Source organism: Streptantibioticus rubrisoli (genome assembly GCF_024436055.1).
Classification (GTDB): Bacteria; Actinomycetota; Actinomycetes; order Streptomycetales; family Streptomycetaceae; genus Streptantibioticus_A; species Streptantibioticus_A rubrisoli.
The window spans coordinates 1-56,691 of sequence record NZ_JANFNH010000047.1 but is presented as its reverse complement, the minus strand read 5'-3'; the positions used below and the strand labels follow the sequence as shown (position 1 = coordinate 56,691).

53 protein-coding genes and 1 riboswitch (1 of these 54 only partly in view) are annotated in these 56,691 nt (G+C 71.5%); of the genes, 18 read left to right on the top strand and 35 right to left on the bottom strand.

Translation table 11 applies throughout. The annotated features are described in order from the left end of the window. The 16 genes from NON19_RS27805 to mraZ all read right to left on the bottom strand — a co-directional run. Positions 1 to 258, bottom strand: the 5' portion of a protein-coding gene (locus NON19_RS27805; protein WP_255931860.1) for a YggT family protein. It extends 27 nt beyond the left edge of the window; the window shows 258 of its 285 coding nt (coding positions 1-258); it begins with the start codon at positions 256 to 258; its stop codon lies off the left edge, out of view. Positions 259 to 326: 68 nt separating this feature from the next. Further along, entirely contained in the window at positions 327 to 887 is a 561-nt protein-coding gene (locus NON19_RS27800; RefSeq protein WP_255931859.1) for a cell division protein SepF, read from the bottom strand. Between the two features lie 124 nt (positions 888 to 1,011). Then, positions 1,012 to 1,731, bottom strand: coding sequence for a YggS family pyridoxal phosphate-dependent enzyme (locus tag NON19_RS27795; RefSeq protein ID WP_255931858.1), 720 nt, complete (start codon positions 1,729 to 1,731; stop codon positions 1,012 to 1,014). A gap of 7 nt (positions 1,732 to 1,738) precedes the next feature. Further along, the gene (gene pgeF / locus NON19_RS27790) at positions 1,739 to 2,476 is read right to left on the bottom strand and encodes a peptidoglycan editing factor PgeF (protein WP_255931870.1); all 738 of its coding nucleotides are present in this window, start codon (positions 2,474 to 2,476) and stop codon (positions 1,739 to 1,741) included. Positions 2,477 to 2,489: 13 nt separating this feature from the next. Continuing rightward, positions 2,490 to 3,740 (bottom strand): cell division protein FtsZ, encoded by a 1,251-nt coding sequence (gene ftsZ / locus NON19_RS27785; RefSeq protein ID WP_255931857.1) that lies wholly within the window; start codon positions 3,738 to 3,740, stop codon positions 2,490 to 2,492. Between the two features lie 274 nt (positions 3,741 to 4,014). After that, positions 4,015 to 4,821: a cell division protein FtsQ/DivIB gene (locus tag NON19_RS27780; protein ID WP_255931856.1), complete on the bottom strand. Its 807-nt coding sequence runs from the start codon at positions 4,819 to 4,821 to the stop codon at positions 4,015 to 4,017. 33 nt (positions 4,822 to 4,854) lie between these two features. Next, positions 4,855 to 5,949 carry an undecaprenyldiphospho-muramoylpentapeptide beta-N-acetylglucosaminyltransferase gene (murG, locus tag NON19_RS27775; protein WP_255931855.1) on the bottom strand — a complete coding sequence of 365 codons (1,095 nt, stop codon included), beginning with the start codon at positions 5,947 to 5,949 and terminating at the stop codon, positions 4,855 to 4,857. 6 nt (positions 5,950 to 5,955) lie between these two features. Next, positions 5,956 to 7,356, bottom strand: a complete 1,401-nt coding sequence (gene ftsW, locus NON19_RS27770) for a putative lipid II flippase FtsW (RefSeq protein ID WP_255931854.1) — start codon at positions 7,354 to 7,356, stop codon at positions 5,956 to 5,958. A gap of 57 nt (positions 7,357 to 7,413) precedes the next feature. Then, positions 7,414 to 8,877: a UDP-N-acetylmuramoyl-L-alanine--D-glutamate ligase gene (gene murD / locus NON19_RS27765; RefSeq protein WP_255931853.1), complete on the bottom strand. Its 1,464-nt coding sequence runs from the start codon at positions 8,875 to 8,877 to the stop codon at positions 7,414 to 7,416. Between the two features lie 8 nt (positions 8,878 to 8,885). Next, a complete protein-coding gene (mraY, locus tag NON19_RS27760) occupies positions 8,886 to 9,950 on the bottom strand; it encodes a phospho-N-acetylmuramoyl-pentapeptide-transferase (RefSeq protein WP_255931852.1) in 1,065 nt (354 codons plus the stop codon). Beyond that, positions 9,950 to 11,359 carry a UDP-N-acetylmuramoyl-tripeptide--D-alanyl-D-alanine ligase gene (locus tag NON19_RS27755; protein WP_255931851.1) on the bottom strand — a complete coding sequence of 470 codons (1,410 nt, stop codon included), beginning with the start codon at positions 11,357 to 11,359 and terminating at the stop codon, positions 9,950 to 9,952. Before NON19_RS27755 ends, mraY begins: the two co-directional genes overlap by 1 nt. Continuing rightward, positions 11,356 to 13,071, bottom strand: coding sequence for a UDP-N-acetylmuramoyl-L-alanyl-D-glutamate--2,6-diaminopimelate ligase (locus NON19_RS27750; RefSeq protein ID WP_372514315.1), 1,716 nt, complete (start codon positions 13,069 to 13,071; stop codon positions 11,356 to 11,358). The genes NON19_RS27755 and NON19_RS27750 overlap by 4 nt, the downstream gene beginning before the upstream one ends. A gap of 7 nt (positions 13,072 to 13,078) precedes the next feature. Further along, a complete protein-coding gene (locus NON19_RS27745; protein WP_255931849.1) occupies positions 13,079 to 15,013 on the bottom strand; it encodes a peptidoglycan D,D-transpeptidase FtsI family protein in 1,935 nt (644 codons plus the stop codon). A 4-nt stretch (positions 15,014 to 15,017) separates the two neighbouring features. Next, positions 15,018 to 15,428, bottom strand: a complete 411-nt coding sequence (ftsL, locus tag NON19_RS27740; protein WP_308213746.1) for a cell division protein FtsL — start codon at positions 15,426 to 15,428, stop codon at positions 15,018 to 15,020. Further along, entirely contained in the window at positions 15,425 to 16,414 is a 990-nt protein-coding gene (rsmH, locus tag NON19_RS27735; protein WP_372514314.1) for a 16S rRNA (cytosine(1402)-N(4))-methyltransferase RsmH, read from the bottom strand. Before rsmH ends, ftsL begins: the two co-directional genes overlap by 4 nt. 287 nt (positions 16,415 to 16,701) lie before the next feature. Next, positions 16,702 to 17,133, bottom strand: a complete 432-nt coding sequence (mraZ, locus tag NON19_RS27730) for a division/cell wall cluster transcriptional repressor MraZ (protein WP_255931848.1) — start codon at positions 17,131 to 17,133, stop codon at positions 16,702 to 16,704. Between the two features lie 366 nt (positions 17,134 to 17,499). Between mraZ and NON19_RS27725 the strand changes: the two genes are divergently transcribed. The 4 genes from NON19_RS27725 (at position 17,500) to NON19_RS27710 (ending at position 23,351) form a co-directional block, all read left to right on the top strand. Continuing rightward, on the top strand, positions 17,500 to 18,033 hold the full coding sequence (locus NON19_RS27725) for a beta-class carbonic anhydrase (protein ID WP_255931847.1): 534 nt from the start codon (positions 17,500 to 17,502) through the stop codon (positions 18,031 to 18,033). Between the two features lie 173 nt (positions 18,034 to 18,206). Further along, on the top strand, positions 18,207 to 19,205 hold the full coding sequence (locus NON19_RS27720) for an AAA family ATPase (RefSeq protein ID WP_255931846.1): 999 nt from the start codon (positions 18,207 to 18,209) through the stop codon (positions 19,203 to 19,205). Between the two features lie 397 nt (positions 19,206 to 19,602). Further along, the gene (locus NON19_RS27715; protein ID WP_255931845.1) at positions 19,603 to 20,892 is read left to right on the top strand and encodes a DUF58 domain-containing protein; all 1,290 of its coding nucleotides are present in this window, start codon (positions 19,603 to 19,605) and stop codon (positions 20,890 to 20,892) included. Continuing rightward, positions 20,889 to 23,351 carry a transglutaminase TgpA family protein gene (locus NON19_RS27710; RefSeq protein ID WP_255931844.1) on the top strand — a complete coding sequence of 821 codons (2,463 nt, stop codon included), beginning with the start codon at positions 20,889 to 20,891 and terminating at the stop codon, positions 23,349 to 23,351. The genes NON19_RS27715 and NON19_RS27710 overlap by 4 nt, the downstream gene beginning before the upstream one ends. Before the next feature lie 63 nt (positions 23,352 to 23,414). Here NON19_RS27710 and NON19_RS27705 read toward each other — a convergent pair whose 3' ends face one another. The 3 genes from NON19_RS27705 to NON19_RS27695 all read right to left on the bottom strand — a co-directional run bounded on the left by NON19_RS27705 (position 23,415) and on the right by NON19_RS27695 (position 25,443). Next, a complete protein-coding gene (locus NON19_RS27705) occupies positions 23,415 to 23,819 on the bottom strand; it encodes an SCO2097 family morphological protein (RefSeq protein WP_255931843.1) in 405 nt (134 codons plus the stop codon). A 263-nt stretch (positions 23,820 to 24,082) separates the two neighbouring features. Beyond that, complete coding sequence (locus tag NON19_RS27700; RefSeq protein WP_255931841.1) at positions 24,083 to 24,838, bottom strand: methyltransferase; 756 nt, start codon at positions 24,836 to 24,838, stop codon at positions 24,083 to 24,085. 110 nt (positions 24,839 to 24,948) lie between these two features. Next, positions 24,949 to 25,443, bottom strand: coding sequence for an SAV_6107 family HEPN domain-containing protein (locus tag NON19_RS27695; RefSeq protein WP_255931840.1), 495 nt, complete (start codon positions 25,441 to 25,443; stop codon positions 24,949 to 24,951). A gap of 220 nt (positions 25,444 to 25,663) precedes the next feature. Between NON19_RS27695 and NON19_RS27690 the strand changes: the two genes are divergently transcribed. The 4 genes from NON19_RS27690 (at position 25,664) to NON19_RS27675 (ending at position 30,641) form a co-directional block, all read left to right on the top strand. After that, complete coding sequence (locus tag NON19_RS27690; protein WP_255931839.1) at positions 25,664 to 26,467, top strand: ATP-binding cassette domain-containing protein; 804 nt, start codon at positions 25,664 to 25,666, stop codon at positions 26,465 to 26,467. Then, positions 26,439 to 28,526, top strand: coding sequence for a YhgE/Pip family protein (locus NON19_RS27685; RefSeq protein ID WP_255931837.1), 2,088 nt, complete (start codon positions 26,439 to 26,441; stop codon positions 28,524 to 28,526). Before NON19_RS27690 ends, NON19_RS27685 begins: the two co-directional genes overlap by 29 nt. Before the next feature lie 19 nt (positions 28,527 to 28,545). Beyond that, positions 28,546 to 29,148: a TetR/AcrR family transcriptional regulator gene (locus NON19_RS27680; RefSeq protein ID WP_255931836.1), complete on the top strand. Its 603-nt coding sequence runs from the start codon at positions 28,546 to 28,548 to the stop codon at positions 29,146 to 29,148. 68 nt (positions 29,149 to 29,216) lie between these two features. After that, positions 29,217 to 30,641 carry a phytoene desaturase family protein gene (locus NON19_RS27675; protein WP_255931835.1) on the top strand — a complete coding sequence of 475 codons (1,425 nt, stop codon included), beginning with the start codon at positions 29,217 to 29,219 and terminating at the stop codon, positions 30,639 to 30,641. Positions 30,642 to 31,212: 571 nt separating this feature from the next. On the opposite strand, the gene NON19_RS27670 is transcribed toward NON19_RS27675, so the two are convergent. From NON19_RS27670 to NON19_RS27650, 5 genes are all read right to left on the bottom strand, one after another. Next, positions 31,213 to 31,989 (bottom strand): hypothetical protein, encoded by a 777-nt coding sequence (locus NON19_RS27670; protein WP_255931834.1) that lies wholly within the window; start codon positions 31,987 to 31,989, stop codon positions 31,213 to 31,215. A 59-nt stretch (positions 31,990 to 32,048) separates the two neighbouring features. Beyond that, on the bottom strand, positions 32,049 to 32,966 hold the full coding sequence (gene metF, locus NON19_RS27665) for a methylenetetrahydrofolate reductase [NAD(P)H] (protein WP_255931833.1): 918 nt from the start codon (positions 32,964 to 32,966) through the stop codon (positions 32,049 to 32,051). Positions 32,967 to 33,025: 59 nt separating this feature from the next. Continuing rightward, the gene (thiE, locus tag NON19_RS27660; RefSeq protein WP_255931832.1) at positions 33,026 to 33,709 is read right to left on the bottom strand and encodes a thiamine phosphate synthase; all 684 of its coding nucleotides are present in this window, start codon (positions 33,707 to 33,709) and stop codon (positions 33,026 to 33,028) included. A gap of 39 nt (positions 33,710 to 33,748) precedes the next feature. Then, positions 33,749 to 34,123, bottom strand: a complete 375-nt coding sequence (locus tag NON19_RS27655) for an Rv2175c family DNA-binding protein (RefSeq protein WP_372514316.1) — start codon at positions 34,121 to 34,123, stop codon at positions 33,749 to 33,751. A gap of 253 nt (positions 34,124 to 34,376) precedes the next feature. Further along, a complete protein-coding gene (locus tag NON19_RS27650) occupies positions 34,377 to 35,594 on the bottom strand; it encodes an NAD(P)/FAD-dependent oxidoreductase (protein WP_308213745.1) in 1,218 nt (405 codons plus the stop codon). Between the two features lie 191 nt (positions 35,595 to 35,785). Beyond that, positions 35,786 to 35,899: riboswitch (TPP riboswitch) on the top strand. Between NON19_RS27650 and thiO the strand changes: the two genes are divergently transcribed. The 5 genes from thiO to NON19_RS27625 all read left to right on the top strand — a co-directional run bounded on the left by thiO (position 35,896) and on the right by NON19_RS27625 (position 40,890). Continuing rightward, positions 35,896 to 37,068 (top strand): glycine oxidase ThiO, encoded by a 1,173-nt coding sequence (gene thiO / locus NON19_RS27645; RefSeq protein WP_255931831.1) that lies wholly within the window; start codon positions 35,896 to 35,898, stop codon positions 37,066 to 37,068. It overlaps the preceding riboswitch by 4 nt. After that, the gene (thiS, locus tag NON19_RS27640) at positions 37,065 to 37,265 is read left to right on the top strand and encodes a sulfur carrier protein ThiS (protein WP_255931830.1); all 201 of its coding nucleotides are present in this window, start codon (positions 37,065 to 37,067) and stop codon (positions 37,263 to 37,265) included. The genes thiO and thiS overlap by 4 nt, the downstream gene beginning before the upstream one ends. A gap of 4 nt (positions 37,266 to 37,269) precedes the next feature. Next, a complete protein-coding gene (locus NON19_RS27635; protein WP_255931829.1) occupies positions 37,270 to 38,079 on the top strand; it encodes a thiazole synthase in 810 nt (269 codons plus the stop codon). Between the two features lie 43 nt (positions 38,080 to 38,122). Continuing rightward, positions 38,123 to 40,030 (top strand): Stk1 family PASTA domain-containing Ser/Thr kinase, encoded by a 1,908-nt coding sequence (gene pknB, locus NON19_RS27630; protein WP_255931828.1) that lies wholly within the window; start codon positions 38,123 to 38,125, stop codon positions 40,028 to 40,030. Further along, on the top strand, positions 40,030 to 40,890 hold the full coding sequence (locus NON19_RS27625) for a deoxyribonuclease IV (RefSeq protein WP_255931865.1): 861 nt from the start codon (positions 40,030 to 40,032) through the stop codon (positions 40,888 to 40,890). Before pknB ends, NON19_RS27625 begins: the two co-directional genes overlap by 1 nt. A gap of 43 nt (positions 40,891 to 40,933) precedes the next feature. Here NON19_RS27625 and NON19_RS27620 read toward each other — a convergent pair whose 3' ends face one another. Then, positions 40,934 to 41,548, bottom strand: coding sequence for a sulfite oxidase-like oxidoreductase (locus tag NON19_RS27620; protein ID WP_255931827.1), 615 nt, complete (start codon positions 41,546 to 41,548; stop codon positions 40,934 to 40,936). Positions 41,549 to 41,719: 171 nt separating this feature from the next. Here NON19_RS27620 and bfr point away from each other — a divergent pair, with 171 nt between their 5' ends. After that, positions 41,720 to 42,202, top strand: a complete 483-nt coding sequence (gene bfr, locus NON19_RS27615; protein ID WP_255931825.1) for a bacterioferritin — start codon at positions 41,720 to 41,722, stop codon at positions 42,200 to 42,202. 7 nt (positions 42,203 to 42,209) lie between these two features. Here the strand turns inward: bfr and NON19_RS27610 are convergent, their stop codons facing one another. Both NON19_RS27610 and NON19_RS27605 read right to left on the bottom strand, forming a co-directional pair. Further along, complete coding sequence (locus NON19_RS27610) at positions 42,210 to 42,506, bottom strand: (2Fe-2S)-binding protein (protein ID WP_255931824.1); 297 nt, start codon at positions 42,504 to 42,506, stop codon at positions 42,210 to 42,212. Between the two features lie 127 nt (positions 42,507 to 42,633). Further along, positions 42,634 to 43,983 (bottom strand): class II 3-deoxy-7-phosphoheptulonate synthase, encoded by a 1,350-nt coding sequence (locus tag NON19_RS27605; RefSeq protein ID WP_372514312.1) that lies wholly within the window; start codon positions 43,981 to 43,983, stop codon positions 42,634 to 42,636. A 255-nt stretch (positions 43,984 to 44,238) separates the two neighbouring features. On the opposite strand from NON19_RS27605, the gene NON19_RS27600 reads away from it, so the two are divergent. Next, positions 44,239 to 46,149 (top strand): anthranilate synthase family protein, encoded by a 1,911-nt coding sequence (locus NON19_RS27600; protein ID WP_255931821.1) that lies wholly within the window; start codon positions 44,239 to 44,241, stop codon positions 46,147 to 46,149. 49 nt (positions 46,150 to 46,198) lie between these two features. Here the strand turns inward: NON19_RS27600 and NON19_RS27595 are convergent, their stop codons facing one another. Next, a complete protein-coding gene (locus NON19_RS27595) occupies positions 46,199 to 47,227 on the bottom strand; it encodes a 6-phosphofructokinase (RefSeq protein ID WP_255931820.1) in 1,029 nt (342 codons plus the stop codon). A gap of 158 nt (positions 47,228 to 47,385) precedes the next feature. Beyond that, positions 47,386 to 48,111 (bottom strand): lysophospholipid acyltransferase family protein, encoded by a 726-nt coding sequence (locus NON19_RS27590; protein WP_255931864.1) that lies wholly within the window; start codon positions 48,109 to 48,111, stop codon positions 47,386 to 47,388. 235 nt (positions 48,112 to 48,346) lie between these two features. Here NON19_RS27590 and NON19_RS27585 point away from each other — a divergent pair, with 235 nt between their 5' ends. Together NON19_RS27585 and NON19_RS27580 are read left to right on the top strand one after the other, a co-directional pair. Next, complete coding sequence (locus NON19_RS27585; RefSeq protein WP_255931863.1) at positions 48,347 to 49,132, top strand: alpha/beta hydrolase; 786 nt, start codon at positions 48,347 to 48,349, stop codon at positions 49,130 to 49,132. After that, the gene (locus NON19_RS27580) at positions 49,119 to 49,643 is read left to right on the top strand and encodes a hypothetical protein (RefSeq protein ID WP_255931819.1); all 525 of its coding nucleotides are present in this window, start codon (positions 49,119 to 49,121) and stop codon (positions 49,641 to 49,643) included. Before NON19_RS27585 ends, NON19_RS27580 begins: the two co-directional genes overlap by 14 nt. 91 nt (positions 49,644 to 49,734) lie before the next feature. On the opposite strand, the gene NON19_RS27575 is transcribed toward NON19_RS27580, so the two are convergent. From NON19_RS27575 to NON19_RS27550, 6 genes are all read right to left on the bottom strand, one after another. After that, positions 49,735 to 50,481 (bottom strand): endonuclease/exonuclease/phosphatase family protein, encoded by a 747-nt coding sequence (locus NON19_RS27575; protein WP_255931862.1) that lies wholly within the window; start codon positions 50,479 to 50,481, stop codon positions 49,735 to 49,737. 25 nt (positions 50,482 to 50,506) lie between these two features. After that, a complete protein-coding gene (locus NON19_RS27570; RefSeq protein WP_255931818.1) occupies positions 50,507 to 51,448 on the bottom strand; it encodes an ROK family glucokinase in 942 nt (313 codons plus the stop codon). Between the two features lie 56 nt (positions 51,449 to 51,504). Continuing rightward, positions 51,505 to 51,906: a DUF5304 domain-containing protein gene (locus tag NON19_RS27565; RefSeq protein ID WP_255931817.1), complete on the bottom strand. Its 402-nt coding sequence runs from the start codon at positions 51,904 to 51,906 to the stop codon at positions 51,505 to 51,507. A 133-nt stretch (positions 51,907 to 52,039) separates the two neighbouring features. Continuing rightward, the gene (locus NON19_RS27560; protein WP_255931816.1) at positions 52,040 to 53,191 is read right to left on the bottom strand and encodes an ArsA family ATPase; all 1,152 of its coding nucleotides are present in this window, start codon (positions 53,189 to 53,191) and stop codon (positions 52,040 to 52,042) included. Positions 53,192 to 53,196: 5 nt separating this feature from the next. After that, the gene (locus tag NON19_RS27555; protein ID WP_255931815.1) at positions 53,197 to 53,637 is read right to left on the bottom strand and encodes an SRPBCC family protein; all 441 of its coding nucleotides are present in this window, start codon (positions 53,635 to 53,637) and stop codon (positions 53,197 to 53,199) included. Positions 53,638 to 53,773: 136 nt separating this feature from the next. Next, positions 53,774 to 54,535, bottom strand: coding sequence for a metallophosphoesterase family protein (locus NON19_RS27550; protein ID WP_255931814.1), 762 nt, complete (start codon positions 54,533 to 54,535; stop codon positions 53,774 to 53,776). A 301-nt stretch (positions 54,536 to 54,836) separates the two neighbouring features. Here NON19_RS27550 and NON19_RS27545 point away from each other — a divergent pair, with 301 nt between their 5' ends. Further along, on the top strand, positions 54,837 to 56,636 hold the full coding sequence (locus NON19_RS27545) for an AMP-dependent synthetase/ligase (RefSeq protein WP_255931813.1): 1,800 nt from the start codon (positions 54,837 to 54,839) through the stop codon (positions 56,634 to 56,636). Positions 56,637 to 56,691 lie beyond the last annotated feature (55 nt).

The following is a 56,691-nucleotide window of genomic DNA, read 5'->3' as shown; positions in this document are numbered from 1 at the left end:
GATGTAGACGATGATCATCAGTACGAAGAAGGACAGGTCGAGCGCCACGCCCCCGAGACGCAGCGGCGGGATGAACCGCCGCAGTAGCTTGAGTGGCGGATCGGTGACAGTGTAGGTGGCTTCGAGAAGGACCACCATCACCTTGCCAGGACGCCACGATCGGGCGAACTGGAAGACGTAGTCCATCACCAGCCGGAAGATCAGTACGATCAGGAAACACATCAACGCGATGTAGATGACCTGTTTTGCGACACCCATCGCGATCGCGCTCCCCTCTCCCCTGCTCTCCGCTGTCCCCGTCGGTCCGGTCCCACATGGTCGCTGTCTCAGCTCTGGTTGAAGAACCCGCCCTCGGCGATACGGGCTTTGTCCTCCGCCGTGACATCGACGTTAGCAGGAGACAGCAGGAACACCTTCTGCGTCACCCGCTCAATGCTCCCGTGCAGACCGAAGACCAAACCGGCGGCAAAGTCAACAAGACGCTTCGCATCCGTGTCATCCATCTCCGTCAAGTTCATGATCACCGGGGTGCTCTCGCGGAAGTGTTCCCCGATCGTACGGGCTTCGTTGTACGTCCGGGGGTGAAGCGTGGTGATTCGATACGGCTCTCGCTCCGACACAACCTTGGGCATGATCACCGGTGCGTTCTTCTCCAGAGTGCGGCGTTCAGGTGTGATGGATGCCACGGGGGCGATCCGGGGTTCCCGGGGAGCCGGAGCATGCACGATTCGCGCCGGTTCCTCCTGAGTTGACTGGTGTTGTCGTCGCGCCCGGTCGGGTTCTGGCTCGGGCTCGAACTCGTCGTCGGGGTCGAACCCCGGGCCGTCGTACCCATCGTCCTCCACGAGGCCGAGGTAGACCGCCATCTTGCGCATCGCGCCGGCCATGCTCTGCGTCCTCCGCTCTGTGGTGGATCGGCACCGTCACCAGGTGAGGGGATCCACTGGGTCAGCTCCGTGATGTGACGGAGCATGACCATATTTTCTGCTGTGGTCCGACTTCCTCGTGACGTTACCCGAGGGCGGGACGGACTCCGAGTACCGCCGTACCGACGCGTACATGTGTCGCACCGGCGGCGACGGCGTCCTCAAGGTCCGAACTCATCCCTGCAGACACCATGGTTGCAGCCGGATGCGCTTCGCGCAGCGAGGATGCGATTTCCATCAGCCGGTCGAAGGCGGCGCGCGGTTTTCCCGCGTACGCCCCGGCTAGCGGCGCTACAGTCATCAACCCCGCGAGCCGGAGCCCCGGGGCCGCGGCGATCGCGTCGGCGACGGCGGCCACGTCGTCCGGGGCCGCACCGCCCCGACCGCCAACTGATCCTGACGGGGCGTCGAGTGCCACCTGCACCAGACAGCCCACCTCGCGCCCGACCCGCACCGCGGCGTTCGACAACGCGTCAACCAGTCGCAAACGGTCCACAGAGTGCACGAAATCTGCATAACGCACCACAGAACGCGCCTTGTTGGTCTGTAGTTGCCCCACGAAGTGCCATTTCAGGTCGAGTTCGGCACATTCGGCGGCCTTGGGCGCCGCGTCCTGGTCCCGGTTCTCGGCGACCTCCCGTACCCCGAGTTCGGCGAGCAGCCTCACATCGCTCGCCGGGTAGGTCTTGGTGACCACGACCAGGGTCACCTCCTCGCGCTCCCGCCCCGCCGCGGCGCACGCCTGGGTGATGCGTCGCTCGACCCGGGCCAGATTTGTGGCCAGTTGGGCCTTTCTGTCCGTCATCTCTCCGTCACTCGCTGCCGTCCAGCCATACGTATCCGGCGAGCCGCCCCGTCGTGCGGTCGCGTCGGTAGGAGAAGTGGTCCGCCGACTCCAGGGTGCAGATATGGGATTTCTCTCTTCTTGCCACCCCAAGTCGGGCGAGCTGGGCATGCACTCCGGCGGCCACATCGACCGCGGGTGTCCCCCAACTCGTCTGCGCCCAGGCCTCCGGGACCACCTCGGCGACCCCGGCCCGCATCCGCTCCGGCACCTCGTAGCACCGGCCGCAGACCGAGGGTCCGGTGAAGGCGGTGATGCGCTCGGGCCGCGCGCCGAGTTCGGTCATCGCCTCGACCGCCGCCGGAACCACTCCGGCCACCAGGCCCGGCCGCCCCGAGTGCGCCGCGGCCACCACGCCCGCCTCCGGGTCGGCCAGCAGCACTGGCACGCAGTCCGCGGTGAGCACGGCGAGCGCGAGGCCCGGGCGGGCGGTGACCACGGCGTCCACCTTCGGGACCGGCGCGTCACCCCAGGGGGCGGTGACGTGTGCCACGTCGTTGCCGTGCACCTGGTTCATCCAGACCACGCGATCGGGGTCAAGCCCCAGTGACTTGGCGGCCAGTTCTCGGTTGGCCCGTACGGCGGCCGGGTCGTCGCCGACCGCGCCGCCGAGGTTGAGCTCCTCGTACGGAGCGGCGCTCACCCCGCCCCACCGGTCGGTGAAGGCGAAGTGGGCGCCGCTCACTTCATAACGCTGCCGAATTATCAACTGGGCCGGATCACTTCAGGAAGTCGGGGACGTCCAGCTCCTCGGCCTGGCTGTCCTGGTAGGGACGGGCCGGGGGCACCTGCGGCGGGGTGAGCGGGGCGGTCGGCGCCTCGGCGGCCACCGCGGGTTCCGGCTTCTCCTCGCGCACCGGCTCGGGCTCGCGCGGGGTGACGCTGCCGAGGCCGCCGAACACCGGGCGCGGCGGCTCGGTCGGCTGGCTGCCGATGCGGGAGGCGGCGGACGGGGCGGACGGGGCGTTCTCGTCGCGGCCGCCGTAGGAGCCCAGCACCTTCTCGCGGTTCTTGGTGGGCGGTTGGCCGCCGTCGAACCCGGCGGCGATGACGGTGACCCGTACCTCGTCGCCGAGCGCGTCGTCGATGACGGCGCCGAAGATGATGTTGGCCTCGGGGTGCGCGGCCTCGCTGACCAGTTGGGCCGACTCGTTGATCTCGAACAGACCCAGGTCCGAGCCGCCGGAGATGGACAGCAGCACGCCGCGGGCGCCGTCGATGGACGCCTCCAGCAGCGGCGAGGAGATCGCCATCTCGGCGGCGGCCACCGCGCGGTCGTCGCCGCGCGCCGAGCCGATGCCCATCAGCGCCGAACCCGCCTCGGACATCACCGACTTGACGTCCGCGAAGTCCAGGTTGATCAGGCCCGGGGTGGTGATCAGGTCGGTGATGCCCTGCACACCGGAGAGCAGCACCTGGTCCGCCGACTTGAACGCGTCCAGCACGCTGACCTGGCGGTCGGAGATGGACAGCAGGCGGTCGTTGGGGATGACGATCAGGGTGTCGACCTCGTCGCGCAGGTCCGCGATGCCGTCCTCGGCCTGGTTGGCGCGGCGGCGGCCCTCGAAGGTGAACGGCCGGGTGACCACGCCGATCGTCAACGCGCCCAGCGAACGGGCGATGTTGGCGACGACGGGTGCGCCACCGGTGCCGGTGCCGCCGCCCTCGCCCGCGGTGACGAAGACCATGTCGGCCCCCTTGAGGACCTCCTCGATCTCCTCGCGGTGGTCCTCGGCGGCCTTGCGGCCGACATCGGGGTTGGCACCGGCGCCGAGGCCGCGGGTGAGCTCACGGCCGACATCGAGCTTGACGTCGGCGTCGCTCATCAGCAGGGCCTGCGCATCGGTGTTGATCGCGATGAACTCGACGCCCTTGAGACCGACCTCGATCATCCGGTTGATGGCGTTGACGCCTCCGCCGCCAATGCCGACGACCTTGATGACTGCGAGGTAGTTCTGCGGTGCTGCCACGTCGAAGGCCTCTCGCCTCGATTTACGTGTCGCCGCCTCGCGAAGTCGCGGTGCGCCGACGGATGCCGATGGGACGGTTCGGACGCCGACCCGAACCCTAACCCTGAGGTTTAGGGTTACCAGTATGTCTGTTCCTTGTGTCCGTCTGCACAGGACACTAAGTCGACAAGCGGTACTCGTTCAACGAACACGCCGAACCTCCCGCTTTTCTTTTGACCCTATGTGATCACGCTCGATGCGGGCCAACCAGGGTGGCCCCGGACAATCTTCGCCGTCAACTACCCGATGACGCGGGCGCGGTGGGCGCGCTCACGTCGTAGTGCGTGGCACCGCCCGCCGCCCTCATCAGCGCGGCCAGTGCGACGGCCTTCTGCGCACCGCGTTCCGCACTGCCCCACAGGACCGTCCGACCACCGGCGAGTTCCAGTGAGATGGCGTCAAACGACCGCACCTGGATGACTTGTGTCTGCCTCTGTACGGCTTCAGGGAGATCCATAGCAACTTGTGCCGCCGCGCGCAGAAGTCGATCTGTCCCGAAATAGCGGTTGCTGGGAGACTGGTTCTGGTCCCCCGACGCCGCGTCGCCCGCCAATTCGACGGACGGAACTCCGGGCGGAGCCGTCGAGTCCGTAGCAAATCGGACACCGTCCGCGTCCAGTTCCTGGAACTTTCCGTCCTTTTTGAGAACCGCTTTTGGTGTTCGCTCGGTTACTTTCAGCGCGATCGTGTCCGGCCACGACCGTTGGACGTCAACCGAGGCGATCCGCAACAGCCTCGAACGGAGCCGGTCCGCCACCGCGCGGGTGTCGACCGAGACCAACGGCGCCCCTGTCCGCACCGCCGCCGCGGCCTTGACCTGGTCCGGGGTGAGCACCCGGGTGCCCGAGACCCGAAGCTGGCGCACCCTCAGCCACGGTGAGCCGTATACCAGATACACACCGCCCGCCAGCAGCAGCACGGCCGTCACCAGCAACGCCAGCACACCGCGCCGGGACAGCCGCAGGCGTGGCGGGCGGGCGGAAGAGGGGCGCGGCCGGACCGGGCGAGCCCGCTCACGGTCGGCGGTCGTCGGTCCGGCCACTGCCCCTCCTCAAGACTGCTGCACGGTCCCCGCCTATCCTGCCCGGCCGGTGGCGATGGCCTCGTGCACCATGCCGACGAGCAGTTCGTCGGCGTCGCGGCGGCCGAACTCGGCGGCGGCACGCGACATCTCGTACAACCGGTGCGGATCGGTCAGCACCGGCAGGACGCTGCCCAGCACCCACTCCGGGGTCAGCTCGGCGTCGTCGACCAGCAGGCCGCCGCCCGCCTTGACCACCGGCTGGGCGTTGAGCCGCTGTTCGCCGTTGCCGATCGGCAGCGGCACGTAGGCGGCGGGCAGGCCCACCGCGGACAGCTCGGCCACGGTCATGGCACCGGCGCGGCAGAGCATCATGTCGGCCGCGGCGTACGCCAGGTCCATGCGGTCGAGGTACGGAACCGGGATGTACGGGGGCATGCCCGGCATGTTGTTCGGCTGCGGCAGCTCGTTCTTGGGGCCGACCGCGTGCAGGATCTGCACGCCGGACTGCTGGAGCCGGGGGGCGACCGCCTGGATGGTCTCGTTGAGCCTGCGGGCGCCCTGCGAGCCGCCGGAGACCAGCAGGGTGGGCAGGTTGGGGTCCAGGCCGAACGCCGCGCGCGCCTGGGGGCGCATCGCGGCCCGGTCCAGGGTGGCGATGGAGCGGCGCAGCGGGATGCCGATGTAGCGGGCGTCGCGCAGCTTGCTGTCCGGGGTGCTGACCGCGACGACCTTCGCGTACCGGGAACCGATCTTGTTGGCGAGGCCCGGGCGGGCGTTGGCCTCGTGCACCACGATCGGCACCCCGAGCCGCTTGGCGGCCAGGTAGCCGGGCAGCGCCACATAACCGCCGAAGCCCACCACGCAGGAGGCCTTGGTGCGCTCCAGCACCTGCTCCGCGGCCTTGATGGTGCCGCGCAGCCGACCCGGCACGGTGATCAGTTCCGCTGTGGGTCTGCGGGGCAGCGGCACGGCGGGGATCAACGCCAGTTCGTAGCCGCGTTCCGGAACCAGCCTGGTCTCCAGGCCCCGCTCCGTACCGAGCGCCGTGATCCCCACGGTCGGGTCCTGCCTGCGCAGGGCATCCGCGAGCGCGAGCGCGGGCTCGATGTGGCCGGCGGTCCCCCCGCCGGCGAGAACGACATGCACCGAATTTCACCGCTTCCTGGACGACCGACGTCTCACGAGTCGTCGCATGCTACGTGTCATTGCCCCTGTCACAGGACCCGCCCCCCGCGCGGCCAGTGCCGCCCGGGCGCCGGGCTCGCTCCTGGCGAACGAGATCAGCAGCCCGATGGCGAACATGGTCGGCAGCAACGCCGAACCCCCGTAGGAGAACAGCGGGAGCGGAACCCCGGCGATCGGCAGCAGACCGAGCACCGACCCGATGTTGACCACCGCCTGGGCCATGATCCAGGTGGTCACGCTTCCCGCCGCGAACCTGACGAAGGGGTCCTCCGTGCGTCCGGCCACGCGGATACCCGCATAGCCTAGAGCCGCGAACAGGCCGAGCACCGACAGCGTCCCCGCGAGGCCGAGTTCCTCCCCGGTCACGGCGAAGATGAAGTCGGTATGAGGTTCGGGGAGTTGACCCCATTTTTCCACACTCGCGCCAAGACCGGAACCAAACCATCCGCCCGAGGCGAGTGCGTAGAGCCCGTGCACCGCCTGCCAGCACTGGTCGTTGGCCCCGGGATCGGTGGCGCCGATGCATGCCAACCGGGACATCCGGTGCGGACTGGTCTTGATCAACAGCAGTGCGAGCAGCCCCGCCACCCCGAGCACGCCCGCGAACATCCGGGTGGGCGCCCCGGCCAGCCACAGCAGCCCGAACAACATCGCGGTGAGCACGATCGCGGTGCCCATATCACCGCCGAGCAGGATCAGCCCGAGGATCAGCATCACCACCGGCACCAGCGGCACCAGCAGGTGCTTCCACTCGGTGAGCAGCCGCTTCTCGCACTTGCGGGCCAGCAGGTCGGCGCCCCAGAGCACCAGGGCGAGCTTGGCGAACTCGCTGGGCTGCATCTGGAACGGGCCGCCCAGTGACAGCCAGTTCTGGTTGCCGTTGACCTTCTTCCCTATCCCCGGCACCTGCACCAGCGCCATCAGGAAAATCGATCCGGCGAGCAGTGGATAGGCCAGCGTCCGATGGGTGCGCACCGGCAGCCGGGCGGCCACCACCAGCAGCAAGGCGCCGATGGCCGCCGCGAGCAGCTGCTTGCGGAAGAAGTACGTGCCCGGCAGGCCCATCTGCAACGCCTTGACCTGGGAGGCGGAGAAGACCATCACCAGGCCGAGCACGGTGATCAGCGCACTGCCGCCGACGATCAGGTAGTACGCGGTCAGTGGCCGGTCCCAGGCCCTCCTGGCCCGCTCGTACGCGATCCGCGCCCCCCGCAGCGGGGGGCGCGGTGCGCCGGTACGCGGCGTGGCGGGCCGGGCGGAGCCGCGCGGCGGGGCGCCCGGGGCGGCGGCCGGGGTGCGGCGGCCGGGCAGCGGCTGCGCTCCCGGCCCGGGGCGGCGGCCACGGGCGGTAGAGCGGTCGGCCGTCATGCGCGTCCCCTCCATCGGTGCGTCGCGCCGGGTCCTCGGCGACGCGTGGACGACCGGCTATTGGTTGTTGTGCAGAGCCCGTACGGCCGCGGCGAAGGCATCGCCGCGCTTGCCGTAGTCGGCGAACATGTCCATCGAGGCACAGGCGGGGGCCAGCAGGACGGTGTCGCCGGGCTGGGCAAGCGCTTTGGCGGCGTCGACCACGGCCGTCATCGCTTCAGTGTCGGTCCGTTCCAGTTCCACCACCGGGACCTCGGGGGCGTGTCGCCGAAGCGCTTCGGCGATCAGCGCGCGGTCGGCACCGATGAGCACCGCCCCGCGAAGCCGCTTTGCCGATTTGGCGACAAGTTCGTCGAACGTGGCGCCCTTGGCGAGACCGCCCGCGATCCACACCACGTGCTCGTAGGCGGCCAACGACGCCTCCGCGGCATGGGTGTTGGTGGCCTTGGAGTCGTCGACGTACTCCACGCCGTCCACGCTCGCCACCAGCGCGATGCGGTGCGCGTCCGGCCGGAAGGCGCGCAGCCCGTCGCGCACCGCCTGCGGCTCCACGCCGTAGGCGCGGGCGAGCGCGGCGGCGGCCAGCGCGTTGGCGATGTTGTGCGGGGCCGGGGATTCGGAGGCCCGAGAGGACGCGGCGACGTCGTGGATCCCGGCGAGTTCCTGGGCGTTCTTCTGCCGGTCCGGCACGAAGGCTCGGTCGACCAGGAGGCCTTCCACCACGCCGAGTTGGGAGGGCGCGGGCGTGCCGAGGGTGAAGCCGATGGCCCGGCAGCCCTCCTCCACGTCGGCGGCGCGCACCAGTTCCTCGGTGGCCGGGTCGGCGGTGTTGTAGACGCAGGCGACCTTGTTGCCCTCGTAGACGCGGCCCTTGTCGGCGGCGTAGGCGGCCATCGAGCCGTGCCAGTCGAGGTGGTCGGGGGCGAGGTTGAGCACGGCGGCGGAGTGCGCGCGAACGCTGGGCGCCCAGTGCAGTTGGTAGCTGGACAGCTCGACGGCGAGCACGTCGTACGGCTCGCCGGAGAGCACCACGTCCAGGATCGGGGTGCCGATGTTGCCGACGGCCGCGGTGCGCAGGCCCGCGGCCCGCAGGATCGAGGCGAGCATCTGCACCGTGGTGGTCTTGCCGTTGGTACCGGTCACCGCGAGCCACTCGGCGGCCCCCGGACCCCTCAGCCGCCAGGCGAGTTCCACGTCCCCCCACACCGGCACGTCCGCCGCCGCGGCGGCGGCGAACAGCGGGCTGGTCGGCTTCCAGCCCGGCGAGGTGACGACGAGGTCGGTGGGCTCGGGCAGCGTGTCCGCGTCGCCGCGGCGTACCGCGATGCCCGCCGCCTCCAGCTGGGCGGCGGCCTGCCGCTGCTTCTCGCCGTCACCGCCGTCCACCACCGTGACCCGGGCGCCGAGTCCGGCGAGGGCGCGGGCGGCGCTGACGCCGGTGACGCCGAGCCCGGCGACGGTGACGTGCTTTCCCGGGAGGTTCGCTGAGAGCTCCCCCGGGAGGTTCCCCGACAGTTCCATGGCAGTCCTTACTTTGCCGCGACGAAGCCCGCGTAGAACAGGCCCAGGCCGACGGCCATGCACATGCCCTGGATGATCCAGAACCGGACCACCACCAGGACCTCGCTCCACCCCTTCAGCTCGAAGTGGTGCTGTAGCGGCGCCATTCGGAAGACCCGCCTTCCGGTGAGCCGGAAGGAGCCGACCTGGATCACCACGGAGAGGGTGATCAGCACGAACAGGCCGCCGAGGATGGCCAGCAGCAGCTCGGTGCGCGAGCAGATCGCCAACCCCGCCAGCGCGCCGCCGAGCGCCAGCGAACCGGTGTCGCCCATGAAGATCTTGGCGGGCGAGGTGTTCCACCACAGGAAGCCGAAGCACGCGCCCATCAAGGCCGCCGCCACCACCGCCAGGTCCAGCGGATCACGTACGTCATAGCAACCCGGGCCCGCGGTCAGCGGGTTGGAGCAGGACTGCCCGTACTGCCACACACCGATGACGGTGTACGCGGCGAAGACCATCACCGAGGCGCCGGTGGCCAGACCGTCCAGACCGTCGGTGAGGTTCACGCCGTTGGACATCGCCAGGATCATGAACAGCGCCCAGATCACGAAGATCACCGGGCCGATCGACCAGCCGAAGTCCTGGGTGAACGACAGCCGGGTGGACGCGGGCGTGGTGCCGCGGCCGTCGGCGAAGTTGAGGGACAGGATCGCGAAGGTGATGCCGACGATGAACTGTCCGGCCATCTTGGCCTTGGCCCGCAGGCCCAGGCTGCGCTGCTTGACGATCTTGATGTAGTCGTCGAGGAAGCCGACCACGCCCAGTCCGGCGAACAGGAACAGCACCAACAGACCGGACATCGTGGGGCGTTCGGAGACGATGACCTTCGTCAGGGCATACGCGATCAACGTCGCCAGGATGAACGCGATACCACCCATGGTCGGGGTGCCGCGCTTGCTGTGGTGTTCCTTGGGGCCGTCGTCGCGGATGAACTGCCCGTAGCCCTTGCGGGCCAGCAGTTTGATCAGCAGCGGAGTGCCGACCAGCGACAGGAACAGCGCGATGACACCGGAGATGAGGATCTGCTTCATCAGTGAGCGCCCTCGCCCTCGGCACCGTCGAGCAGGGCCATCGCCACCCGCTCCAGGCCGACCGACCTCGATGCCTTCACCAGCACGACATCCCCCGGGCGCACTTCGCTGCGCAACAAATCGATCGCCGTCTCCGCGTCGGACACGTGCACCGACTCCTCACCCCACGAACCCTCGTTCTTGGCGCCCATGTCCAGCCAGGCGGCCGCCTGGCCGCCCACGGCCACGAGCTTGCTGACGTTGAGCCGGACGGCGAGCCGCCCGACCGCGTCGTGCTCGGCGAGGGACTCCCCACCGAGCTCGGCCATCTCGCCGAGCACCGCCCATGTGCGGCGTCCCTTACCCATGGCCGCGAGTGCGCGGAGCGCAGCCCGCATGGAGTCCGGGTTCGCGTTGTAGGCGTCGTTGACGACCGTCACACCGTCCGGCCGCTCGACGACCTCCATCCGCCAGCGTGAGAGTGTGCCCGCCTCCGAGAGCGCGGAGGCGATCCGCGAGGCGGGCATGCCCAGTTCACCGGCGACGGCGGCGGCGGCCAGCGCGTTCGACACGTGGTGCTCACCGTACAGCCGCAAGGTCACTTGGGCGCACCCGGTGGGTGTGCGGAGTGTGAAGACCGGGCGTCCGCTTTCGTCCAGGCGCACGTCCTCGGCCCGTACGTCGGCCTCCTCGGCCTCGCCGAAGAACACGGTGCGGGCCTTGGTGCGGCTCGCCATCGCCCGTACCAGCGGGTCGTCGGCGTTGAGCACGGCGATGCCGCCGTCCGCCGCGGCGGGCAGCGCCTCGACCAACTCGCCCTTGGCCTGGGCGATCTGCTCACGCCCGCCGAACTCGCCGATGTGCGCGGTGCCGACGTTGAGCACCACCCCGATGCGCGGCGGGGTCAGTCCGGTCAGGTAGTTGATGTGGCCGATGCCCCGCGCGCCCATCTCCAGCACCAGGTGACGGGTGTCCTGGTCGGCACGGAGCGCGGTCAGCGGCAGCCCGATCTCGTTGTTGAAGGAGCCGGGCGGCCAGACCGTCGGACCGATCTTGTCCAGCAGTTGGGCGATCAGGTCCTTGGTGCTGGTCTTGCCCGCCGAGCCGGTGAGCGCGACGACGGTGGCGCCGAGCCGTTCGATGACGGTCCGGGCCAGCGCGCCGAGCGCGGCCTGTACGTCGTCCACCACGATCGCCGGACCGGCGATCGGCCGGGCGGCCAGTACGGCCACCGCACCGGCCGCCAGCGCGGACTCGGCGAAGTCGTGCCCGTCCACCCGCTCGCCGCGAAAGGCGGCGAACAGCGCGCCCGGGCGCACCTCACGGGAGTCGATCACCACGGGTCCGGTGACGGTGACGCGTGGGTCGGGTATGTCGTGCATGCTCCCGCCGACCGCCTGCGCGATTTCGGCGAGGGTGAATGCGATCACTGCTGGTCCTGGTCCTTCGCTTGGCTGAGCGGAGTTTCGGCTTTCCGAAGCGCGGCGTTCCGGATCGCCGTACGCAGTACCTCACGGTCGTCGAAGGGGCGAACCACTCCGGCGATGTCCTGGCCCTGTTCATGGCCCTTGCCCGCGACCAGGACGGTGTCCCCGGGTTCGGCGACCGCGACGGCGGCGGCGATGGCGGCCGCCCGGTCGGGCTCCACGGTGACCTGTCCGCGCTCGTGCGCGGGGACTTCGGCGGCGCCGGCCAGCATCGCGGCCAGGATCGCCAGCGGGTCCTCGGAGCGCGGGTTGTCCGAGGTGAGGATCGCGGTGTCGGCGAGCCGGGCGCAGGCGGCGCCCATCGGGCCGCGCTTTTGCTGGTCGCGGTCGCCGCCGCAGCCGAGCACGATGTGGATCCGGCCCTCGGTGACCTTGCGCAGGGCGCGCAGCACCGACTCGACGGCGTCGGTCTTGTGCGCGTAGTCGACCACCGCCAGATACCCCTGGCCCTCGTCCACCCGCTCCAGTCGGCCGGGCACGCCGGGCACCGCGGCCACGCCGTCGGCGGCGGTCTGCGGGTCGATCCCGGCGGAGACCAGGGCGGTGATCGCGGCCAGCGTGTTGGCCACGTTGAACGGGCCGGGCAGCGGGGCGGTCGCCTTGACCCGCTCGCCCCTGGGGCCGACGACGGTGAAGCTGCTGCCCAGCGGGCCCACGGTGACGTCCTCGGCGCGCCAGTCGGCGTCCGGGTGGCCCTCGGCGGAGAAGCTGACCACCGGCACGGTGGCCTCCTTCAGCAGCCTGCGGCCGTACTCGTCGTCGAGGTTGACCACTCCCTTGCGGCTGCGGGCCGGGGTGAACAGCGCCGCCTTGGCCTGGAAGTAGTCCTCCATGTCGGAGTGGAACTCCATGTGCTCCGGGCTGAGGTTGGTGAACACCGCGATGTCGAAGACCGCGCCGTCCACCCGGCCGAGCACCAGGGCGTGGCTGGAGACCTCCATGGCGACGGAGCGCACGCCGCGCTCGCGCATCACCGCGAACAGCGCCTGCAGGTCGGTGGCCTCCGGTGTGGTGCGTTCGCTCTTGATCCGCTCGTCGCCGATCCGCGACTCGACGGTGCCGATCAGTCCGGTGTGCTCCTGGTAGGCGGCGCGCAGCCCTCCTTCGACCAGGTAGGCGGTGGTGGTCTTGCCCGAGGTGCCGGTGATGCCGATCTGCAGCAGGTCCCGGCCGGGCTCGTCGTAGATCGCGGCGGCCAGGGCGCCCATCCGGGCCCGCGGCCGGTCCACCACGAGGACCGGCAGCCCGGTGTCCGCGGCGCGCCGCTCGCCCTCGGGGTCGGTCAGGATCGCCACCGCGCCGCGCTCGGCCGCCTGGGCGGCGAAGTCGGCGCCGTGGAAGCGGGCGCCCGGCAGTGCCGCGTAGACGTCGCCCGTGCGCACGGCGCGGGAGTCGTGGGTGATGCCGGTGGCGGGCTTCCCCGGGGAGGGCGCCGCGGTGCCGAGCTGTTCGGCCAGCTCCGCGAGCGGCTTCGGGCGGACCTGGGACGGGCGCGGGGGGCCCGGGACGTGACCGGGTTCCTGCGCTTGGTGGGACTGATCAGCATGTGGCACGGCGGTGAGGTTACCGGGCGACACGGCCTCCCGGCGAAAAGGGGCCAGCTGGGACGGCTCCGCGCCGGTTCCAGCTACCGCCCGATTTGTGATCGTTGTCACGGCGCCCTCACTGCTTGCCTGGCTGGAAGTCGACGGGGATCTGCGGCGCCGGGGCACCGGTCGGCGGCACCTGGAGGGTCTTCAACGCGAACTCCATGACCTGCTTGAACACCGGCCCGCAGATCTGGCCGCCGAAGTAGCTGCCGACCGTCGGGTTCTGGATGACGCAGGAGACCGTCACCCGTGGCGCGTCGGCCGGGGCGAAGCCCATGAACGACGCCGTGTAGCCGTGGTAGCGGCCGGTCCTGGGGTCGACGCGGTTGGCGGTGCCGGTCTTGCCGGCCACCCGGTAGCCGTCGATCTTCGCCTTGGTGCCGGTGCCCTGGTCGTCGCCGACCACCGACTCCAGCATCTCGGCGACCGTCTTCGCGGTCTTCTCGCTGACCACCCGGGTCTTCCTGGGCGCGGGCGCCGGGATGAACTGGCCGTCGGGGCCGACGGTGCCCCTGACCAGGGTCGGCTGGATCCTCACCCCGCCGTTGGCGATGGTGGAGTAGATCGAGGTGGCCTGGACGGCGTTGACGGACAGGCCCTGGCCGAACGGGATGGTGTACTGCTGGGAGGTGCTCCAGTTCTGCGGCCTGGCCAGGATGCCGGGGGTCTCGCCGGGGAAGTTCAGTCCGGTGGGATCGCCGATGCCGAACTTCTTCAGGTAGGAGTAGAGCACCTGGTTGGCCTGGCTCTGGGTGCTGCCGAGCTGTCCGGTGGCCAGGATCGTGCCGATGTTGCTGGACTTGGCCAGCACCCCGTTGAGGGTGAGGTCCCAGGTGCCGTGGTCGACGTCGTCGTGGAAGACCCGGTCGCCGCGTTGCAGGGTGCCGGGGACCACCACATGGGTCCAGGGGGTGGCGACGCCCTGGTCGAGCACCGCGGACATGGACATCAGCTTGCTGACGCTGCCGGGTTCGTACGCGTCCTGCAGCGCGGGGTTGCCCAGCGAGGCGGGGTCGGCGCCGCCGATGTCGTTGGGATCGAAGCTGGGGGCGTCGGCCATGGCCAGGATCTGGCCGTTGCGCGCGTCCTGGACGACGACATAGCCGCGGTCGGCGTGCGACTGGCGCACCTGCTGGCTGATGGCGCTCTGGGCGGCCCACTGGATGTCCCGGTCGATGGTCAGCTCGACCTTGGTGCCCGGGACCGGCGCCTGCTCGTCGAAGCCCGCGCTGGGGATCATCTGGCTGCCGGACTGGGCGTAGGTCCTCTTGCCGGGTTTCCCGGCGAGTTGGCTGTTCAGCCCGGCCTCCAGGCCGCCCGCGCCCTGCTGTTGGCCGTTGACGAAGCCGAGCACTCCGGCGGCCAGGTCGTCGTTGGGGTAGACGCGCCTGCTGGTGGGCTCGGACAGCACTCCGTTGAGCAGCCCGGGGGCGCCGCGCCTGGCCGCCTGGTCGGCGAGCTGGTTCTTGAGGGCCTTGATCCTTTTCCACACCTGCGGCAGCTGGCGGCGGGCCAGCACCACGTAGCGTGACTTGGGCGTGGCCAGTTGCTGGGCGATGCTCCGCTCGTCGCCGCCGACGATCGGGGCGAGCAGCTTGGCGGCCTGCTGCGGGGCGTCGTCGATCTTCGCCTGCTGCGGGGTGAACAGGTACGGGTCGGCGGTGATGTCGTACGCGTCGACGCTGGTGGCCAGCGGGTCGCCGAAGCGGTCGGTGATGTCGCCGCGCTTGGCGGCGACCTCCACCGGCTGGTAGCGGTTGAGGTCCGCCTTGGCCGCGTACGCGGAGGAGTCGACCACCTGCACCTGGAACAGGCGCGCGGAGAAGACCACCAGCACCAGCGTGAGCAGTACGGTGACCAGCCGCAGCCGCGGCCTGGGCTGCATCAGCCGCAGCGTCGGCGTCACCGGCGGCCGGGCCTGGCCGTCGGCCCGCGGCCGGGGGGCGGCGGGCCGACGCGGGGCCTGGCGGGGCGGCTGGCCGCGGCGGGGCGGGCTGGGCTCGGTCACTCGCTCACCTTCCGGCGCTCGGGGCGGGGGCGTTCGGTGGCGCGCCGGCCTGGCTGGGTACGCCGTGCACCTTGCCGTCGGCGCCAAGGAAGACCGGGGTGCCGCCGGGGACCATGCCGAGTCCCCGGGCCCGCTGCTCCAGCGTGCCGGGGGCGGAGTCCCGGTCGACCTCCTGCTGGAGCGCCTGCTCCTGGTCGGTGAGGTCGGTGGTCTCCTTCTTCAGCTTCGACAGCTGGAAGGAGCCCTGGTTCACCGCCGTGTTGAGCAGCAGCAGCGAGATCAGCCCGCTGGCCAGCAGCGCCACCACCAGCAGTACGAACGGCGCCCGGGCTGCCTTCGCCGACCGCCTGCTGGCGGCGGGCAGCAGTCGGCCGAGCCCCGGCCGGGCCGCTGGCCTTGGTTTGCCGCCGGTCACGGCGCGTCCCGCTGGTCCTGGACGTCCTCGCGGATCCGTTCCGCGGCGCGCAGCCGGGCCGGGGCGGCCCGGCGGTTGACGGCGATCTCCGCCTCGGTGGGCACTTCGGCGCCGCGGGTGATCAGCCTCAGCCGCGGCTGGTACCGCTCGGGGACCACCGGCAGGCCGGGCGGCGCGGTGCTGCTGGCGCCCGCCGCGAAGACCTGCTTGACCAGTCGGTCCTCCAGCGAGTGGTACGACAGCACGGCGATCCGGCCGCCGACGGCCAGCGACCCGACGGCCGCCGGAATGGCCCGTTCCAGCACCGCCAGTTCGCCGTTGACCTCGATGCGCAGTGCCTGGAAGGTGCGCTTGGCCGGATTGCCGCCGGTGCGCTTGGCGGCCTGCGGCAGCGCCTCACGGATGAGTTCGACCAGTCGCGCGCTGTTGCGGAACGGCTCGCGCTCGCGTTCGCGCACGATCGCCTCGACGATCTTGCGGGCGAACTTCTCCTCGCCGTAGGTGCGCAGGATGCGCACCAGTTCGCCGGGCGGATAGGTGTTGAGGACCTCGGCGGCGCTGATGCCGACGTCCTGGTTCATCCGCATGTCCAGCGGCGCGTCCTGGGCGTACGCGAAACCCCGGTCGGCCTCGTCGAGTTGCATGGAGGAGACGCCGAGGTCGAACAGGACGCCCTGGACCTTGGGGATGCCCAACCGCCCCAGCACGTCGGGCAGTTCGTCGTACACGGCGTGCACCAGGGCGGCCCGGTCGCCGAACGGCGCCAGCCGCTCCCCGGCCAGCTTGAGCGCGGCCGGGTCGCGGTCGACGGCGACCAGCCGGGCCTGCGGGAAGTTGGTCAGCAGCGCCTCGCTGTGGCCGCCGAGACCGAGCGTGGCGTCGACCACCACCGCGCCGGGCTCGGCCAGCGCCGGTGCCAGCAGCTCCAGGCAGCGCTGGAGCATCACCGGAACGTGCCGTGGCTCCTCCACCGTCACCGCCCCCATCCGGCGTCGCCGGGCCGCGACCGCGGCGTCGGGGAAGGAACGTTGCTGGTGGTGCTCATACTGGGAGGCCCTCTTGTCGGACTGCGCCCTGGGAACGCTGGACGTACCGCCGGGTCCCCGCCCGCTCGGAAGGGGAAGCGGTCGGCTGGCGCCGGGGAAGTAGCACCAGCAGACCATGGAGCGGGAGGAGGCCTGGCGTCACGTACGCGGATGGCGCGGGCGTGGCTGCCGGGTGTTTCGGATGCGGACGGTTCGGACGGTTGGCGACGTCGTGCGCGGCGGCGCGGTCACAGTATTCCGGGAAGCACCTCCTGCGACAGGGCCGAGAAGGACTCCTCCTGGGCGGCGAGGTAGTGCTCCCACGCCGCCGCGTCCCACACCTCGACCCGGTTGTTGGCGCCGATCACCGCGCAGTCCCGGTACAGCCCCGCGTAGTCGCGCAACGGCTGCGGGATGGTGATGCGGCCCTGCTTGTCCGGGGTCTCGTCGGTGGCCCCGGCGAACAGCACCCGCATGTAGTCACGGGCGGCCTTGGAGGTCACCGGCGCCTGCCGCAGCTGCTCGGTTACGGAGCGGAACTCCGTCGCCGGCCAGACGGACAGGCAGCGCTCCTGGCCCTTGGTGATCACCAGTCCGTCGGCGAGCTGGTCGCGGAACTTGGCCGGCAGGACCAGTCGGCTCTTGTCGTCGAGTCGCGGCGCGTACGTTCCGAGGAACATCCGCACCTCCCGCACTCGACCCGCACCGACCGCCCGGACTGTCCGAAACACCACAGTGGGAGCGCCTCGCCTCCCACTTCGCGCCACTTTACTCCACGCCGCCCCACGGTCAACCGACGCAAGCGCCGTCCGGCCAGCACTGTGGCAGACGAAACCGCAGGCCAGACTGGTTGCGGCGGCAGTATGCGGGGCGCTCCGGCGCGGCGGGCCCGGCAGCGCGCGCCCCCTGCATGCAATTCACCCGTTCAGGGGAGCGGGCTCCCCGCCTGTGGGTTACCTCACAGGCGGGGCAATTGACGTGGTAATTACGCAATTTCGGCCATGCCATGGCGGGACAGCGCGCCCGTCTCCCGTTACGGTCACGGCATGCCCATACCTGCATCGTTTCCCGCTGACGCCACCCACAAGTCCGTCATCGACCGCCTGGTAGAGGCCAACCGTCGCTACGCGGCCGCCTTCCACGACCCCGGTATGGACGCCCGTCCGGTACTGAAGGTCGCGGTGGTCGCCTGCATGGACGCCCGTATCGACCTGCACGCCGCGCTCGGCCTCGAACTGGGTGACTGCCACACCATCCGCAACGCCGGCGGCGTGGTCACCGACGACACCATCCGCTCACTGTCCATCAGCCAGCGCGCCCTGGGCACCCGCTCGGTCGTGCTGATCCACCACACCGGCTGCGGCATGGAGTCCATCACCGAGGACTTCCGCACCGACCTGGAGCGCGAGGTCGGCCAGCGCCCGACCTGGGCGGTGGAGGCGTTCTCCGACGTGGACCAGGACGTACGGCAGTCGATGGCCCGGTTGCGCACCTCGCCGTTCCTGCTGCACACCGATGACGTGCGCGGCTTCGTGTTCGACGTGCACACCGGTCTGCTGCGCGAAATCACCAGCGACTAGCGCCCTCTTGGCGCAGGCCCGTGACGTACGGCCAAGCCGAAGGGAAGAATGCACTCAGCGGCACCGGCTTCCCCGGTGCGCATCAGTCGGGGAGGGCCGGTGCTCCGGTTGCGACGGGCCGCTCCCATGGGAAAGGGCACCAGCCCTGCCGCACATGGGCCTAGGAGGGCCGGGTGACGACCTTTGACGCACGAGCGAGCCTCAGCGATCTGACCACCACCGTCGACCGGGTGCGGCGTTCGGTGGAGAACGTGATCGAGGGCAAGCCCGAGGTCGTACGGCTGGCGCTGACCGTGCTGCTCGCCGAGGGGCACCTGCTCATCGAGGACGTGCCGGGAGTGGGCAAGACGATGCTCGCCAAGGCGCTGGCCAGATCCATCGACTGCTCGGTGCGGCGCATCCAGTTCACCCCCGACCTGCTGCCCTCGGACATCACCGGGGTCAGCGTCTTCGACCAGCAGCGCAAGGACTTCGAGTTCAAGCCGGGCGCCATCTTCGCGCAGATCGTGGTGGGCGACGAGATCAACCGCGCCTCGCCCAAGACGCAGTCCGCGCTGCTGGAGTCGATGGAGGAGCGACAGGTCACCATCGACGGCAGCACGTACGAACTGCCCAGTCCCTTCATGGTGATCGCCACCCAGAACCCGGTGGAGATGGAGGGCACCTACCCGCTGCCCGAGGCGCAGCGGGACCGCTTCATGGCCCGGGTGTCGATCGGATACCCCAGCCCCGAGGCCGAGTTGCAGATGCTGGACGTGCACGGCGGCGTCAGTCCGCTGGACGACCTGCAAGCCGTCGCGCACGCCCATGAGATCACCAAGCTGGTGGAGGCGGTGCGGCAGGTGCACATCGCGCCCGGGGTGCGGCGGTACGCGGTGGACCTGGTGGGTGCCACCCGGCACCATCCGGAGCTGCGGCTGGGCGCCTCGCCGCGCGCCACGCTGCACCTGGTGCGGGCGGCACGGGCCGCCGCGGCGCTGGACGGACGGGAGTTCGTGCTGCCAGACGACGTTCAGGTGCTGGCGCCAGCGGTGCTGGCGCATCGCCTACTGCCCACGGCGCAGGCGCAGTTGAACCGGCGCACACCGGAACACGTGGTCGCCGAGATCGTCCGCCGCACCCCGGTCCCCGATCCGTACGGCCCCGGACAGCGCGGCCGGTCCTCCCGGTGAGCACGCGTACGGCTGGCGCCGTTTCCGCGGATCGCGCCCGGGCACGGGCGCGTTGCGCACCACCGGGCCGCCCGGGTGCCAGCCGGGGTGCGGTGGGTTCGGCACCGCCGGGCCGCGGCGTTGTGGGTACTCGCCGTGGCGGCGGGCCGTTGCCGCCGGGGTGTCGCGCGCCGGAACGCGGTCTGTTCGGGGCGAGTCGCACACTGTCGTCGCCGTATCCAGCGCCGAACCGCGCGTGCTCCGGGGCGAGTTGGGCGGCATGGTGCCGCGCCGCCGAAGGACGGTTCGCCGCGGTGATCACTTTCCGCCGCGGCGGCGTGCGGCCCCCGCGGCGGATACCGGCCGGGTCAGAGCGGGCGCGGTCCATGGCAGCCCGCCGGACCCGCGGAGCCGTGTCATGACCGCGCGCGAGCGGGCGCTGCGGGACGCGCTGGGCGGACTGACCACCCGTGGCCGGTCGTTCCTGGCCGCGGGACTGGCGGCGGGCGTCTGCGCGTACGTCCTGGGACAGCCCGACCTGCTGCGGGTCGGCCTGCTGCTGGCCGCGCTGCCGCTGGTCTGCGTGGCCGTGCTGTACCGCACCCGCTACCGGGTGACCAGCACCCGTCGGCTGAGCCCGGCGCGGGTGCCCGCGATGTCCGAGGCCCGGGTGCTGCTGCGGGTGGAGAACGTCTCCCGGCTGCCCACCGGCCTGTTGATGCTGCAGGACCGGGTGCCGTACGTGCTCGGCCCGCGCCCGCGGTTCGTGCTGGACCGGGTCGAGCCGGGTGGCCACCGGGAGGTTGCCTACCGGGTCCGCTCCGATCTGCGCGGCCGCTACCCGCTGGGGCCGTTGCAACTGCAACTGGTGGATCCGTTCGGCATGTGCGAGCTGACCCGGTCGTTCGCCACCGCCGACATGCTGACCGTGGTCCCGCGCACCGAGCCGCTGCCCGCGGTACGGCTGGCCGGTGAGGCGTCCGGGTACGGGGACAGCGGCTACCGCGCGCTGGCACTGGCCGGTGCGGACGATGTGATTCCGCGCGGCTACCGGTACGGCGACGACCTACGACGGGTGCACTGGCGGTCCACCGCCAAGTACGGGGAGCTGATGGTACGCCGCGAGGAGCAGCCGCACCGGGCGCGCTGCACCGTGCTGCTGGACACCCGGCGCGAGGCCTTCCACGGCGCCGGGCCCGACTCCCCCTTCGAGTGGGCGGTGACCGGTGCCGCGTCGATCGCGGTGCACATGCTGGAGCGCGGTTACACGGTGCGGCTGCTGACCGACACCGGCAGCTGTGTGCCGGGCCCCGACGGGGCCACCGGCTCGGGGGCGGGCGCGGACTCCTCGGAGACGGCCGGGCTGCTGCTGGACGCGCTGGCGGTGGTGGACCACTCCGAGGGCGCCGGGTTCTCCGCCGCGCACGAGGTGCTGCGCGGCGGCAGCGAGGGCCTCGTGGTGGCCTTCCTCGGCGAACTGGACGAGGAGCAGGCCGCGGTGGTGGCCCGGATGCGGCAGCGCACCGGCGGCGCGGTCGCCTTCGTGCTGGACGGACGGGAGGACGGCACATGGGCGGCGGGCCCGCTGCGGACGCTGCGCGAGGCGGGCTGGACCGCGCTGCCGGTACGACCCGGCGACCGGCTCGCCGATCTGTGGCGGCAGGCGGACCGTTCCGCCTCGGCCAGCCGGACGAGGGCCGGGCGATGAGCGCGGGCGCACGGTTGACGTTCTGCGCGGCCCTGGCCTCGTTGCTGACGGCGTGCTCGCTGCTGCCACTGGCCACGCCGACGGTCTGGCTGGTGCAGGCCACCGCGCTGGTGCTGGCGCAGTCGGCGGTGGGCGCGGTGGCGCGGCGGATCCCGCTGGCCAGGCCGCTGACGGTGGCGGTGCAGGCGGTCGTGTCGCTGGCCCTGCTGGCGGTGGTGTTCGTCCCGGACCAGGCGGTGCTCGGCGTGCTGCCGGGTCCGCACGCGATCGGCGGGCTGGGCCGGCTGCTCGGCGACGGGGTACGGGATGTCGGCCAGTACGCCACCCCGGCCCCGGTGACCGCCGGAATCCGGCTGATGCTGGTCGGCGGTGTGCTGGTGGTCGCGCTGATCGTGGACGTCCTGGCGGTGACCTGCCGCAGCGCCGCACCGGCCGGGTTGCCGCTGCTGGCGCTGTACTCGATCGCCTCCGGGCTCGGCGAGGGCGGCGGGCACTGGCTGTGGTTCCTGCTGGCGGCGGGCGGCTACCTCCTGCTGCTGCTCGCCGAGGGCCGGGACCGGCTCTCCCGCTGGGGCCGGGTGTTCGGCGGCGCGGCCCGGCGTCCCGGGCCCGCGGCGGGCGCTGCCGGGCGGGACGCGGTGGCGCCGGTTCGCACCGGGCGGCGGATCGGCGCGCTGGTCCTGGGCCTGGCGCTGGCGGTACCCGCCGTGTTGCCCGCGATGGGCGGCGGGCTGCTGGACGCCGCCGATCCGGACGGGCCGCTCGGCCACGGCGGGGGCACCATCACCGCGGTCAACCCGCTGGTGTCGTTGCAGAACAACCTCAACCAGCCCAGCGACCGCGAGGTGCTGCGCTACCGCACCACCTCCCCCGACGCGCTCAGCATGTACCTGCGGGTGATCACCCTCGACCAGTTCGACGGCACCTCCTGGAAGGCCTCGCCCCGCAGCGTCACGGATGTACCGGGCACCCTGCCGTCGCCCGCGGGGCTCGCCCCGGGGGTGCAGGTGAATCAGGTGGCGACCTCGATCTCCGCCGCCTCCTGGTACGCGCAGAGCTATCTGCCGCTGCCCTACCCGGCGACCAGGGTGCGGATCGGCGGCAACTGGCGGTACGAGCCGGAGGGTCGCACCCTGGTCGGCGACCACGGGCAGACCACGGCGAACGCGCAGTACCAGGTGGCCAGCCTGCTGGTGGAGCCGACCGCCCGGCAGCTCGCCGCCGCGCCGCCCGCCCCGGAGCGGATCCAGCACGAGTACACCCAGGTGCCCGGTTCGCTGCCGGGCGAGGTCCGGCAGACCGCGGAGCAGGTGACGCGGGGCGCGACGAACAACTACGAGCGCGCGGTCCGGCTGCAGAACTGGTTCACCCTCACCGGAGGCTTCACCTACGACACCCGGGTCCAGGAGGGCAGCGGCCCGGACGCGATCGTCCGCTTCCTCCACGACAAGCGGGGCTTTTGCGTCCACTTCGCCTTCACCATGGCCGCGATGGCCCGCACCCTGGGCATTCCGGCCCGGGTCGACGTGGGCTTCGTCCCCGGCACCGAGCAGCCGGACAACTCCTGGTCGGTCGGGCTGAAGGACGCGCACGCCTGGCCCGAGCTGTACTTCGAGGGGATCGGCTGGACCCGCTTCGAGCCCACGCCGAGCCGGGGCAGCACCCCCGACTACACCCGGGACACCAGCACCCTGCCCAGCGGCCATGACCCGGCCGGTCCCCAGCAGGGCGCCAGCGCGGCACCGTCCGACAACCCGTCGGCCGGGACGGCCTGCTCCGGGGTGGGCCAGCACCGCGCGGACGACTGCGGCGGCGCGGACCAGCCGTCGCTCAGCGCGCCGACCGGCGGCAACGGCCCGGGCGCCGGGCTGCTGGCGGGTATGGCCGGTGCGGTGCTGCTGGGCCTGCTGTGCGTCCTGCCGATGGTGTGGCGGTCCCGGCTGCGCGCCGCACGGCTGGGCCGCGCCGACGGCTCACCAGGCGGCGGGCTGACCGCGTGGTTGCGGCGTACTGACGGCTGGCCGGTCGACACGGCACACGGCGCTGACGGCGCGCCGGACGGCCGGGTGCTGGCCGCCTGGCGGGAGTTGGTGGACAGCGCCTGGGACTACGGCGTGCTGCCGGACGCCGCCCAGACCCCGCGTCGGGCGGCCGACCGGCTGGTCAGGGTGGCACGGCTGGACGACGACGCGGCGCGGGCGGCGCGCCGGTTGGCGGCCGCGGTGGAGCAGGCGCTGTACGCCCCGGCGCCGGGCCCGGTGGCGGAGGTAGCGCACGACGTCCGGCGGGTGCGGCGGGCGCTGTACGCCGGGGCCGACCGGTTCACCCGGGTTCGGGCGGTGCTGGCACCCCGGTCGGCGGCTCGGTTGGGCTGGCGGATCGCGGACCGGTGGGCACACGTGGCACGCCGGGGGCGCGAGGTGGCGGGGCGCGCGGCGGCGGTGGTCAAAGCGCGTTGAGGGGCGCGGGCTCCGATGGAGTTCCGCGCCCCTCAACGGCACGCTGTGCTGAGGACTTCCGGCTCAGGGACCCTGCTGCTCATCGCGGCGGCGCTGCCACCGCTCCTCGATGCGGTCCATCACCCGTCCCTTGCGCCGGGGGTGACGGCCGTACGGCCCCGAGGACATGCCCATGCCGGGCTGCTGCTGAGCCGGTTTGACGGAGCGCCGCCAGCCGGTGATCGCGAGTGCGGCGCAGCCCAGCATGACGAGGAAGCCCACCACACTGATCCAGATCTGCTGGGCGACCATTCCGGCCATCAGCAGCGCGATGCCGACCAGGAAACCCGCTACCGCCTGGTAGACACGCCGCCGAGTGAACGTGCGCAGCCCGCTTCCCTCAAGCGCCGACGCGAACTTGGGGTCTTCGGCATACAGCGCTCGCTCCATCTGCTCAAGCATGCGCTGCTCGTGCTCCGAGAGCGGCACGGAGTCCTCCTACTCGTCGGTCGCAGGGCGCGACCGGTACGACCCTTTCAGGATAGGCAGGGATTCGTCCCCGTGAAACCCGCCCCTGAGCGCCGATCCAGCCGCCGGTGCGCTTGTCGCGTACCCGCTTCGGTGACGAACACGGCGGACCGAGGAGTGCATTCCCCACCCGTCAGTTCGTCATGCTGCCGTTGCTTTACCCAGATGATACGTTCCGCAGCCCTGGAACGGGCGGGCCTGTGACGGACTGCTCGCCGGGCTCGTCAGCCGCGGTGGGCGAGCACGTGCAACTGGGTCGCGATCGAGTGGAACGCGGGCAGTTCGGCGGCGGCCAGCTCCAGCTTGAGCAGTGCGTCCAGGGCGCCGGGCTCGGTGTCCACCAGCACTCCGGGCACCAGGTCCGCGAAGACGCGCACCCCGTGGACGGCGGCGACCGCCAGGCCCGCGTCGGAGACCAGGGCGGTCAGGTCGTCCGCGGTGAAGCGGCGGGGCAGCGGGTCGCCCTCGCCCCACCGGCCGTCCGGGTCGGTGAGCCCCTGCCGGGCCTCGGTGAAGTGCCCGGCGATGGCCCGGGCGAGCACCGCGCCGTTGCGGCTGGCGGCGAGCAGGCTGAGGGTCCCGGACGGGCGCAGCGCGCCCACCACGTTGCGCACGCCCTCGGCCGGGTCGTCGAGGTACTCCAGCACGCCGTGGCAGAGCACCACGTCGTAGGAGGACGGCGCGACCACGCCGAGCAGGCCATGCGCGTCGCCCTGCACCCCGCGGATCCGCTCGGTCACCCCGGACTCGGCGGCCCGCCGCTCCAGCCCGAACAGCGCGTCAGGGCTGGGGTCCACCACCGTCACCCGGTGACCGAGCCTGGCCACCGGAACCGCGAAGTTCCCGGTGCCGCCGCCGGTGTCGAGCACCTCCAGGGTCTCCACGCCCGAGGCTTTGGCCTGCCGTTCCAGGGCGTCCTTGAGCACCTCCCAGACAACGGCGGTTCGCAGGGACGCTCGGGGGCGCAGCGGATCTGACACGGCGGGGCGGCTCCTCGGCGCGGCGTGCCCGGGCTGTTGCCCTGGCACGGAACTTGACGTCGGCCTCCACCTTAATGGCCTGCGACCGGGAACCTCCCTTGCGTCAGGCACTACCGAAGGGGCGGCTGGAGCCCCAGCATCCGTTCCACCAGGCGCAGGAACATGCCCGTGGCGCGCACCAGGTCGTCCGCCTCGCGCCAGCTCGCGGCACCGGGTATGCCCGCTTCCGCACGGGCCCTGCGGCTGGCGCCGGAGGCGAACAGGGCGCTCCACTCGGCCAGTTCGGGCGCCACCTCGGGCAACACCTCCCACGCGCTGCGGATGCGCTGCCGTCGGCGCCCGGTCGGCTGCGGGCGGGCTCGGACGGCGAGCACGGCGGCGGCGGTGCGTAGCGCGGCGAGATGGGCGGTGGCGTAGCGCTCGTTGGCGGTCGGCAGGACCGCGGCTTCGTCGAGGCCGGTGTGGGCCTGGGCCAGTAGGTCGAGGGCGGCCGGCGGTGCGGCCATCTTGCGCAGCACAGGGTGGACATCGGTGGGCGGACCGGATACCGGACCGGTGGCGGCGCGACGGTGGCGTGCGTGAGCGTTGGCGGTGGTGGCAGCCATGACGACCTCCTGTCTTCGGACTCCTGCCTTCCTGCGGACGACGGTGCGAGTCCGTCCACGCTCATAGTGGGGCAGACCACTGACAATCGGCTCTGACCTGCGAAAACACCAGGAACCGCGGTCTAGTTGACGCTTTTGGCGACCCCCGCCTAGGTCGTTTTGGACGTCATGCGGCATACTTTTGAACTGACCAGTCAGTTCAAAATTTGAGGGAGGGCACGTGGGTCGGCACACCGATGCGCATCCGGACACCGCCGCACCCGGCGGTGCGGGGGTCAGCGCGGACGGGTACGGGCTCAAGGGGCCACGCGGCTGGGTGTTCCGGAACGTCACGTTCGAGGCGCCGCCCGGTGGCCTGGTCGCCATCGAGGGGCCGTCCGGCTCCGGCCGGACCTGCCTGCTGCTCGCGCTCACCGGCCGGATGCGCGCCACCGAGGGCCACGCCGAGGTCGCCGGACACCGTCTCCCCAAGGCCCTTACCGCGGTCCGCCGGTTCAGCGGGCTCGGTCCGGTGGCCGGCGTCGCGGAACTCGACCCCTCGCTGACCGTGGGCGAGCACCTGCGCGAACGGGCGTTGCTCCAGCGCCGGTTCGACGGCTCGCCGCGCGCCCTGCTACGGCCGCGCCGCGAGCGCGCCGCCGAGGACCGCGCCCGGGCGGAAGCGGCCCTGGCGGCCGCGGGACTGGACCTGGAGACGCTCCCCAAGGGGCCGCGTACCTATGTGCGGGACCTGGAACGGCTGGAGGCGCTGCGGCTGGGCGTCGCTCTGGCCCTGATCGGCCGCCCGCGGGTGCTCGCGGTGGACGACGCCGACCACAAGCTGTCCGCCGAGGACCGGGTGGCCGCCTGGGCCGCCCTCAGGTCGATCGCCGCCGCCGGAACCACCGTGCTCGCCGTGTGCGCCGAGGCGCCCGAGGGCGCGATCACCGTGCGTACGGGCGACGGACGCACCACCACCAGCAACGAGACCACCGAGACCGAGGAGGGGTCGGCGCATGCGTTCGCCGAGGCTGGCCGCGATTGAGCTGCGCAAGTTCGGCAGGGGACGGCTGCCGAGGGCCGCGATGGCGGCGCTGCTGCTGCTGCCGCTGCTCTACGGAGCGCTGTACCTGTGGTCGTTCTGGGACCCCTATGGGCGCTTGAACAAGATTCCGGTGGCGCTGGTCAACGCCGACCAGGGCGCGACCGTGGGCGGCAAGAAGATCACCGCGGGCGATGACATCGTCGCCAAGATGCGCGGCAACGAAAGCGGCTTCGACTGGCAGGAGACGGACGCCGCGCACGCCGCCAAGGGCGTCGAGAACGGCAGGTACTACCTGTCGCTGACCATTCCGGCCGACTTCAGCCGCCGCATCGCCTCCAGCGCGGGCAACGACCCGCAGACCGGCGCCCTGCAGGTGCGCACCAACGACGCCAACAACTACATCGTCGGCACCATCTCCCGCTCGGTCTTCGCCCAGATACGGTCGGCCGCCTCGGCCAACGCCTCAAAGGGCTTCTACGACAAGATCTTCGTGTCGTTCGCCGACATCCACGACAAGACACAGCACGCGGCACAGGGCGCGGGCGACCTGCACGGTGGCATCGACAAGGCCCAACAGGCCACCGGCAAGCTGGCGGACGGTCTGAACACCGCCAAGGACGCCAGCGACCGGATCGGCGACGGCCTCGGCTCGCTGCAGTCCGGCAGCCGCGACCTGGCCAGCGGCGCGCACACCCTGGCGGACGGCACACAGCAGTTGGCCGACAAGGTCAACGGACTCACCGACAACTACGGCGCGTTCCTGAAGTCGAACAGCAAGCAGATCGGTCTCACCGCCCAACTGATCGCGGACGTCACCCAGCAGATCCGCGACAACCTCGGCGACCTGCCGCAGAAGTCGTCCAGCATCGCCACCGCCGCGCAGACGGCGGCGGACCTGTCCCGCAAGTACTACGACGCACGTTGCGGCAGCGCCCCCCAACCCGGCGCGGACTGCGCCACGTTGAAGGACATCGCGGACATCAACGCCCAGCAGGCGAGCGACGCCAAGAGCCTCGACGCCTCGCTGAAGACGGACTCCTCCGCGCTGGACAAGCTGGACGGCAACCTCAAGACGCTGCAGCAACTGGCGCAGCAGATCGCCGACAACGCACCGAACCTGTCCTCCGACCTGGACACCGCGGTCGCCAAGATCAACGCCCTGAACAAGGGCGCGCACGACGTCGCCAACGGCGCCGACGGTGTGCGGGAGGGCGCGGGCACCGCCAAGAGCGCGGTGGACACCCTGGACTCCGGCATCGGCGACCTCCAGGCCGGGGCACAGTCGCTCAACGGCGGCATGTACAAGCTCTCCGACGGCTCCAACACCCTGGCCACCGGCCTGAAGGACGGTGTCCGGCAGATCCCGGACTACGACGCGAAGGACCGCGACGCGCGCAGCGGGGTGATGTCCGACCCCGTGCAGTTGCTGTCCCAGGCGACGCACAAGGCGTCGACCTACGGCACCGGTTTCGCCCCGTACTTCATCCCGCTGTCGCTGTGGGTGGGCGCCATGGTGGCGTACATGCTGATGCAGCCGCTGAGCAAGCGCGCGCTGGCCGCGGGCGCCCCAGGGTGGCGGATCGCGTTCGCGGGCTGGCTGCCGGCCGCGGTGGTCGGCGTGCTCCAGGTCGCCGCGCTGCTGGCGGTGCTGCACTGGGCGATCGGCCTGCAGATGGTACGGGCCGCGGGCACCATCGGGTTCCTGGTCCTGGTCAGCGCCTGCTTCGCGGCCATCGTCCAGTGGCTGAACGCCCGCTTCGGGCCCGCGGGACGGGTGCTGGTGCTGGCCCTGCTGATGCTCCAGCTCACCTCGGCGGGCGGCACGTACCCGGTGCAGACCTCGCCCGCGTTCTTCAACGCGATCCACCCGTTCCTGCCGATGAGCTACGTCGTCGACGGACTGCGCCACCTGATCACCGGCGGCGAGCTGTGGCCGGTGTGGCGGGCGTGCCTGGTGCTGCTGGCGTTCACCGCGGGCTCCCTTACGCTCACCGCGTGGAGCGCGCACCGGAAGCAGGTGTGGACGGTGGATCGGCTCCACCCCGAAATCAGCTTGTGACGGGGAGGAGAATCGGCGCATGAACAGCGCAAGACGCCAGGCCACCCGGCAGCGGCTCTACGAGGCCGCGGTCACCCTCATCGCGGAGAAGGGGTTCTCCTCCACGACCGTGGACGAGATCGCCGAGCGCGCCGGGGTCGCGAAGGGCACCGTCTACTACAACTTCGCGAGCAAGAACGACCTCTTCGAGGAGTTGCTGCGGCACGGCGTGGGGCTGCTCACCCAGTCCCTGCGCGAGGCGTCGGAGAACGTGATCGCCCAGGGCGGCAGCCGGGTGGACGCGCTGGACGCGATGATCCGGGCGGGACTGGTCTTCATCGGCCGCTCCCCGTCGTTCACCCAGCTGTACGTCGCCGAACTGTGGCGCACCAACCGGGCCTGGCAGTCGACCTTGATGATGGTCCGCCAAGAGGCGATCGCGGTGGTGGAGAAGGTGCTGCGGGAGGCGGTGGACCGCGGCGAGCTGAGCGACGAGATCGACGTGCCGCTCACCGCGTCCGCGCTGTTCGGCATGGTCCTGGTGGCCGCGCTGGACTGGCAGGCCTTCCAGCCCGACCGGGACATCGACGATGTCCACGCGGCCCTGTCCCGCCTGCTGCAGGGCCGGGTGGGCGGCGGCTGAGGCGCCGGGACCGGCGCGGCCGGTCCCGGCGGGGGTGACTGTCAGTGGTGACCGATACAGTCCCTGACATGGCACGGATCGCGGTAATCGGCGCGGGTATGGGCTCGCTGGCGGCCGCCGCCCGGCTCGCCACGGGCGGCCACCGGGTGGCGGTGTACGAGCGCGCGGAGACGTACGGGGGTGGCGTCGCCCGGTACGAGCGGGACGGGTTCGCGTTCGACACCGGTCCCGGACTGCTTCATCTGCCCGCCGTCTACCGTGACTTGTTCATCAAGACGGGCAAGGAGACGCTGGAGCGCAGCGTCGAGCTGAGCCAGGTGGATCCGTCCAGCTGCCATCTACTGCCGGAGGGCACACGGTTCGCGCTGCCCAACGCCTCGCGCGCGGGCGTGGTCGCGGCGCTGGACGAGGCGTTCGGCTCTGGTGCGGGCGAGCGCTGGGGCGAGGTGATGAACAGGGCGCGGTCGGTCTGGGAGGTCACCCGCCGCCCGCTGCTGGAGGACACCCTGGCCGCCGACACCGGGCCGCTGGGCCGCGACCCGTACCCGGCGCGGCGGCACGGCCTGTTCGGCCGCCCCGCGCGCACGATCGCCGAGGTCGGCCGCCGCGAACTGAGACACCCGGGCCTGGCCTCCCTGCTGGCGGGCTACGTGCTGGGGTACGGGTACGACCCGGCCACCGCTCCGGCTAGTGCGGCCGTGCTGCCGTACATGGAGCAGACCTTCGGCTCCTGGTACGTCGGCGGGGGCCTGCGGGCACTGGCCGACGCGGTGTTCGAGCGCTGTACGGCGCGCGGGGTGGAGTTCCACTTCGGGGCCGAGGTGACCGAGGTGGTCGAGAAGGACGGCCGCGCGGTGGGGGTGCGGCTCGCCGACGGCACCCTGGTGGAGGCCGACACGGTGGTCCGCGGCACGCCGCGCGAGCCGCTCGCGGTGGATCTGGGCCGGTTCACCGTGCTGCTGGCGCTGCGCGGGCCGCGACCGGCCGGGACGGCGCACCGCACCCTGGTGCACGGTACGGACCGGCCGCATGACGGCAGGCCGGGTACTCCGCCGCCCACGGTGACGGTGCTGCGGCCCGATGACCCGCGGCTGCGGCCGGACGACGCGCACGAGTCCGTCACCCTGACGGTCACCGTGCCACCGCAGGGGGTGGTGGACTGGACGGCGCCGGGCTACGCGGAGGCGTTCGCCGACCGGGTGGTCGAGGTCGCCGGGGTGGCGGTTGCGGGGTTGGCCGAGCGGATCCTGTGGCGTGAGGTGCGGACCCCGGTGGACACTGAGCGGCTCACCGGGGTGCCCGGTGGGGCGGTGCCCGGCCCGGCGCTGGCCGGGGCGTCGGGTGGGTACCTGCGCACCGGCAACCGCGCTTCGGCGTCCGGCCTCTATCTGGTGGGCGGCTCGGCCCATCCCGGCGGTGGGCTGGCCCACGCCGGGATGTCCGGCGCCATCGTCGCCGACCTCATCGCCGGCGGGCCGGGGGGCAGCAGGTAGACCTCTGGTCCGGTTTGGGCCGCTGGGGCTGCGGGTGCGGTTCGACCTCCGGTCCGGGTGTCTGACGCCGGGGCTGCGGTGCGCTGCGACCGCCGGGATCCGCCGTGGGGGTTGCTCGCCGTCGCGGCGGATCATTGATTGGGGCACGCCCCCAAGGCCCCCGAGTGCGGTGTGCGCTTCGACCGCCGAGGTCCGCCGTGGGAGTTGCTCGCCGTCGCGGCGGATCATTGATTGGGGCACGCCCCCAAGGCCCCCGAGCGCGGTGTGCGCTTCAAGCGCCGTGGTCCGCCGTGGGGTTGCTCGCCGTCGCGACGGACCATTGATGGGGACACGCCCCCAAGGCCCCCGAGCGCGGTGTGCGCTGCTGCGGCGGGTCTTTGCTTTGAGGCGAGCCCTCAGATCCCCAACCCCCCCCCAGTGTCGCGGTGCACTTGGGCCTAACGGCGCGCACGCCGATCAGGCTTTCGCCTCAACGAGGCCCGCCGCGCCAGGGTTTGGGGGCTTTGCCCGCAAAGGACCGCCCCAGCGTTGGAGCTGCCGCGCGCCAGGAATTCCGGGGCCGCCGGAGGCCTTAGTAGTGGTACGGGTCGTAGGGGTCCGTGGGTTGGGGCTGGTCGTGGGTGGGGGGTGCCTGTTGGGGAATGTGGGCCTGTTCGGGGTGGTACTCCGGGTTCCAGACGCCGCCGGGCGGCGTCTCATAGCCGTACTGCGCGGTGGCGTATGGATCCTGCGCCGGATAGGCGTACTGCTCGTACTGCGGATACGGCTGCTGCTGACCGTATCCGTAGGCCGCGTTGCCGAAGACATCCTGCTCGTACTCATAGGACGGCTGCTGCTGCCACCCGTACCCCTGGTAGCCCCCGGTGGGCTGCGACTGGTACGCCGCGTACTCCCCCGTGTCGTCCGGCATCGGCATCGGTGAGTACACCTGCGCGTACTCCTCGGTGCCTGTGCCGGTGCCGTACGGCTCGAACTCGGCGGCCTCCGGCGCCGGTTCGGGCTCGGCCGGGGGCTGCTCCGGCGCCGCCGGTACGTCCGCCGGGGCCGAACTCCCCGTACCGCGGCCCCCCTTACGGCGGCGGCTGGAGCTCGGCCGTCCGCCGAGCGCCCAACCGGCGGCGAAGCCGCGCCGGTACGACAGCGTGACGAAGGTCTGCCCCGTCCCGAACGCCGCCGCGCCCAGGCAGATCACGATCACCGACGGCAGGGCCACGCCCACGACCACACCGCAGAACCCGGCGAAGGCCAGCAGCCGCCAGCGCAGCCGCGCCTTGTACTGGAGCAGCACCTCGCCCAGCAGCCAGAGCGCCACGACACCGAACGCGATGTAGAGCACCGTGTAGCCCATGCGCGCACTTCCTTTTACCGTTCACCGCCGTCGTATCCCCGGGGCAGCGGATCCGCCCGCTACGACCTTCGGTGCAGACCGAGATTCTCGTAGATTTCCAGCGATGCCGTGGAGTGGTTCAGGGTAATGAAGTGCAGCCCCGGGATGTCCTCGTCCATCAGTGTGCGGCACATCTCGGTGGCGAACTCCACACCGATGGCCCGCACCGCCGCCGGGTCGTCCTGGACCGCGAGGATCCGTTCGGCCAGCGCGGGCGGGAACGGCGCGTTGCCCAGCTGCGAAAAGCGCTCGATCTGCCGGACGTTGGTGACCGGCATGATCTCCGGAATGATCGGCGTCTCGCACCCGGCCTTGGCCGCCCGGTCCCGCAACCGCAGGTAGTCCTCGGCGTTGAAGAACATCTGGGTGATGGCGAAGTCGGCACCCGCCCGGCACTTCTCCACGAAGTACCGCGTGTCGGACTCCAGGTCGACGGAGCGCGGATGCATCTCGGTGAAGGCCGCCACACCCACGCAGAAGTCCCCGGACTCCTTGATCAGCGCGACGAGTTCCGCCGCGTAGCGCAGGCCCTGCGGATGCGGGACCCACTCCCCCATCGGGTCACCGGGCGGGTCGCCGCGGACCGCGAGCATGTTGCGGATTCCGGCGTCCGCGTACTGCCCGATGATGTTGCGCAGTTCGGCGACGGAGTGGTTGACCGCGGTCAGGTGCGCGCACGGCGTCAGCGTGGTGTCGGAGACGATGCGGTCGGTCGCGCGCACCGTTCCCTCGCGGGACGAGCCGCCCGCGCCGTAGGTCACGGACACGAAGGTCGGCTGGACGGCCTCAATGCGACGGATGGCGTCCCAAAGGATCCGCTCGCCCTTGTCGGTCTTGGGGGCGGCGAATTCGAAGGAGTAGGAGCGCTCGCCGGACGAGAGCAGTTCTCGAATGGTGACCGCGCGATCGGTCCTGGTGGAAGGGGTTCCGAGGGCCATGTCGTTCAGGCTAACGGCCAGCGTGGACGGTCCGTAACCAGCTTCCACGATATGGGCCGCTATGACGGACTTCCGTCCGCTCCCCGGACGGTCTTGGCAAGTCGGGCGGCCACCTCGGCCGGGTCGTCCGCCTCGGTGAGCGCCCGGACCACCACGATCCGGCGCGCTCCGGCGGCCAGTACCTGCTCGACGTTCGACAGGTCGATGCCGCCGATGGCGAACCAGGGCCGCTCGGTGGCCAGCCCGGCCGCGTACTCCACCAGCGGCAGGCCGGGAGCGTGCCGCCCCGGCTTGGTGGGGGTGGGCCACACCGGCCCGGTGCAGAAGTAGTCCGCACCGGGCTCGGTGGCGGCCGCGGCCGCTTCGGATTCGGCATGGGTGGAGCGTCCGATGACCACCTCGTCGCCGAGGATGGCGCGGGCGGCGGGCACCGGCAGGTCACCCTGTCCGAGGTGCAGTACGTCCGCGCCCGCCGCGTGGGCGACGTCCGCGCGGTCGTTGACCGCCAGCAGCTTGCCGTGCCTGCGGCAGGCCTCGTGGAAGACCGCGAGGTGTTCCAGTTCCTCGGCGGCTTCCATGCCCTTGTCCCGCAGCTGCACGATGTCCACCCCGGAGCCGAGGACCGCGTCCAGGAACTCGGGCAGATCGCCCTGGCGCTTGCGGGCGTCGGTGCACAGGTAGACCCGTGCGTCGGCGAGCTGTGCGCGCAGCGCGCGCCCACGGTTCTCGGCGGTGGTGGTCATACGGTGGCGCTCCCCCTGGTACGGGTCAGACGGCTCGGGTCAGACGGCGAGCGCCTGGGCGCGGCGCTTCACCTCGGTCCCGCGATTCTCCCGCAGGGCTTCGACGGGGGTGCCGGGGAGGGTCGGGTCGGCGGTGAACAGCCACTCCAACGCCTCTTCCTCGGTGAAGCCGTCGTCCTTGAGCAGCGTCAGCGTGCCAGCGAGGCCCTTGATCACCTTGCCGGTGCCGATGAAGTCGGCGGGGACCATCAGGACCCGGTTTTCGCCCCGGCGGACCGCGATGAGCTGACCCTCCTTGATCAGCTGGCGAACGCGGGTCACTTCCACGCCGAGGCGTTCGGCGACGTCGGGCAGGGTGAGCCAGGAAGGCACGAGGGCGTCAATCTTGGGGTCAATCGACGAGTAACCAGTCACGGGGACAAGCGTGCCATCCCGCACCGACAACCGGTACCCGACGGGCTCCGTCCGGACGGCGCCCGTACGGCGCCCTTACGGTGCGGAGTGCGGTGTCCTGCCCGACAGTCACTCTTACGGCTGCCCGCCGCCAGGGGCCTCCGGCCGGGATCTCGCGGTGGGCTGCGGTGCCCGTGGACCCGGGGCTGCACCGTGGGAGTTTGCTCGGCGTCGCGGCGGGATTTTTCTGGGCGAGCCCCGGGCCCGCAGGGCCTCACGCCGCGCTGAGTACCGCGGCCTTCAGCGGGATCGCGGGGTCGGCGGCGGCCGTGGGGTCCAGTTGGGTGCCGCGTTCGATCAGTTTGCGGCTCTGGGCCAGGTCACGGGGGCGGCCCACGGCGAGCAGGGCGACCAGCACGCCGTCGCGCAGCCAGCACACCGACCACGCCGGACCGTCCGGATCGCCGCGCCGCAGCACCTGGTCGGCGTCGGTGTGGTGGCCCGCGTACTGCACGAAGCGGCCGAACTGCTCGGACCAGAAGTACGGCACCGGGTCGTAGCGCACGTCCCCGCCCAGCAGGTTCGCCGCCGCCGTGCGCGGCCCCTGCACCGCGTTGTCCCAGTGGTGGATGAGCAGCCGCTCGCCGTAGCGGGCGGACGGGAACGAAGCGCAGTCGCCGACCGCCATGACCTCCGGCACCGACGTGCGCAGCCGGTCGTCGGCGCGTACCGCCCGGTGCTCATCCAGTTCGACGCCGGAACCGGCCAGCCAGCCGGTCGTCGGGCGCGCCCCGATGCCGATCACCACCGCACCGGCGAGCAGCCGGGTGCCGTCGGCGAGCAGTACGGCGCCGGGCTCCACCCCGGCGACCCGGGTGCCGGTGAGCAGCCGTACCCCGGCCTCCTCGTACCAGCCGCGCATCGGCGCGGCGATCTCCGCGGGCAGCACCCCGGCCAGCGGCAGCTCCGCGGCCTCGACGACGGTCACCTCGCAGCCGGACTCGCGGGCCGCGGTGGCGAACTCCGCGCCGATCCACCCGGCGCCGACCACGACCACCTGGCGCTTGGCGGCCAGTACCGGCCGCAGCGCGTTGGCGTCGTCCAGGGTGCGCAGCATGTGGACGCCCGGCACTCCGGCCGCGCCGGGCAGCGTCACGGGTTCCGCGCCGGTGGCGATCACCAGCCGGTCGTACGGGAGCGTGCCGCCAGCCGTGACGACCTGCCGGTCGGCCGGGCGCAACGCGTCGGCGTGCTGGCCGAGCCGCAACTCGATGTCGAGCCCGGCGAAGTCCACGTCGAAGGCGGAGCCGTCGGCCGCGCCCAGCAGTACGGACTTCGACAGCGGCGGGCGGTCATACGGATGGTGCGGTTCCGCACCGAGCAGTGTGATCGATCCGCTGAATCCGTGCTCGCGCAGCGATACCGCGGTCTGCACCCCGGCCATCCCGGCCCCGACCACCACGACGCGGCGCACGCTCTGCTCATCCCTCACGCGATCACGGTAGCGCCGTACGGCGCGGAATCCGCACCATCGTGCGGGGAGATCCCTGACACATCGTCACGGCTCGCGGCGGGTTCGGCACGACACCCGCCGCCACGAACCGCCCCGCCCCCAGAGGGGAAGCCACCACACGGCGGACGGGACCGGGGGCCCACCCCCGTACCTCACGCAGTAAGGTACGGGTGAGCACTCGCGGGAGCCCGGACGTACCGGGCTGAGAGGGCGGCTGAGCGGCCGCCGACCGTACGAACCTGATCCGGGTCATACCGGCGAAGGGAGGAGCGGAACCGTCATGCACGTTCCCAGTTGCCCGCCGCAAGACGACGTGCTCGTCATCGGTGGCGGCATCATCGGCCTGGTCACCGCTTGGCGCGCGGCCCAGCGCGGCCTGCGGACAGCGGTGGTCGACCCGTCGCCCGGCGCGGGTGCGGCCCATGTCGCCGCCGGGATGCTCGCCGCCGTCACGGAACTCCAGTACGGCGAGCAGACCCTGCTGGAGCTCAACCTGGCGTCCGCGCGCAGCTACCCGACGTTCGCCGAGGAACTGACCGAGGCCACCGGCCTCGACCTCGGCTACCGCCCCTGCGGCACGCTCGCGGTCGCGCTGGACGCCGACGACCGCGCCGCGATGCGCGAACTGCACGCCTTCCAGCTCACGCTGGGCCTGGCGTCCGAGTGGATCAGCGGCCGGGACTGCCGCCGCCTGGAGCCGATGCTCGCCCCCGGCGTGCGCGGCGGCCTGCGGGTGGACGGCGACCACCAGGTCGACCCGCGACGGCTGGCCACCGCTCTGCTGCGGGCCTGTGAGAGGGCGGGGGTGGTCTTCCACCGCGACTCGGCGGAACGCGTCACGGTGGACGGCGACCGTGTCCGCGGCGCGGTGCTGCGCGACGGCACCGCGCTCGCCGCCGAGCAGACGGTACTGGCGGCGGGCAGCCGCAGCGGCACCGTCGCGGGCCTGCCCGAGCACGTGCTGCCGCCGGTGCGGCCGGTGAAGGGCCAGGTGCTGCGGCTGCGGATCCCGCGGGCGTACGCCCCGTTCCTGTCCAGGACGGTGCGCGGGGTGGTACGCGGCGGGCATGTCTACCTGGTGCCACGGGAGAACGGCGAGCTGGTGGTCGGCGCGACCAGCGAGGAGTTGGGCTGGGACACCGAGGTCACCGCGGGCGGCGTCTACGAACTGCTGCGGGACGCGCACGACCTGGTGCCCGGCATCACCGAACTGCCGCTCGCCGAGGCCCTGGCCGGGCTGCGCCCGGGCTCACCGGACAACGCCCCGCTGCTCGGCCCGACCGCGCTGCCCGGGCTGCTGCTGGCCACCGGCCACCACCGCAACGGGGTGCTGCTCACCCCGATCACCGGCGATGCCATGGCCGAGGCGCTGACCACCGGCGAACTCCCGCCGTACGCCCGTCCGTTCACCCCCGCACGATTCGCGACCGCACCCCAGGAGCAGGCCGTATGACCGTCTCGCTGAACGGTGAAGCCCGCGACGTTCCCGCAGGCCTCACCCTCGACCGTCTCGTCGCCACCTTGACCACCGCGCACTCCGGGGTGGCCGCCGCCGTCAACGAAACCGTCATTCCACGCAGCCGCTGGACCAGCACCGCGCTCGGCGAGGGCGACCGCGTCGAGGTGCTCACCGCGGTACAGGGAGGCTGACCACATGGCCGACGACCTGTTCAGGATCGCCGACACCACCTTCACCTCCCGGCTGATCATGGGCACCGGCGGCGCGCCCAGCCTTGAGGTGCTGGAGCAGGCGCTGCTGGCCTCCGGGACCGAGCTGACCACGGTCGCGATGCGCAGGCTGGATCCGACGGTGCGCGGCTCGGTGCTGTCGGTGCTGGACAAGCACGGCATCCGGGTGCTGCCGAACACCGCGGGCTGCCACACCGCCGGGGAGGCCGTGCTGACCGCGCGGCTGGCCCGGGAGGCGCTGGGCACCGACTGGGTCAAGCTCGAAGTCGTGGCGGACGAGCGGACGTTGCTGCCGGACCCGGTCGAACTGCTCGACGCGGCCGAGACGTTGGTGGACGACGGCTTCGTGGTGCTGCCGTACACCAACGACGACCCGGTGCTGGCCGCCAAGTTGGAGGACGTGGGGTGCGCGGCGGTGATGCCGCTGGGCTCGCCGATCGGGTCGGGGCTCGGCATCCGCAACCCGTACAACTTCCAGCTGATCACCGAACGGGCGTCGGTTCCGGTGATCCTCGACGCGGGCGCGGGCACCGCCTCGGACGCGGCGCTCGCGATGGAGCTGGGGTGCGCCGGGGTGATGCTGGCGTCCGCTGTGACGCGCGCTCAGCAGCCGGTGCTGATGGCGGCCGCGATGCGGCACGCCGTGGAGGCCGGGCGGCTCGCCGCCCGGGCCGGGCGGATCCCCCGGCGGCACCACGCGGTTGCCTCCTCGCCGCAGGACGGCGTGGCCGCGCTGGATCCGGAGCGCCCGGCGTGGGGCGCGGACGGGATCTGACGGGCACCGGGATTCCACAGTCCCACCTCGTAAACTCCCTTGCGTGAATACGACCCTCCAGGACCCGCTCGTCGGGCACGTGCTCGACGGCCGGTACCGGATCGAGGCGCGGATCGCCGTCGGCGGGATGGCCACGGTCTACCGGGCCGTGGACACCCGTCTCGACCGCGTACTGGCGCTGAAGGTGATGCACCCGGCGCTGGCGGGCGACGAGGCCTTCGTCGAGCGGTTCATCCGGGAGGCCAAGGCGGTGGCCCGCCTTGACCACCCCAACGTGGTGGGGGTGTTCGACCAGGGCACCGACGGCACGTACGTCTATCTGGCGATGGAGTACGTGGCGGGCTGCACCCTGCGCGACGTGCTGCGGGAGCGCGGCGCGCTGCCGCCGCGGGCCGCGTTGGACATCCTGGAGCCGATACTGGCCGCGCTGGGCGCCGCGCACCGGGCGGGTCTGGTGCACCGGGACATGAAGCCGGAGAACGTCCTGATGGGCGACGACGGCCGGGTCAAGGTCGCCGACTTCGGCCTGGTGCGTGCGGTGGGCACCGACACCACCTCCACCAGCGGTTCGGTGCTGGGCACCGTGTCGTACCTGGCCCCCGAGCAGATCGAGCACGGCACCGCCGATGAGCGCTCCGACGTCTACGCGTGCGGCGTGCTGCTGTACGAGATGCTCACCGGCGCCAAGCCGCACAACGGCGGCACCCCGGCCGCCGTGCTCTACCAGCACCTGCACGAGGACATCGCGCCGCCGTCGGCCGCCGTGCCGGGGCTCGCGGCGGAGCTGGACGAGTTGGTCACCGCCATGGCGTCCCGTTCGCCGCAGCCGCGCCCGGCCGACGCGGTGGCCGCGCTGGGCCGACTGCGCTCGGTGCGCTTGGCGCTGACCGACGAGCAGTTGGACGCGGTACCTCCGCAGGCCGCGGCGGCCACGGCGGACGACGACCGTACGACGGTCATCCGCCGCACCGAACGCACCGAACCCACCGAGGTGATCAACCGCACCACCCGCTTCCAGCTTCCGCCGAACCTGATCAGGTCCGAGGACTCCGCTGCGCCGCACATGTTCAGGCGGCTGCCGCGGCGCGGGCTGATAGCGATCGTCACCGTGCTCGCGGTGCTGTTCGGCACCGGCGCGGTGGTCTGGTACGTGGGCTCCGGCCAGTTCACCAGCGTGCCGCCGGTGCTGGCGCTGTCGCGGGCGCAGGCCGAGCAGAAGCTGCGGAACGCTGGGCTCGGGGTGCGGGTCAGCGAGGACTTCAGTGAGACGGTCGCCAAGGACCACGTGATCTCCACCGATCCCGGCCCCGGCGCCCGCATCCGCGGCAACGGGACGGTGCGGGTGGTGGTCTCGCGCGGCCCGCAGCGCACCGACGTACCGCAGGTGGTCGGCAAGCCGCTGGACCAGGCGCAGCAGGCGATCAAGGCCGCCGGGCTCACACCGGGCACGGTCACCCAGGCGTTCAACGACACCGTGCCCAAGGGCGCGGTGATCTCCACCGATCCCGCGCCGGGCACCGCGCGCAAGAACGGCGACGCGGTGGCGATCACCGTCAGCCGCGGCAAGGCGGTGCCGGTCCCCAACGTGATCGGCTCCACCGTCAGCGACGCCGAACAGAAGCTGCAGGCCGCCGGATTGAAGGCACAGGTCTCCAGCAGCCCGGTGTTCTCCGACTCGGTGCCGAAGGACTCCGTCGCCCAGCAGAGCCCGGCCGACGGCCAGGCCGCACAGGGCGACACGGTCACGCTGACCGTCTCCAAGGGCCAGCAGTTGTTCAAGGTGCCGGACGTGACCGGACAGGACACCGACACCGCGAAGCAGACCCTTGAGGCGGCGGGCTTCAAGGTGACCGTGATCAACCTGTTCTTCACCGGCAAGGTCTTCAACGAGTCGCCCGGTGGCGGTTCGATGCAGCCGAAGGGCACCACGATCACCCTGTGGGCGCGTTGATGGGTACGGCACGCAATCCCGTTGGCGCCCATGTCCCGGTGGCGGGCGGGCTGGCGAAGGCCGGGCTGGGGTACGCGCGGGACATCGGCGCGGAGACGGTGCAGGTCTTCGTCGCCAACCCGCGTGGCTGGGCGACGCCGGTGGGCAACCCGGCGCAGGACGAGGCGTTCCGGGAAGAGTGCGCGGCGCGGGGCATACCGGCGTACGTGCACGCCCCGTACCTGATCAACTTCGGTTCGCACACCGCGGCGACCGTGGACAACTCGGTGGACTCGCTGCGGCATTCGCTGCGCCGGGGACGGGCGATCGGCGCGCTGGGCGTGGTGGTGCACACCGGTTCGGCGACCGGCGGGCGGTCCCGCGCGGTGGCGCTGGCGCAGGTACGGGAGCGGATGCTGCCGCTGCTGGACGAGCTGGTGCGCGAGGACGACCCGTGGCTGCTGTTGGAGCCCACGGCCGGGCAGGGCGCCTCGCTGTGCTCGTGGGTCGAGGATCTCGGGCCGTACTTCGAGGCGCTGGACCGGCATCCGCGGCTGGGCGTGTGCCTGGACACCTGCCATGTCTTCGCCGCTGGCCACGACCTGGCCGGGCCCGGGGGCATGAAGCAGACGCTCGACCTGCTGACCGAAACGGTCGGGGAGGGACGGCTGCGGCTGGTCCACGCCAATGACTCCAAGGACGTGGTCGGCGCGCACAAGGACCGGCACGAGAACATCGGCGCCGGTCACATCGGCGCGGAGCCGTTCCGCGAGCTGTTCCGCCATCCGGCGACGGAAGGCGTACCGCTGGTGATCGAGACGCCGGGGCCGAAGGTCAACTACGCGGCGGACGTCGCCCGCCTGAAGGCCCTGCGGGGTTAGGGTCCGGGGGCCTGCCGCCCGAAGGGCGGACCCGCCGGGCGGGCTACAGTTCTGGGCCGTCGCCCGGTTCTTCCTGGTAGGAGTAGCGCTGTTCGCGCCAGGGGTCGCCGATGTTGTGGTAGCCGCGCTCCTCCCAGAAGCCGCGGCGGTCGGCGACCATGTACTCCACGCCGCGCACCCACTTGGGGCCCTTCCAGGCGTACAGATGCGGCACTATCAGCCGCACCGGGAAGCCGTGCTCGGCGGTGAGCAGCTCGCCGCCCCGGTGCGTGGCGAATATCGACTTGTCGTCAGCGAAGTCATCCAGCCGCAGGTTGGAGCTGAAGCCGTACTCGGCCCACACCATGACGTGCGTGACCTCGGGCGCGGGCGGTGCCAGCTTCAGCACCGTGGAGGTGGCCACCCCGCCCCACTCCACGCCGAGCATGGAGAACTTGGTGACGCAGTGGAAGTCGCCGATGACCGTGGCGTGCGGCAGCGCCGAGAACTCCTCGTGGTTCCAGCAGTGCTTCTCACCGTCGGCCGTGGCGCCGAAGACCCGGAACTCCCAGCGCTCCGGCTTGAACCTGGGCACCGGTCCGTAGTGCAGAACCGGCCAGCCGCGTTGAAGCCGCTGCCCGGGAGGAAGCTCTCCTTCGCGGCGTTCCGACTGACCCATGACTCCATGGTGACAGACCGGGCGGCATGCTCTTGACCGGCGGTGCACCGACCAGCAGGCAATCCAGACAAGCCACCATGAGTGTGTACTTACTGGATCGCCCCTCCGCTCGGTGCGAGGATGCGCGCATCTGCCGCGCCCCACCGGGCACAACGAAGGGACGGCGTTGCCATGCAGGGCGACCCCGAGGTGATCGAGTTCCTCAACGAGCAGCTGACCGGCGAACTGACCGCGATCAACCAGTACTTCCTGCACGCGAAGATGCAGGAGAACCTCGGCTGGTACAAGCTCGCCGAGCACACCCGGGCGGAGTCCTTCGACGAGATGAAGCACGCGGAGGTGCTCACCGACCGGATCCTGTTCCTGGAGGGGCTGCCCAACTACCAGCGGCTGTTCCACGTCAGGATCGGCCAGACGGTGACGGAGATGTTCCAGGCGGACCGGCAGATCGAGGTGGAGGCGATCGACCGGCTGCGGCGCGGCATCGAGGTGATGCGGTCCAAGGGCGACATCACCTCGGCCAACATCTTCGAGGACATCCTGGCCGACGAGGAAGAGCACATCGACTACCTCGACACCCAGCTGGAACTGGTGGAAAAGCTCGGCGAGCCGCTCTACATCGCGCAGCTCATCAAGCAGCCGGACGCCTCGTAGACCGGGCTCAGGCCGCCTCGACCGCCGCCAGCACCGGCCGCGGCGCCGCGACGGGCTCGACGCGGGACGCCACCGGAGTCAGCCGGGCCTGGATCTCTTCCCGTGGGACCTCATCCCGTGGGACCCCGGCACGCGGGACACAGCCGCCGCCCCGGCCCAGCAGCGCCTGGATGCGGCGGACGCAGGACCCGCAGTCGGTCCCCGCCTTGCACGCGGAGGCCACATCGCGCGGAGTACAGGCTCCGGCGGCCTGGTGCGCATGCACCTGCGCCTCGGTCACCCCGAAGCAGCTGCACACGTACACGCGGTCTCCCTCCCAGCGGATCCCAGAATGGTGAGGCAAACCTAACCTTACCTGGCGTGCCCGCCGCGGAAAAGCGCCGAGGGGCGCGAATCAGTGTGATCCGCGCCCCTCGCAAACGCCGTAGGCCCTACTGCTGCCGGTACATCTCCGCCACCAGGAAGGCCAGGTCCAGGGACTGGCTGCGGTTCAGCCGGGGGTCGCAGGCCGTCTCGTAGCGCTGGTGCAGGTCGTCGACGAAGATCTCGTCGCCGCCGCCCACGCACTCGGTGACATCGTCGCCGGTCAGCTCCACGTGGATGCCGCCCGGGTGGGTGCCCAGGCCCTTGTGGACCTCGAAGAAGCCCTTGACCTCGTCGAGCACGTCGTCGAAGCGCCGGGTCTTGTGGCCCGAGGCCGCCTCGAAGGTGTTGCCGTGCATCGGGTCGCACACCCACGCCACCTGGGCTCCGGACGCCGTGACCTTCTCCACCAGCTCGGGCAGCCGGTCGCGGATCTTGTCGGCGCCCATCCGGGTGATGAACGTCAGCCGACCGGGCTCGCGCTCCGGGTCCAGCCGGTCAATCAGGGTGAGGGCCTCGTGCGGCGTGGTCGTCGGACCCAGCTTGACGCCGATCGGGTTGCGGATCCGGGAGGCGAACTCGATGTGCGCGCCGTCCAGCTGCCGGGTGCGCTCGCCGATCCACAGCATGTGGCCGGAGACGTCGTACAGCTTGCCGGTGCGCGAGTCCACCCGGGTCAGCGCCGACTCGTAGTCCAGGATCAACGCCTCGTGCGAGGAGTAGAACTCGACGGTCTTGAACTCCTCCGGGTCCGTCCCGCAGGCCTTCATGAAGTTCATCGCGTTGTCGATCTCGCGGGCCAGCGCCTCGTAGCGCTGACCGGACGGGGACGACTTCACGAAGTCCTGGTTCCAGGCGTGCACCTGCCGCAGGTCGGCGTAGCCACCGGTGGAGAAGGCGCGCACCAGGTTCAAGGTGGCGGCCGAGGCCTGGTACATCCGCTTCAACCGCTGCGGGTCCGGGGTACGGGCCTCGGGGGTGAACTCGAAGCCGTTGACGCTGTCACCCCGGTACGTCGGCAGGGTGACCCCGCCGCGGGTCTCGGTCGGCTTGGAGCGCGGCTTGGAGTACTGGCCGGCGATCCGGCCGACCTTCACCACCGGCACCGAAGCCGCGTAGGTGAGCACGGCGCCCATCTGGAGCAGCGTCTTGAGCTTGTTGCGGATGTGGTCGGCGGAGATCGCGTCGAACGCCTCGGCGCAGTCGCCGCCCTGGAGCAGGAACGCCTCACCACGGGCGACGGCTCCCATACGGCTGCGCAGCAGGTCGCACTCGCCCGCGAAGACGAGCGGCGGATACGACTCGAGGTCCGCGATCACTTCGCGCAGAGCCTCGGGGTTGGGCCACTCGGGCTGCTGCGCCGCGGGAAGGTCGCGCCAGGTGTTGCCACCGGCAGTGGATTCAGCGTTCACGGTCACAAGGCCAACACTACGGGGTCTTGTCCAGATCTTTTCGTCGATGCCCGCAAGGTGAGACAACCGGTGGTCGTCCATGGACGTGCGCTAGGGTCGGGGCCGTGTACGCGCTGACGAACCCGACCTGCCGCACGGCATGGTGGTGGACCGCTGATCCGGCGGCCCACTGATCGCGCGCACCCAGGAGTTTTCGCGAAGGCCGCCCGAGGGCGGCCTTCGGCGTGTCTGGCCGCCCTCCGCATCCCGGAAGGATCCGCCATGAACGCCAGCCCCAGCGCACTCGTGGAGCGCCTGTGCTCCCCCGACCGCCCGCCGTTCGCCCTGTTGCGCCGCCGTACCCCCGGCCGGGCCGAGGACACCGTCGAGCTGCTGCTCGGCCCGGTGACCCGGCTGGAGCGGCTGGCCGACATCCCGCTGCCGACCGGAGTACCGGACGGCGGCGCGGCGCTGGACGCGCTGGCGCTGGTGCCGTTCCGGCAGATCCGGGAACGCGGCTTCGACGTGCGCGACGACGGCACCCCGCTGCTGGTGCTGCGCCCCCGGGAGACGCATCTGCTGCCGGTGCCGGAGCTGCTGGCCGCGCTGCCGGGACACGCGGTGACCGTCGAGGGCGGGGCGTTCGACGTGGCCGACGAGGAGTACGCGCGGATTGTGCGCCGGGTCGTCGAGGACGAGATCGGACGCGGTGAGGGCGCGAACTTCGTGATCCGCCGGACCTTCCGCGGCGAGATCCCCGGCTTCACCACCGCCGACGCGCTCGCCCTGTTCCGGCGGCTGCTGACCGGCGAGCGCGGCGCGTACTGGACGTACGTGGTGCACACCGGCGAACGCACCCTGGTCGGCGCGAGCCCGGAAGTACATGTCCGGATGGCCGGGGGGACGGTGGTGATGAACCCGATCAGCGGCACCTACCGCTATCCGGCGACCGGCCCGTCCGCCGAGGGCCTGCTGGCGTTCCTGCGGGACGCGAAGGAGGTGGAGGAGCTGACCATGGTCGTCGACGAGGAGCTGAAGATGATGTGCACCGTCGGCGACCTCGGCGGCCAGGTGATCGGCCCCCGGCTGAAGGAGATGGCGCACCTGGCGCACACCGAGTACGAGCTGCGCGGCCGCAGTTCGATGGACGTGCGCCAGGTACTGCGCGAGACGATGTTCGCCGCGACGGTGACCGGCTCGCCGGTGCAGAACGCCTGCCGGGTCATCGAACGCCACGAGCCGCACGGCCGCGGCTACTACGCGGGCGCCCTCGCGCTGATCGGCCGGGACGCGGGCGGCGCCCAGACCCTGGACTCCCCCATCCTCATCCGCACCGCCGACATCACCCCGGACGGACGGTTCGGCGTCGGCGTGGGCGCCACCCTGGTCCGCCACTCCGACCCGCACGGCGAGGTGGCCGAGACCCACGCCAAGGCCGCCGCGGTCCTGGCCGCACTGGGCGTGGGCCCGGCCGCCGTGCGCCCCGCCGACGGCCCCCGGCCCCGGCTGGCGGACGACATCCGGGTGCGCGCCGCACTCGACGCACGCCGGGCGAACCTGGCTCCGTTCTGGCTGCGGTTGCGGGACCGGCGGGAAACCGAGCCGACCGGCCATGCGCTGGTGGTCGACGGCGAGGACACCTTCACCGCGATGCTGGCACACGTTCTGCGCTCCGCCGGTCTGGCGGTAACCGTACGCCGCTACGACGAACCCGGCCTGCGCGAGGCGGCGTTGGCGCACCCCGGCCCGGTGGTCCTCGGCCCGGGTCCCGGTGACCCGGCGGACCGCACTGACCCCAAGATGCGTCAACTGCGCGCGCTGGCCGCCGAGTTGCTCAGCGGCCACCGGCAGGGGCTGCTCGGGGTGTGCCTCGGGCATGAGCTGATCGCCGCCGAATTGGGCCTGGGCATCGTCCGCAAGCGGGTGCCGTTCCAGGGCGCACAGGAACGGATCGACCTGTTCGGCCGCCCGGAGACGGTCGGCTTCTACAACACGTTCACCGCGCGGTGTGATGACGCCAGCGCGGACGAACTGGCCATGCACCGCGTCGAGTTGTCGCGTGACAAGACGACCGGCGACGTCCACGCCCTGCGCGGCCCGGGCTTCGCGGGCGTCCAGTTCCACCCGGAGTCGGTCCTGACCTTGAACGGCACGGGCATCCTGCGGGAGCTGCTGACCGCGGTAACGGTATGAGCGCTTGAAGGGGCGGGTGGGTGGGCGAAAGCCCACCCACCACCGGCGGTCAGCCGAAGAACACACCAGCCTCGGCGTACAACGCGGGATCAACGGTCTTGAGCTTGGCCGTGGCCTCAGAAAGCGGAACCCGCACGATATGCGTCCCCCGCAACGCGACCATCTTCCCGAAGTCCCCGTCACTGACGGCATCGATCGCGTGCAACCCGAACCGGGTGGCGAGCCACCGGTCGAAGGCGGACGGGGTGCCGCCCCGCTGGATGTGGCCCAGGACAGTGGTCCGGGCCTCCTTACCGGTCCGCTTCTCGATCTCCTTGGCCAGCCAGTCCCCGATCCCGGACAGCCGGACGTGCCCGAAGGAGTCCAACGTGCCGTCCTTGGTGACCAGTTCGCCGTCCTTGGGCATGGCCCCTTCCGCGACCACGATGATCGGCGCGTACCGCACCTTGAAGCGGCTCTCCACCCAGCCGCACACCTCGTCGATGTCGAAGCGGTGCTCGGGGATGAGGATGACGTTGGCGCCGCCCGCCAGCCCGGCGTGCAGTGCGATCCAGCCCGCGTGGCGGCCCATGACCTCGATCACCAGCACCCGCATGTGCGACTCGGCGGTGGTGTGCAGCCGGTCGATGGCCTCGGTCGCGATGTTCACGGCGGTGTCGAAACCGAAGGTGTAGTCGGTGGCGCTCAGGTCGTTGTCGATGGTCTTGGGTACGCCCACGCACGGCACGCCGTACTGGTCGGCGAGGGTGGCGGCCACGCCCAGGGTGTCCTCTCCGCCGATCGCCACCAGCGCGTCCACCTCGTGCTTGGCGAGGTTCTCCTTGACCTTGCGCACCCCGTCCTCGACCTTGAGCGGATTGGTGCGGGACGAGCCGAGGATGGTGCCGCCGCGCGGCAGGATGCCGCGCACCGCGGGGATGTCGAGCTGCTTGGTGTGCCCTTCGAGCGGGCCGCGCCAGCCGTCCCGGAAGCCCACGAACTCATGCCCGTACTCCTGTACGCCCTTGCGTACCAGGGCCCGGATGACCGCGTTCAGCCCGGGGCAGTCGCCACCGCCGGTCAGCACTCCGACGCGCATGGATTCCTCCCTATCTACGACGCTGGCAGCCAACACGGCACACGCTAGCCGTGGTCCAGGTCACAGGGGATCGCCCAGGGCGTGGATTCCGCCCAGCCACAAGGGAGTTGGAGTTCGCGCATCACTCGAACGGGTGGCGGTGGCGCGAGCCGGTTCGGTCAGGAGCCGGACTTCGACTGCCTGGCGGCCTTCTCGGCCTCCTCGGCCCGCTTCTTCGCCTCGGCGATCTGCCGCTTGGCGGCGGTGGCGTAGATGTCCACGTACTCCTGGCCGGAGAGCTTCATGATCTCGTACATGACCTCGTCGGTCACCGAGCGCAGGATGAAGCGGTCGTTCTCCATGCCGTGGTAGCGGCTGAAGTCCAGCGGCTTGCCGATCCGGATACCGGGGCTCATCAGCTTCGGCACGATCTTGCCGGGCGGCTGGATCTTCTCGGTGTCGATCATGGCGACCGGGATCACCGGCGCGCCAGAGGCGAGCGCGACCCGGGCCAGTCCGCCGGGCTTGCCCCGGTACAAGCGGCCGTCGGGCGAGCGGGTGCCCTCGGGGTAGATGCCGAACAGCTCACCGCGGGCCAGCACGTCAAGGCCGCTCTTGACCGCCGCCTCGCCCGCGCCGCGCGCCCCCGAGCGGTCCACTGGCAGTTGGCCCACGCCCTTGAAGAACGCGGCCGTCAGCTTGCCCTTGACCCCGGGGGAGGTGAAGTACTCGGCCTTGGCGATAAAGGTGACCTTGCGGTCCAGGACCGCGGGCAGGAAGAAGGAGTCCGAGAACGACAGGTGGTTGCTCGCCAGGATGGCCGGGCCCTCCTTGGGGATGTTCTCCAGCCCCTCCACCCAGGGCTTGAAGGCGAGCTTGAGCGACCCGCCGAGCGTCAGCTTCATCACGCCGTAGAACAACCGAGGACCTCCTGTAGGCGACGGTAGACCTTAACCTGCCGGAACGGAGCCACCGCAGGTGGCCACCACGGCCACAGGGCGGGACGGTTCGACCTTCCAGCCGCCCGGTCGGCCGCGTACTGTGAGGTACCTGTCCGTGCTGTGTGCCGTCAGCGCGTCAGCGCCGCCGTACCGGTACCGACCGACCCCGCGGATCGCGCTCATGAACAGGAGACCCACGGTGCCGCTCATGCCCGGAGCCGAACCGTACCGCCATGACGGCGGACAGACAGGTGTGCTGTTGTGCCACGGCTTCACCGGCTCCCCGCAGTCCCTGCGCCCCTGGGCGGAGTACCTCGCCGAGCGCGGTCTGACCGTGTCGCTGCCGCTGCTTCCCGGGCACGGCACCCGCTGGCAGGACCTGCGGGTCACCGGCTGGCAGGACTGGTACGCGGAGGTCGACCGGGAGCTGCGGGCGCTGCGCGAGCGCTGTTCGCGGGTGTTCGTCTTCGGGCTGTCGATGGGCGGTGCGCTCACCATCCATCTGGCCGCCGAGCACGGTCCGGCGATCAGTGGGATCGTACTGGTCAACCCGTCGGTGCGGGCGGACAGCGGGCGGTTGCGGCTGGTGCCGGTGGCCCGGCACTTCGTACCGTCGGTGAAGGGCATCGCCAACGACATCGCGAAGGAGGGCAGCGTGGAGCTCGGTTACGACCGCACCCCGCTGCACGCGGTGCACTCGTTGTCGAGGTTCTGGCGGATCGTGCAGGCGGATCTGCCGAAGGTGACGCAGCCCGTGCTGCTGTTCAACAGCCGGGTGGACCATGTGGTGCACCCGGCGAACGGGGACCTGGTGGAGCGTCGGATCGGGTCCGCGGATCTGACCCGTACGATCCTGGAGCGCAGCTACCACGTGGTGCCGCTGGACCACGACGCCGAGCGGGTCTTCCGGGCCAGCCACGAGTTCGTGCGGCGGTTGGCGTCCGGACCCGACGGGGAAGTCGAGGTGGCCAGTGGCGGAGCGTGACGAGCCGCCACAGGACGGCACGGACGGCACGGAGCCGCGCGACCCGGCGGGCGGTGCGGGGGCGCCGCTGGACGAGGAGGCGGCCTGGGCGCAGATCGTCGCGGGGTACGGCGAGGAGCCGGAGCTGCCCGAGGGCTGGCCCGACGCCGAGGGCGAGCACGAGGCGGCGACCAACAAGGGCGTTCCGGAGGTGCCGCGGGAGTTCGTCATACGGGCAACACCGCGGCCCGGGCCGCGGGACTACGAGCTCACCGACGACGAGGACGAGGGGCACTTCGTGCCGCCGGAACCGCCGCCGCTGCCGCCCGCCGACGTGACCACCAAGTTCGCCTGGATCGCGGTGCTCGGCGGGCCGCTGCTGGTGCTGGGGTTCGTGCTGTTCCAGGAGCCGCTGACCTGGTGGGCGATGGTGCTGGGGATCGGCGGCTTCCTTGGCGGCTTCACCACACTGGTGGCCCGGATGAAGGGCCGCGAGGAGGACGACGACCCCCACGGCGGCGCGGTGGTCTAGCCGGGGGTTCGGGGCCTGCCCCCGGAATGAGGACCTCCGCGGCGGCGGGCGACCCCAGCGGCGGAAGCCACCGTGAGCGCGGGCGCCAGCCTCACCCCGCGGGAATGCGCACGGCCGCCAGCACCGGCAGGTGATCCGTGGCGGCCACCAGGTCCTCCGCCCACACACCCGAGAGCTTCTCGGGGACGCCGCACCCCAGGAACTCCACCCCCTTGGTGGCGAAGATCGCGTCGAGCCGCTGATACGGATCGCCAGGGCGGGAGGTGTGCTCCCCGCCCCACGGCCGTACCGCCCAGCCGTCCTGGAGCTCGCTGGCGATACGGGTGAACGCCCTCCCGTCGGGGTGGTCGTTGAAGTCGCCGCCGACCACCGTGTGCGGCTCGCCGACGGTGGCGACCCGGTCGAGCAGCAAACCCGCCTGCGTGTAGCGCTCAACGGGGTTGACGCTCAGATGGCAGCTGATCACCGCCAGCCGCGCGGCACCGAACCGCAGCACGGCGGTGGCGAAGCCGCGCTGGTGCAGGCCGGGGGTGCGGGGCAGCAACAGGTCCTCGGTGCGCTCCACATGGGCGCGCAGGTTGGCCAGGATCATCGGGCCCGCGGCGGTGGCCCCACCGGTGACCGTGACCAGCCCTGACTCGCGGGCCAGCCACGCCGCGTGCTTGCGCCACCGGAAGAACCGCGGCGCCTCCTGGACGCAGACCACGTCGGGGGCGCAGGCCCGGATCACCCGGGCCAGCGCCGCCCGGTCATCCCGCATGGAGCGCACGTTGTAGCTGAGCACCCGGACGACCGCCGAGCCGTCCGGTTCGGTACGGGAGTTCGGCAGCTGGTCCACTGTGCCCACGGTGGCTCCTGCCCGGTCAGCCCTGGCGTGCCAGGTCGGCCGCGCCGACCAGCCCCGCCTCGCCGCCGAGCTGGGCGGCGAGCACCTGGGCGTGCGGCCGCCACTGGCCGCCCACCAGCCAGCGGCGGAACGACTTGCGGATCGGTTCCAGCACCAGGTCGCCCTCGTCGGAGACCCCACCGCCGACGATGAACGCCGAGGGATCGAAGAGGGAGGCCAGGTCGGCGAGTCCGGCTCCGGCCCAGCGGGCCAGCTCCCGGAAGGAGTCGACGGCCACCGGGTCGCCCTTCCTGGCGGCCTCGCTGATGTGCTTGCCCTCGATGGACTCGACGGTGCCGTCGCCCAGGCCCAGCAGGATCACCGCGTTCTCCGGCGTGGCCGCGGCACGCTGCCGGGCGTAGCGCACCAGGGCGCGTCCGGAGGCGTACTGCTCCCAGCAGCCCTGGCTGCCGCATCCGCACAGCAGGCCGTCCGGCACCACCCGGAGGTGGCCGAACTCGCCCGCGACGCCGAACCGGCCGCGGTGCAGCTTGCCGCCGATGATGATGCCGCCGCCCAGGCCGGTGCCCAGGGTGATGCAGACGACGTCGTCATGGCCCTGGCCGGCGCCGAACCGGTACTCGCCCCAGGCCGCCGCGTTGGCGTCGTTCTCCACCACGACGGGCAGGCCGACCCGCTGCTCGACCTTGTCCTTGAGCGTCTCGTGGCGCCAGTTGATGTTCGGCGCGAACAGCACGGTGGCGCGTTTGTCGTCCACGTAACCCGCGGCGCCGATGCCGACGGCGTCGATCCGGTGGGAGGCGCTGACCGTGCGTACCGCGTCCGCGATGGCGTCGATGACGCCTTCGGGGGTCGGCGGGGTCGGCACCTTGCAGGTTTCGAGGATCGTGCCCTCCTCGTCGACCACTCCGGCCGCGATCTTGGTGCCGCCGATGTCGACGCCGATGGTGAGTCCCATGTGTCCCTCAGAGTTTTGGTCGAACCCCGCTTAAGGCAACCGTACCCGAGGAGGACTCAATCGAGGTCGATGTGTTCACTTCCTGAAGGCTGATCGTTACCGACGCCCTGGGTCCAGCGGCTCTCCTGGCCGGACACCGCGGCCCGGTAGGCGGCCAGCAGCTCGGATCCGGCGGCGGCCAGGTGCTCGAAGACGTCGGGGTTGCGCTCACGGATCGGGCCGACTGCCGCGCGCACCTGCGAGATCACCGTCTGCGCGGCCAACTCGGCGGCGGGGGAACGGAGTTCGGCCACCTTGTCGGCGACCGCCTCGGCCAGCTTGCGCAGTTCGTCCGCCGCGCTGCCGGGACGGTGACCGGCCTGCGCACGGCGGCGGGCCCGCTCCTCGGCGAGGTCCTCGGCGCAGGCCGTGGCCCACGCGTCGGCGCCGGTGTGCTGGCGGTCCTGGCCTTCGCTCATCGCGGACTCCTCACGGCGTTCCGAGGCGGATCGGTTCACCACTTGTACTCAATGGTGTGTTCTGCACCACTGTGGCGAATCCGGGGTTGGTCATCGTGACCCATCCAACGTTAGCCCGGCGGATGCGGCGAATTCACTGGGGCCACAGCGCCGGGTCAGGTGCGAAACGTACCCGCAGCACACCGTCGCGCAGCGCGGCCCCGGTCACGGTGCAGCGGCGCAGCGCGGACGGCAGCGGCATGATGCGCCGGAACTCCCCTGCGTCGACCACGACTTCGTCCCCCCGCCGCACCAGGTCGAGGGTCTCCCGGGTGGCGCCGGGCAGCGGCAGCCGCCACAGCAGGTGGCCGTCCGCCGCCAGCCGGTCCTCGACGCTCCACGGTTCCCCGGCCGGTGTGTCGGGCAGCGGCTCGACGGCCAGCTCCGGCCCGCCGAGCGCCGCGAGTTCGTCGGGGCCGTACGGATCGCGGCCCAGGTGGGGCAGTTCGCGCACCGGCACGCCGTCGGCGCCGAACTCCTCGTGCAGCGCCTTGAGATACTTCTGCTGCTGTCCGGACAGCCCGGCCAGGAAGGGGTCCGCGGAGCCGGTCGGCAGCAGCCGGTTGGCCGTCAGCGACTCCACCCGGTGCCCGAACAGGGCGAGTCCGGTGCGGGCGGTGCGTATGGCCGCGGCGGCCCGCGGGCCCGGCTCGACGACCAGCCGGACCGTGGTGGCGGCGGAGGCGATCACCGCGCTGACCGCGGCGAGTTCGGTCTCCCAGCGGGCCGCCGTCTCGTACAGCCACTCCGCGGGCATCGGCACCCCGGCGAGCTGGGCGAGCATCGGGCGCAGCGCGCGGGCGGCCTGCCGCTCCGGCGGCAGCAGTCTGCCCAGGTAGCGGCGGAGTTGCTCGGGCAGCGCCAGCAGCCGGATGGCGCTGCCTACCGGCGGCAGATCGGCCACCAGCACGTCATGGCCGTCCGTCCGGCCGAGCGCGTGCAGCAGCGCGAACTCCCGGGAGCCGGGCAGCTCGGTGAACTCCTCGGGGTCCAGCGGGCTTGCGCCGAGCAGTTCGAGGACGGTGGACAGCCGCTGCTGGAGTTCGGCGGCCCGGTCCTGGAAGAGGCACGCGGCGTCGAGGGTGCGTACGGTCAGCCCGGGCGTCTGGGGCGCGGTGAGGCCGGGCGGCGGGTCGGCGGTGACCAGCAGGGCACGGGCACCGGCGCGGGCGGCGGCCAGCGCGGTGGCCGCGGCGACGGTGCTGCTCCCCGCGCCGCCGGGACCGGTGACCAGGACGGTACGCACCGCGCTCAGCCCTGCTCCACGCGCTTCTTCAGCCCGTCCAGGGCGCGGTCGATGATGACCTTCTCCGCCTTGCGCTTGATCATGCCGAGCATGGGGATCTTCACGTCGACGGTGAGCTGGTAGGTGACCTCGGTGCGCTTGCCGTCGGCGAGCGGGGTCAGCGTGTAGGAGCCGTCGAGGGCGCGCAGCATCTGCGACTTCACCAGCGACCAGCTGACCTGGTTCGGGCCGCCCCAGGTGTACTTCAGGGTGTGGTCGTCCTTGATCGCCCCGGCGTCGAGCACCAGCCGGACCCGCTCCGCGCGGCCCTCGTCGTCCTTGGCGAGGATCTCGGCCTCCTTGACCTCGCCGGTCCACTCCGGGTACCGCTCGAAGTCAGAGATCACCTTCATCACGTCGGCCGGGGCCGCCTCGATGGTGATGCTAGAGCTGGTGTGTTCCGCCATCGCCGTGGCCCCTCCGGGACTTCGCGTCGGTCTTCCCAGGCACCCGGCGGCCGTCGGCGCCGCGCCTGGAGGTTTTCTGGTGCGTCAGGTTATCGCGGGTGGCTCCGGCGGTGGGTAGCGCCTCGGTCGTCCTCGGTCACCACTGCAGGACGTAGGGGGCGTGGGTGGCGTTGAAATGGCCGACGTTGACGCACTCGGTGGTGCCTATCCGCATCCGCCGCACCAGCGGCTGGTGGACGTGGCCGAACAGCGCGTACCTCGGGCGCACCGTGTGGATGGCGTCCAGCAGGGCCTGGCTGCCGCGCTCGAAGCGGCGGGCGACGGTGTCGTAGCACAACTCCGGCACGGCGGGCGGGATGTGCGAGCAGAGCACGTCGACCGGTCCGAGCGCGGCGACCTTGGCCGCGTAGGTCTCGTCGTCGATCTCGTACGGGGTGCGCATCGGGGTGCGCAGTCCCCCGCCGACGAAGCCGAAGACCCGGCCGCCGATCTCGGCCGTCGTCCCGTCCAGCACGGTGGTGCCGGGGCGGGCGAACTCCGGCCACAGATCGGGCATGTCGACGTTTCCGTAGGTCGCGTACGTCGGCGTGGGCAGCACCCCGAACATCTCGGCGTACTGCTTGCGCACGGCGCGCTCCACGGCGGCGGCGCGGTCGATGCCGTCCCACAGCCTGCGGGACAGGGCGCGGGCCTCCTCGAAGCGGCGGGCGGTGCGCAACTGCACGATGCGGTCGGCGTTCTCGGTGCCGAACAGCTCGGGGAAGATCCCGCGCGAGTGGTCGGCGTAGTCGAGGAAGAGGATCAGGTCGCCGAGGCACACCAGGGCGTCCGCACCGTCTCCCGCCCTGGCGAGGGGCTCGACGGCGCCGTGGACATCGCTCACCACATGGACCCGCATGCCGCTCACCTTAACGGGCCCGGCAAGAGGCGAACGCCCCGGTGGACCGGTGGTTACCTGCGGGTCACCGGACCTCTGCAATAGGGTGCCCGGAGCACCGCTGCGGCCGCGTCCGGGCGGCGGGACGGACAGACCGGTGGCGGGTGCCACGACGATCGAGAGCGGTGTGACACAGCGAACATCTGCCCCTGAACCCCTATCCCGGAAGCTTTACCCATGGGTAACGTCCGGGCCGTCCCATACAGCTCTTGATCACGAGCGCAGCCGACAACGCCGCCGGCGCCGACGAGGAGCATCAGTCTTGCGCGAGTTCAGCCTTCCGGCTTTGTACGAGGTCCCTGCCGACGGCAACCTGACGGATCTCATCCGCCGCAACGCCGCGCAGCATCCCGACGTCCCGGTGCTGGCTCGCAAGCGTGACGGGGTCTGGCAGGACGTGACCGCCAGACAGTTCCTCGCCGAGGTGCGCGCCGCGGCCAAGGGCCTGATCGCCTCCGGTGTCGAGCCCGGCGACCGGGTCGCCCTGATGTCGCGCACCCGGTACGAGTGGACGCTGCTGGACTTCGCCATCTGGAGCGCGGGCGCGATCACCGTTCCGGTATACGAGACGTCCTCCGCCGAGCAGGTCGAGTGGATCCTCGGCGACTCCGGCGCGGTGGCCTGCGTGGTCGAGACCACCGTGCACGAGGAGTTGGTGGAGTCGGTCCGCGAGCGGCTGCCGCGGCTGAAGCACCTGTGGCGGATCGACGCGGGCGCGGTGGAGACCCTGGGATCGTCCGGCAGCGATGTGTCCGACGCGGAGGTGGAGGAGCGCAGCACGGTCGCCGACGCCGACACCCCCGCCACGATCGTCTACACCTCGGGCACCACCGGGCGTCCCAAGGGCTGTGTGCTGACCCATCGCAGCTTCTTCGCCGAGTGCGGCAACGTGGTGGCGCGGCTGACGCCGCTGTTCCGCACCGGCGAGTCGTCGGTGCTGCTGTTCCTGCCGCTGGCGCATGTGCTGGGGCGGCTGGTCGAGGTGGCGTGTGTGATGGCGCCGATCAAGCTCGGGCATGTCAGCGACGTCAAGAACCTCACCGACGAACTCGCCTCGTTCAAGCCCACGTTGGTGCTGAGCGTGCCGCGCGTGTTCGAGAAGGTCTACAACTCGGCGCGGGCGCAGGCGGGTTCCGGGGGCAAGGAGAAGATCTTCGACAAGGCGGCCGACACCGCCATCGAGTACAGCAAGGCGCTGGACACCCCGGGCGGTCCCGGTTTCCCGCTGCGGCTGCGGCACAAGGTCTTCGACCGGCTGGTGTACGGCAAGCTGCGGAACGTGCTGGGTGGCCGGGCCACCCACGCCATCTCCGGCGGGGCACCGCTGGGCGAGCGGCTCGGTCACTTCTACCGGGGCATCGGCTTCACCGTGCTGGAGGGGTACGGGCTCACCGAGTCCTGCGCCGCGACCGCGTTCAACCCGTGGGACCGCACCAAGATCGGTACCGTCGGCCAGCCGCTGCCGGGCAGCGTGGTGCGGATCGCCGACGACGGCGAGGTTCTGCTGCACGGTGAGCACCTGTTCACCGGCTACTGGAACAACGAGCGGGCCACCGCCGAGGCGCTGGAGGACGGCTGGTTCCACACCGGGGACATAGGAACCCTGGACGAGGACGGCTATCTGACGATCACCGGGCGCAAGAAGGAGATCATCGTCACCGCTGGCGGCAAGAACGTCGCTCCCGCGGTGATCGAGGATCGCATCCGGGCGCACGCGCTGATCGCCGAGTGCATGGTGGTCGGAGACGGTCGGCCGTTCGTCGGAGCGTTGATCACGCTGGACGAGGAGTTCCTGCCCCGCTGGGCCGAGCAACACGGCAAGTCGGCGGACACGCCCGTGGCCGAACTGCGTTCGGATCCCGAGCTGTTGGCGGAGGTGCAGCAGGCCGTCGACGACGGCAACGCGGCGGTCTCCCATGCGGAGGCGGTCAAGAAGTTCCGCGTTCTGCCGACGCAGTTCAGTGAGGAGTCGGGGCATCTGACGCCGTCGCTGAAGCTGAAGCGGAATGTTGTCTTGCGGGACTTCGCGGACGAGATCGAAGCGCTGTACGCGTCCCGCTGACGGTTCCGGCCACCTCCTTTCCGTCCGCCCACCCCGGCGGGGGTTCCTTTCCCCA

What these genes read in the sequence shown, in the direction of transcription:
- NON19_RS27800 (WP_255931859.1), bottom strand. Translation starts at nt 887, where the DNA reads ATGGCCGGCGCGATGCGCAAGATGGCGGTCTACCTCGGCCTCGTGGAG.
- NON19_RS27795 (WP_255931858.1), bottom strand. Translation starts at nt 1,731, where the DNA reads ATGACGGACAGAAAGGCCCAACTGGCCACAAATCTGGCCCGGGTCGAG.
- ftsW (WP_255931854.1), bottom strand. Translation starts at nt 7,356, where the DNA reads ATGACGGCCGACCGCTCTACCGCCCGTGGCCGCCGCCCCGGGCCGGGA.
- murD (WP_255931853.1), bottom strand. Translation starts at nt 8,877, where the DNA reads ATGGAACTGTCGGGGAACCTCCCGGGGGAGCTCTCAGCGAACCTCCCG.
- mraY (WP_255931852.1), bottom strand. Translation starts at nt 9,950, where the DNA reads ATGAAGCAGATCCTCATCTCCGGTGTCATCGCGCTGTTCCTGTCGCTG.
- rsmH (WP_372514314.1), bottom strand. Translation starts at nt 16,414, where the DNA reads ATGGGGGCGGTGACGGTGGAGGAGCCACGGCACGTTCCGGTGATGCTC.
- mraZ (WP_255931848.1), bottom strand. Translation starts at nt 17,133, where the DNA reads ATGTTCCTCGGAACGTACGCGCCGCGACTCGACGACAAGAGCCGACTG.
- NON19_RS27725 (WP_255931847.1), top strand. Translation starts at nt 17,500, where the DNA reads ATGCCCATACCTGCATCGTTTCCCGCTGACGCCACCCACAAGTCCGTC.
- NON19_RS27715 (WP_255931845.1), top strand. Translation starts at nt 19,603, where the DNA reads ATGACCGCGCGCGAGCGGGCGCTGCGGGACGCGCTGGGCGGACTGACC.
- NON19_RS27710 (WP_255931844.1), top strand. Translation starts at nt 20,889, where the DNA reads ATGAGCGCGGGCGCACGGTTGACGTTCTGCGCGGCCCTGGCCTCGTTG.
- NON19_RS27695 (WP_255931840.1), bottom strand. Translation starts at nt 25,443, where the DNA reads ATGGCTGCCACCACCGCCAACGCTCACGCACGCCACCGTCGCGCCGCC.
- NON19_RS27685 (WP_255931837.1), top strand. Translation starts at nt 26,439, where the DNA reads ATGCGTTCGCCGAGGCTGGCCGCGATTGAGCTGCGCAAGTTCGGCAGG.
- NON19_RS27680 (WP_255931836.1), top strand. Translation starts at nt 28,546, where the DNA reads ATGAACAGCGCAAGACGCCAGGCCACCCGGCAGCGGCTCTACGAGGCC.
- NON19_RS27675 (WP_255931835.1), top strand. Translation starts at nt 29,217, where the DNA reads ATGGCACGGATCGCGGTAATCGGCGCGGGTATGGGCTCGCTGGCGGCC.
- NON19_RS27670 (WP_255931834.1), bottom strand. Translation starts at nt 31,989, where the DNA reads ATGGGCTACACGGTGCTCTACATCGCGTTCGGTGTCGTGGCGCTCTGG.
- metF (WP_255931833.1), bottom strand. Translation starts at nt 32,966, where the DNA reads ATGGCCCTCGGAACCCCTTCCACCAGGACCGATCGCGCGGTCACCATT.
- thiE (WP_255931832.1), bottom strand. Translation starts at nt 33,709, where the DNA reads ATGACCACCACCGCCGAGAACCGTGGGCGCGCGCTGCGCGCACAGCTC.
- thiO (WP_255931831.1), top strand. Translation starts at nt 35,896, where the DNA reads ATGCACGTTCCCAGTTGCCCGCCGCAAGACGACGTGCTCGTCATCGGT.
- thiS (WP_255931830.1), top strand. Translation starts at nt 37,065, where the DNA reads ATGACCGTCTCGCTGAACGGTGAAGCCCGCGACGTTCCCGCAGGCCTC.
- NON19_RS27635 (WP_255931829.1), top strand. Translation starts at nt 37,270, where the DNA reads ATGGCCGACGACCTGTTCAGGATCGCCGACACCACCTTCACCTCCCGG.
- NON19_RS27625 (WP_255931865.1), top strand. Translation starts at nt 40,030, where the DNA reads ATGGGTACGGCACGCAATCCCGTTGGCGCCCATGTCCCGGTGGCGGGC.
- NON19_RS27620 (WP_255931827.1), bottom strand. Translation starts at nt 41,548, where the DNA reads ATGGGTCAGTCGGAACGCCGCGAAGGAGAGCTTCCTCCCGGGCAGCGG.
- bfr (WP_255931825.1), top strand. Translation starts at nt 41,720, where the DNA reads ATGCAGGGCGACCCCGAGGTGATCGAGTTCCTCAACGAGCAGCTGACC.
- NON19_RS27600 (WP_255931821.1), top strand. Translation starts at nt 44,239, where the DNA reads ATGAACGCCAGCCCCAGCGCACTCGTGGAGCGCCTGTGCTCCCCCGAC.
- NON19_RS27595 (WP_255931820.1), bottom strand. Translation starts at nt 47,227, where the DNA reads ATGCGCGTCGGAGTGCTGACCGGCGGTGGCGACTGCCCCGGGCTGAAC.
- NON19_RS27590 (WP_255931864.1), bottom strand. Translation starts at nt 48,111, where the DNA reads ATGAAGCTGACGCTCGGCGGGTCGCTCAAGCTCGCCTTCAAGCCCTGG.
- NON19_RS27570 (WP_255931818.1), bottom strand. Translation starts at nt 51,448, where the DNA reads ATGGGACTCACCATCGGCGTCGACATCGGCGGCACCAAGATCGCGGCC.
- NON19_RS27565 (WP_255931817.1), bottom strand. Translation starts at nt 51,906, where the DNA reads ATGAGCGAAGGCCAGGACCGCCAGCACACCGGCGCCGACGCGTGGGCC.
- NON19_RS27555 (WP_255931815.1), bottom strand. Translation starts at nt 53,637, where the DNA reads ATGGCGGAACACACCAGCTCTAGCATCACCATCGAGGCGGCCCCGGCC.
- NON19_RS27550 (WP_255931814.1), bottom strand. Translation starts at nt 54,535, where the DNA reads ATGCGGGTCCATGTGGTGAGCGATGTCCACGGCGCCGTCGAGCCCCTC.